We start from the raw sequence: 57671 nt of genomic DNA, 5'->3' as shown, positions 1-57671 counted from the left end.
GACGCCGCCAGGATGGCCTGCCGCTCGCCAGGCGTCAGCGCCGCGATCCGCTTGCGCAGGGCCCGCGCCGCGCTGTATCGGCGAAACCAGTCGAACATGGCATTCGCTCCTCCGCTCAAATGCTCACGGCGAGCCGCGGACGATCCCGTCCTTGAAGAACACCCGGAACGGCGTCGTGCCCGAGGCGCTGCCGTCCTCGGAGCGCCAGCGGCCCTGGGTGCACAGCGTGCCTCCCTGCACCTCCACCGCCTCGAACTCCACGACATTGCGATAAACCGTGCCGTTCGGCTCGGTCGCGGTGAAACGGGTCGAGCAGGTCTTGCCGACCACGACGGGCCGGTACTCGCCAATCATGATGCCGCCGCCGCCGGTGCTCGGGAAGCTCGGCTGCAGGACCGCCCAGCTCTCGTAATTCTCCTGCGGCTGCGCGCCGGCGGCCGAGGCTGAAAAAACGGCCGTGGCCGCAACGGCAAGGACGAGAATAAGCATGTCGATGTCTCCTCCGTGTGACACGCCGCGACGCGAAAGGTTTCGGCGCAAGGGCATGCATCCCCTCGCCCGCCTGAACACGCCGGGCCGGCGATCGGATGCATGCCCTTGCGCCAGACGCCGGCTCGGCCGAACAATGGGGCCCGCCCATCAGCCACGGTTGCACGCCCATGTCGCATTCCTGTCCCAAGCACCTGAAGCACCTGCTGGTCGCTCCGGGCTCCAAGCTGAAGCTCGACGATGTCGATCCGCGCGAGGTGTCGTTCCTCGGCAAGGAGGACGAGGCCAAGGACAGGCTCGCCGAGGACATCGTCGAAATCGACAAGCTGCAGGACCGGCTCTACGCCGAGGGCAAGAACGCCCTGCTGGTGATCCTCCAGGGCACCGACACTTCGGGCAAGGACGGCACGATTCGCGGCGTGTTCAACACGACCGGGCCGCTCGGCGTGACGGTCACCGCCTTCAAGAAGCCGAGCGAGGAGGAACTCGCCCACGACTATCTCTGGCGCGTCCACATGGCGGCGCCCCGGCGCGGCACCATCGGCATCTTCAACCGCTCGCATTACGAGGACGTGCTGGTCGGCAAGGTGCGCCAGCTCGCCCCGAAAGACGTCATCGCCGAACGCTACGAGCAGATCAACGCCTTCGAGAAGCTCTTGGTCGACAACGGCACCGTCATTCTGAAATTCATGCTGCACATCTCGAAAAAGGAACAGGGCGAACGCCTGCAGGAGCGGCTCGACGACCCCAAGAAGCACTGGAAATTCAACTCGGGCGATCTGGAGGACCGCAAGCTCTGGAGCGACTTCCAGGATGCCTATGAGACGGTGCTGAAGAATTGCTCGACCGATGTCGCGCCCTGGCACGTGGTGCCGGCCGACCGCAAATGGGCACGCAACTGCATCGTCGCGGCGATCGTCCGCGACACCCTGGAGACCATGAACCCGGCCTATCCGAAAATGCCCTGGAAGGCGTCGGATTTTAAGATCGATTGAGGCGGCGGGAGGGTAGAATCAATGCATTCACCTCGCCCCGGCCGGCATTTGATGCGCGTCGAAAACGTGCGCCCCGGGGGTTGAGCGGAACGGATTCTCGCCCGTCGTGGTCTCGCGCGTGATCCACCACCTTCACCTCTCCCCGCCGGGGAGAGGTGGGGGTAGTGGTTCGGCTGCGAGATCTCGAAGCCCCTTATGCAACGGCCTCTGCCTCAGGAAGGGAAGTTCTCGCCCGTTCACCCGCCATAAGGCGCGATATCGCCGCGCTGCCAGCCTTCGCGCACCTCGGCCGCATAATCGGCGAAGCGGCCGGCGGCGATCGCCGCGCGGGCGCCGGCCATCAGGTCCTGGTAGTAGGCGAGGTTGATCCAGGTCACCAGCATGGAGCCGAGCATCTCCTCGGTGCGGATCAGGTGGTGCAGATAGGCCCGCGAATAGTCGCGCGCCGCCGGGCAGGACGAGGTCTCGTCGACCGGCCGCGGGTCCTCGGCGTGGCGGGCATTGCGGAAGTTGAGCTTGCCGAAGCGCGAGAAGGCCTGGCCGTGGCGGCCGTTACGGGTCGGCATGACGCAGTCGAACATGTCGACGCCGCGCCCGATCGCCGCGATCAGGTCGTCGGGCGTGCCCACCCCCATCAGGTAATGCGGCTTGGCGTCCGGCAGATGCGGCATGACCGTCTCGATCATCGCCAGCATCACGTCCTGCGGTTCGCCGACCGCCAGGCCGCCGATCGAATAGCCTGGGAAATCCATCTCGGCCAGCGCCCGGGCGCTTTCGACGCGCAGGTCCGGCTGGTCGCCGCCCTGGACGATGCCGAACAGCGCCCTGCCCTTCGGCTGGCTCTCGAAGGCACGCTTCGAACGCTCGGCCCAGCGGATCGACAGCCGCATGGCCTTGTCGATCACTGCCCGCTCGTTGGGCAGCGCCACGCATTCGTCGAGCTGCATCTGGATATCGGAGCCGAGCAGCCCCTGGATCTCGACCGAGCGTTCGGGCGTCAGCTCGAAACGGCTGCCGTCGATATGGCTCGCAAAGGTCACACCCTGCTCGTTCAGCTTGCGCAGCTTGGACAGCGACATCACCTGGAAGCCGCCGGAATCGGTCAGGATCGGCCCGCTCCAGCCGCCGAAGCGATGCAGGCCACCAAGGGCGGCGACGCGTTCAGCGCCCGGCCGCAGCATCAGGTGATAGGTATTGCCGAGGATCACGTCGGCGCCGAGCGCGCGTACCTGATCCATATACATGCCCTTGACGGTCGCCTGCGTGCCCACCGGCATGAAGGCCGGGGTGCGGATGGCGCCGCGCGGCGTCTGGATCACGCCGGTGCGCGCCGCGCCGTCGCGGCCGTCGATCCGGAACGAGAACCCGGCCGGGGCGTCACCCGCCGGCGCGGCGGCCGGTTCATGATCGAGACGATGCGACATTCAGGGGGCCTCTTTGGGCGAAACGGCCGGCTGGCGGAACAGCAGGCTGCCGTCGCCATAGGAATAGAAGCGATAGCCGGTGGCGATGGCGCGGGCATAGGCCGCCTGCATGGTCTCCAGACCGGCAAAGGCCGAGACCAGCATGAACAGCGTCGAGCGCGGCAGGTGGAAATTGGTCATCAGCACATCGACCGCGCGAAACCGGTAGCCCGGCGTGATGAAAATGGCGGTTTCCGCGGCGAAGGGCCGGATCACGCCGTCCTCGCCCGTCGCGCTCTCCAGGAGCCTGAGCGAGGTGGTGCCGACCGCGACCACCCGTCCGCCGCGCCGGCGCGTCGCGTTCAGCGCATCGGCGACTTCAGCTGTCACCTGGCCGAATTCGGGATGCATCCTGTGATGGGCGGTATCGTCGGACTTGACCGGCAGGAAGGTGCCGGCGCCGACATGCAGGGTGAGAAAATGCAGGTCGACGCCGCGTGCCTTCAGCCGCTCCATCAGCACCGGCGTGAAATGCAGGCCGGCGGTGGGCGCCGCCACCGAGCCCTCGTCGCGGGCATAGACGGTCTGATAATCGGCCCGGTCCTGCTGGTCCTCGGGCCGTTTCGAGGCGATATAGGGCGGCAGCGGGATGTGGCCGACCCGGTCGATCGCCTCGTCGAGAAAGGCGCCGGAGAGGTCGAAGGCGAAGACCACGCCGTCATCGTCCTTCGACACGACGGTCGCGTCCAGCGCGTTGAGGAGACAGGCCTGCGGGGTCTCGCCGAACTGCACGCGGTCGCCGGGCTGAAGCTTCTTGGCGCCCTTGACGAAGGCGAGCCAGCGATCGGGGGCGACGCGCCGGTGCAGGGTCGCCGAGACGCTCGCCGTCGTGCCGTCGCGCCGGCGCAGGCCTTCGAGCTGGGCCGGGATCACCCGCGTGTCGTTGAACACCAGGGCGTCGCCGGGCGCGAGCAGATCGGCCAGATCCCGGACATGGGCGTCGGCGATATCGGCCCCCGGCGCGACCACCATCAGGCGCGCGTCGTCACGCGGGCTCGCGGGCCTGAGCGCGATCCGCTCCGGCGGCAGGTCGAAATCGAACAGGTCGACGCGCATGGCCATCCACAAAGCAAACGGCGCCCGGGCGAGGCCCGGGCGCCGTGGAATCGATCACAAGCTCTCAGAGCTTGGCGATGACGTCGCCATAGGTGGCCAGGTCGTCGGAGGCCATCTTCGCCACGACGATCTTGTCGGGCTCGCGCACCGGCTCGCCGCGCTTGATGGTGTCGACATTGTCCATGCCGTCGACGACCTTGCCCCAGACGGTATATTGCTTGTCGAGGAAGCGGGCGTCGTCGAACACGATGAAGAACTGCGAATTCGCCGAATTCGGGTTCTGCGAGCGGGCCATCGAGGTGATGCCGCGCACATGCGGCTCGGCGTTGAACTCGGCCTTCAGGTCGGGATAGCGCGAGCCGCCGGTGCCGGTGCCGTGCGGACAGCCGGTCTGGGCCATGAAGCCGTCGATGACGCGGTGGAACACGATGCCGTCATAGAAGCCTTCCTTGACCAGCTTCTTGATGTGCTCGACGTGGCCGGGAGCGAGATCCGGACGCATGGCGATGATCACCCGGCCCTTCGTCGTCTCGAGGATCATGGTATTTTCGGGATCGAGAGCCATCATCGGCGTCCTTCTCGTGAGGGTAGGTTCAAATCAGCGGATATCGGCGGCGACGCGCACGCGGATCATCTTGTCGGGATCGCGCACCGGCTCGCCGCGCTTGATCTTGTCGACGGCTTCCATGCCCTGCACCACCTGGCCGACCACCGTGTACTGGTTGTTCAGCGAGGGATATTCCCGGAACATGATGAAGAACTGCGAATTCGCCGAATTCGGGCTCTGCGCGCGGGCCATGCCGAGCACGCCGCGCACGAAGGGCTCACGCGAGAACTCGGCATTGAGGTTGCCGAGCGGCGAGCCGCCGGTGCCGGTGCCGGTCGGGTCGCCGGTCTGGGCCATGAAGCCCTCGATCACGCGATGGAACACGATGCCGTTGTAGAAGCCCTGGCGCGCCAGGGTCTTGATCCGGGCGACGTGGTTGGGCGCGAGATCCGGCCGCAGCTTGATGATGACCTGGGCATTGTCCTTCAGCTCGATCACCAGGGTGTTTTCCGGATCGAGGCCGGCCGGCAGGCGGATCGCCTGGGCGCTCGCCGGCAGGGCGGCGCCGAGTACCAGGGCTTGGGCAAGGAAGAGACGACGTTTCACGATGGAATCTCCGACGAAGAGGTCAGCCCCGCTTGGGCGTCCCGTTGGGCACTTTGGCGTCCAGCGCGCTGGCGACGGCGGGCGGCACGAAGCTTCTGACATCGCCGCCCATCAGCGCGATTTGACGCACCAGCGTGGCGGTGATGGGGCGGACGCTGGGGGAAGCGGGAAGAAAAATGGTCTGCACGTCGGGCGCCATGCCGGCATTCATGCCCGCCATCTGCATCTCATAGTCGAGATCGGTGCCGTCGCGCAGGCCGCGGATGAACAGGGTCGCGCCGACCCGCTGGGCCGCCCAGACCGCGAGGTCGTCGAAGGTAATGGTCCTGAGCACGCAGTTCTCGGCGATCGCCACCGGGCCGCAGACCTCTTCCAGCAGCGCGACGCGCTCGGCGGCCGAGAACAGCGGCGCCTTGCCGGGATGAACGCCAATGCCGATCACCAGCTCGTCGGCGAGCCGGCAGGCGTGGCGGATGACGTCCAGGTGGCCATTGGTCACCGGATCGAACGAGCCCGTATAGAGCGCAATGCGTCTGGTCATGGATGATCGCTTAACGAAGCGGATCAGGAGACGCAAGGGAACCATGCCCGCGACGCGTTGCGCTCCACCCCCGGCATGGAAACAATGCGCGCCGAAGGAGACCCCTGATGGCCGATAGCAACGAAACCCGGATCACCCAATGGCTGAGCGAGCAGCGCCAGGCGATGCTCGACCTGCTGCGCGACGTGGTCGACACCGATTCAGGCTCCTATGACAAGGCCGGCGTCGACGCCGTCGGCGCCCATTTCGAGCGGTTCCTGGCCAATAACGAGATCGAAAGCTGGCGCGAGCCGCATGGCGTCTTCGGCGACGCCATTCATGCCAAGGTCGGCGAACCCGGCGCCAATGAGAAGCCGATCCTGCTGATGGGCCACCGCGACACGGTGTTTCCCAAGGGCGAGGCCGGCCGGCGGCCCTTCACCATCGAGGGCACCCGAGCCTATGGACCCGGCGTGTCGGATATGAAATCCGGCATCGTGATGAACCTGTTCGTCGCGGCCGCCTTCAAGAAATTCGGCGGCGCGCCCTGCCCGATCAAGCTCCTGATCACCTCGGACGAGGAGATCGCCTCGCCCTCGTCGCGGCCGGTGATCGAGCGCGAGGGCCGCGCCGCCCGCGCGGTCTATAATTCCGAGCCTGGCCGACCCACCGGCAATGTCACCACCGGCCGCAAGGGCGGTGTCTTCATGCGCTTCGACATCACCGGCAAGGCGGCCCATTCCGGAGGCAATTTCACCAGCGGCATCAGTGCTATCGCGGAGCTTGCTCACAAGATCGTTGCGATCCACGCGCTGACCGATCTCGCCAAGGGCATCACTCTGAATGTCGGCCTGGTCTCGGGCGGCCAGTCGGTCAACACCACCGCGCCCCACGCCGAGGGCCAGATCGATATGCGCTATATCGACCCGGCCGACCGCAAGCGCACACTGGAGGCGATCGAAAGGATCATCGCCGGCGCGACCGTGCCGGGCACCACCGCGAAACTGCATATCAACGGTGAATTCCTTCCCGTTGTGCAAACCGAGGCGTCCAAGGCGATCTTCACCGCCTACCAGGTCGCGGCGAAGGATGCCGGCCTGACCGTCGACGGTGAATTCTCCGGCGGCTGCGCCGATTCGGGTTTCACCGCTTCGGTCGGCACGCCAACCATTTGCGGCGTCGGGCCGGTCGGCGGCAATGCCCATACCGTCGAGGAATATATGGACGTCGACACCATGGTGCCGCGCGCCCAGGCACTGGCCTTGTCGATCCTGCGCACTCAGGTCGACTGACCGCCAGGCCGCATCGGCGCGCCCCCTGGAGGGTCCGCGCCGATGCCGGCGAACCTGCGCCTCGTCCATGCACCGCGCGGGCAGTCATTTTACCGGCTGCCGCAGCAGCACCATGGCCGCCGTGCTCCCCGCCATGGCCGCGGCGGCCGCAAGGACAAAGGCCCGGGCAAAACCTTCCGCCGTCACATCGAGACCCTGCGCTGCGCCGAGCGCCGCGATGCCGATGGCAAATCCGGCCTGACGCAGGACGACGGTGACCGCCGAGGCCATTCCCGCTTGCGCCGGCGGCGCCAAGGCGATCACCACGCCCGACAGTTGCGGGTTCACCAGGCCGGCGCCGACCCCGATACATCCCATGCCGGCGAGCACAACGCCGAAACCCATGGCGGTGCCGCCGCCCACGGCGGCGCCGGCCAGCACCAGGTCCCCCACGGCGACGAGCGCCAGCCCGGTCGCGAACAGGCGCCGCCAGCCCCAACGCGCCATGAGGCTCGCGCCCACGGGCGGCAGGGCCAGCATGGGCAGCGTCGCCGCCAGCATGGCAAGCCCCGCCTGCCCTTGCGATAGCGCGAAGCTGTTGCGCAGGAACAGCGGCAGATAGACCAGCATCGCCCAATAGCTGACCGACATGGCAAGCAGCAGCGCCGCGATGCCGAACATCGCCGGCCGCACGAACAGGTCCGGGTCGAGCATCGGTCGCGGCTGGCGCCGTTGCTGCGCGACGAAGCCGGTCGCGAGACAGGCACTGGCCAGCAAACCGAGCCATAAGCCGCCGGGCCTATGGTCCCCCTCGAGCAAGCTCGTAACGGCGAGGCCGAGGGCCGATGTCAGCAGCGCCACGCCCGTCAGGTCCAGAGCCCGGCCATCCGCGTCCCGGTTTTCCAGGACGACCCGTGGCACGGCGAACGCGATCAGCAGGCAGATCGGCAGGTTGGCGAGGAAGATCCAGCGCCAGCCGAGCCAAGACCCGACCAGGCCGCCGAGCGTCGGCCCGAGCGCCATGGCCGCGCCGGAAATGACCCCCATCAGGCCGAAGGCCCGGACGCGCCCGGCCGGCTCGGGATAAGCACCGGCGATCGACGCCATCGCTCCGGTGATGACAAAGGCAGCCGCTGCGCCCTGAACCACCCGGGCGGCCCAGAGTGAAGGCCCGTCCCAGGCAAGACCGCAGCCGAGCGACGCCAATGCGAACAGGATATTGCCGCCGAGCAAGGCGCGGCGCCGGCCGTGCCGGTCGGCGAGCGCCCCGGCCACCAGCAAGAGCCCGGTGAAGGCCAGGCTATAGGCATCCATCACCCAGGCAAAACCGGCCAGGCCGAAGCCGAGATCCTCGCCGATCGCCGGCATGACCACGACGACCGCGGTAACGTCGAACTGGGTCAGGAAGGCCGCCATGGCGAGCGCGAAAGCCGGGGCGAGAGCGTGTCCGCGCCAGCGCGCCGAGACGGCCGGGACGGCGTCGGAATTGGACATGGAAGACCTCTGGGATTGGGCAATGGCATCCACACGCGCAAGGACGTTGGTGCCTGGCACTGCGGGCAGCCGTCCTTCGAGGCTCGCGCAAGGGCGCGAGCACCTCAGGATGAGGTGGGTGGGGATTGGCATCGAGGGCAGCGCAAAATGCGCTCAATCGGATGAGCTTCATGAGCAACGCCAATGCGATACCGAAACAATCCTCATCCTGAGGTGGGAGCGAAGCGACCCTCGAAGGACGGCCGACCGCAGTGCCGGACACCGAGTGTCTCCGGGGGGTGGACACTTCAAACCTCGCAGCTCCGCCATGTTGAAGCCAACACCAAGAGTTCACTTCGACATGAATCTCGTTCATGTTGCTTCGATGCGAACCTTGCCTCCCTTCGACGCCCTGGTCGCCTTCGACACCGCCTTGCGCCTGCGCAGCATGACGCTGGCGGCGGCCGAGCTGGGCATTACCCAGAGCGCCATCAGCCATCGGCTGCGCCGGCTCGAGGGTTTCGTCGGCGCGGCCCTGTTCAGCCGCTCTGGCGCCGGCCTCGATGCCACCCCGGCCGGCACGGCCCTGGCCGCCGGCCTCGCCGAACTGCTCGACGGACTGGCCGATTTGCGGGCCCGCTGCCGCCAGGCGATCGCGCCGGCCGGGCTCAGGGTCGGTGTCGGCTCCGCGCTTGCCGACTATTGGCTGGTGCGCCGGCTGCCCGGCTTCACGGCAGCCCATCCCGGCATCGCGATCGAGCTCGCCATCGTCGACAGCGAGGCTCAGGCCCGCGCGCCCGATGTCGATGTCCAGGTGCTGTGGATGCCGGCCGGCACCGCCCGCGCCGCCTCCACCCAGCGCTTGCTGTTCGAGGAACAGGTCTTTCCGGTCTGTCACCCCCGGCTCTTGCCCGACGGCCGGACCTTGGCCGATCCGGCCGATCTCGCCGGCCTGCCGCTGCTGCACAAGGGTCTGGCCGGCCGCACCGCCGCCGAATGGTCCTGGCCGGTCTGGTTCGAGCGGCTCGGCCTCTCAGGCGCGCCACCCGCGGCCCTGCGTTTCGGCACCATCGGCACGGCGATCACCGCGGCTTTGCAAGGCGCCGGCGTGGTGCTCGCCCGCTCGCTGCTGGTTCACGACGCTCTCGCCGAGGGCCGGCTCGTCCGCGTGCTGCCCGCCACCTGGGACATGCCGTCGAGCAAGGCCCATATCGTGCGCTGGCCGGCAGCGCTCAGCGGCGACCCGCGCGTCCGCGACTTCGTGCCCTGGCTGGCGGCGGAGGCGGACAGGACGGTCGGGAAATGATGAGCGCAAAAACCCTCGCCCGCTCGCGGGCGAGGGCTTGCGCGTGGCCACGCCCGGGCGATCAGCCCTCCGGCGGCGCCTCGGGGGCGTCGCCATTGCCTTCGGCCTCGCCGTCCAGGACCTCTTCGTCGCCCTCGCCCTCATCGGTGATGCGCTCCACCGACACGACCTTTTCGGTCTCGTCGGTGTTGAACACGATCACGCCCTGGGTCGAGCGACCGGCCACGCGGATGCCGTCCACCGGGCAGCGGATCAACTGGCCGCCATCGGTGACCAGCATGATCTGGTCCTTGTCCTCCACCGGGAAGGACGCGATCAGGCGGCCATTGCGTTCGTTCACCACCATGGCGACGATGCCTTTGCCGCCGCGGCCGGTGATGCGGTACTCGAAGGTCGAGGTCCGCTTGCCATAGCCGTTCTCGGACAGCGTCAGCACGACCTGCTCGGCCGCCGACATCTCGGCGTAGCGCTCCGGCGACAGCTCGCCGGTGCCGACGGCTTCCTCGTCGTCGCCGCCCTCTTCGCCGGTCACCGCCCGGCGCATCTTCAGATAGGCCGAGCGCTCCTCCGAGGTCGCCTCGAAATGGTTCAGGATCGCCATCGAGATGATCCGGTCGCCTTCGGCCAGCGAAATGCCGCGCACGCCCATGGAATCGCGGCCCTTGAACACGCGGACCTCGTCCACCGCGAAGCGGATGCACTGGCCGCCATCGGTGGTCAGCAGCACGTCGTCATGCTCCGAGCAGACCGCGACATTGACGATGGCATCGCCCTCGTCGAGCTTCATGGCGATCTTGCCGGCGCGGTTGACCTGGGCGAAGTCCGACAGCTTGTTGCGCCGGACCGTGCCGCGGGTCGTGGCGAACATCGCGTCCAGCGTCTCCCAGGTGGTCTCGTCCTCAGGCAAGGGCAGGATCGTGGTGATCCGCTCGTCCTGTTCCAGCGGCAGGAGGTTGACGAAGGCCTTGCCGCGTCCCTGGGGGGTCGTCAGCGGCAGGCGCCAGACCTTCAGCTTGTAGACCTGGCCCTTGGACGAAAAGAACAGCATGGGCGTGTGGGTATTGGCCACGAACAGCCGGGTGACGAAATCCTCGTCCCGGGTCTGCATGCCCGAGCGGCCCTTGCCGCCGCGCCGCTGCGCCCGATAGGTCGACAGCGGCACGCGCTTGACGTAGCCGGTATGCGAGACGGTGACGACCATGTCCTCACGCTGGATCAGGTCCTCGTCGTCGAGGTCGCCGCCATGTTCGAGGATCTCGGTCTTGCGCGGCGTGGCGAACTCGTTCTTCACCGAGGTGAGTTCGTCGCGAATGATGTTCTGGATGCGCAGGCGCGACCGCAGGATGTCGAGATAATCGACGATCTCGTCGGCGAGCTTCTTCAGTTCGTCGCCGATTTCGTCGCGGCCGAGAGCGGTCAGGCGCTGCAGGCGCAGGTCGAGAATGGCGCGCGCCTGGGTGTCCGACAGCTTGTAGGTGCCGTCGTCGCGCATCGGATAGCGCGGGTCGTCGACCAGCTGGATCAGGGCCGCGATATCGACGGCGTTCCAGTTCGGCGCCATCAGGCGCTCGCGCGCGGTCGCCGGGTCCGGCGCGGTGCGGATGATCCGGATGACTTCGTCGATATTGGCCACCGCGATCGCCAGGCCGCACAGCACATGGGCGCGTTCGCGCGCCTTGTTGAGCAGGAACTTGGTCCGCCGGCTGACCACCTCTTCGCGGAAGGCGATGAAGGCGACGATCAGGTCCTTGAGGTTCATCACCTCCGGACGGCCGCCGTTCAGCGCCACCATGTTGCAGCCGAAGCTGGTCTGCAGCGCGGTGAAGCGGAACAGCTGGTTCAGCACGACATCGGCCACCGCGTCGCGCCTGAGCTCGATGACGACGCGCATGCCGTCGCGGTCGCTCTCGTCACGGAATTCGGCGATGCCCTCGACGCGCTTCTCGCGCACCAGTTCGGCGAGATGCTCGAGCATCTGCGCCTTGTTCACCTGATACGGGATCTCGGTGACGATGATCGCCTCGCGCTCCTTGCGCACGGTCTCGATCAAGGTCCGCGCCCGCATCACCACCGAGCCGCGGCCGGTTTCGTAGGCCGAGCGGATGCCCGAGCGGCCGAGGATCAGGCCCGCGGTCGGGAAATCCGGCCCCGGAATATGTTCGAGCAGCTCGTCGATCGTGATTTCCGGGTTGTCGATGGTCGCCAGACAGCCATTGATGACCTCGCCGAGATTATGCGGCGGGATATTGGTCGCCATGCCCACCGCGATGCCGCCGCCGCCATTGACCAGGAGGTTGGGGAAGCGCGCCGGCAGAACCTTCGGCTCATGCTCGGAACTGTCGTAGTTGTCCTGGAAGTCGACGGTCGCCTTGTCGAGATCGGAGACCAGCTCGCCGGCGATCTTCTGGAGACGGACCTCGGTATAACGCATGGCCGCCGGCATATCGCCGTCGACCGAACCGAAATTGCCCTGGCCTTCGACCAGCATGACGCGCATGGAAAATTCCTGCGCCATGCGGACCAGCGCGAAATAGACCGACTGGTCGCCATGCGGATGGTATTTACCGATGACGTCGCCGACCACGCGCGCCGACTTGCGATAGGGCTTGTTCCACTCGTAGCCGTTCTCGTGCATCGAATAGAGGATGCGCCGGTGCACCGGCTTCAGCCCGTCGCGCACGTCGGGCAGCGCGCGGCTGACGATCACGCTCATGGCGTAATCGAGATAGCTGCGGCGCATCTCGTCGGTGATCGAGATCAGGCGGATTTCGGTCGGATCCGAGGGCGTCGAGCCCGCGGGCGTATCGTTGTCGTCAGCCAAGGAGTTCAGTCCAATGAGGCAGGATCAGGAAGCCTGCTGGTAGCTTTGTTTCTAGCCGATTCCTTGACGCGGGACCAATCGAATCGCCCCGTGCGGCGCCGCCATTTCCGACATGTTTTCAATATGTTGCGGAAAGCACCTCGCAGCCTGTGGACGAACCTGTCACGAAAAGGGCACAAAGGCGCCGCCGCGGCCGCGCCCGGGAGCGATCATGACGGTGGATTTCCTGACCAATGCGCTCGTCACGCTGCTCGTGATCGTCGAGCCCCTGGCCCTCGTCCCGATCTTTCTCGGCGTCACCCAGGGCTTCTCCGCCGACCAGCGCCGGCAGGTCGCCTGGCGCGCCAGCCTGATCGCCTTCGTCGTGCTCGCCGCATGCGCCTTCTTCGGCGACTGGCTCCTGCGCAAACTGGGCATTTCACTGCCGGCCTTTCGCATCGCCGGCGGCCTCCTGCTGTTCGTCATCGGCTTCGAAATGGTCTTCGGCCTGCGCGCCGACCGGAAAGGGGCGGTCGACAAGCAGGTGATCGACCGGGATCACATCGTGCGCGTCGCCGCCTTTCCCATGGCCATCCCGCTGCTCGCCGGCCCCGGCGCGATCGCCGCGACCTTGCTGATTTCAGGCCAGGCGGCGGGCGATGCCGGCCTGATGGCCGGGCTGATCGGCGTGCTTGCCGTGGTGCTGCTGGCCTCCTGGGCTTGCCTGCGCGTCGCCGAGCGGGTCAACACGCTGCTCGGCACGCTCGGCAATGTGGTGGTTTCCAGGCTTCTCGGCATTCTGCTGGCGGCGCTCGCGGTGCAATTCGTCATCGACGGCGTGCGCGCGGCGATCCGCGGCTAGCGACGCGTCCGCATCGCCGACACATGGGCTTCACGAGCCCGCTGCATAAGCCCGCTCCGACGTCGCAACCGGCTGAAATCCGGCCGTCACCGGGCCGCCCCGCTGCCTGCCGGCTCCGCGGCGGCCTGGGCAGCGCCAGGTCCGGCGCACCACCTCGGTCGCCGGCAGCAACATATAATTACAATATACACGAGCAATTTACCCCCCGGCGCGAGCGCAATTGAATAAACTCCCTCGCTTCGTGAAGAGATCGACGAAAGAGCATCGATGCACAAGAATTATGGGTCCCGATTAAAAATTAGGCCGCTGCTATCTATCGTCGCATGCGGAATAACCCTGATGTTCTTGTCTTTGTTCTTCATATTGTCGTTTGGCGAAGAACAGAGTCGGGCCACGGTGAGCGCGCCGCCGCCGCCACCGGTGACCGTCGTGCGCCTGCGTCCGCAGCCGGTGACCATCGAGACCGTCCTGCCCGGCCGCGTCGCGCCCTTCCAATCCGCCGAAATTCGCCCGCAGGTGAGCGGCGTCCTGCAGGAGCGCCTCTACCGCGAAGGCGAGGCGGTCAAGGCCGGCCAGCCGCTGTTTCAGATCGATCCCGCGCCCTATCGCGCGGCGCTCGCCACGGCCGAGGCCACCCTGGCGCGCGCGACCGCGACCCTTGACGCGGCCCGGGCACGGGCCAGCCGTTACGAGCAGCTCGTCGCCCGCGACACGGTGAGCCGTCTGGACTTCGAGACGGCCATGGCGACCCAGCGCCAGGGAGAGGCGGATGTCGCCTCGGCGCACGCGGCGGTCGACAGCGCTCAGATCAATCTCGCCCGCACCCGCATCGTCTCGCCGATCGACGGGCGCACCAGCCGGTCCGCGCTCACCGTCGGCGCGCTGGTCACGGCGAACCAGGCGGCCCCGCTGCTGACCGTCACCCAGCTCGACCCCGTCTATGTCGACCTGCCCCAGGCGGCCGATGCGCTGCTGCGCCTGCGGCGGGACCTCGACGAGGGCCGGCTGCGGTCCACGAGCGAGGGCGGCGCCGAGGTTCGCCTGGTCCTCGGTGACGGCACGGAACATCCGCATCGCGGGCGCCTCCAGTTCTCCGAGGTCACCGTCGCCGCGGATACCGGCTCGGTCACGCTGCGCGCCACCTTTGCCAACCCGAACGGCGTGCTGATGCCCGGCCTCTTCGTCCGGGCCCGGCTGGAGAGCGGCGTGGTCGACGAGGCCTTGCTGGTGCCGCAACAGGCGGTGACCCGCAACCAGCGCGGCGAGGCCACGACCCTGGTGCTCGACACCGACGGTACCGTCCGCCAGCGCGTCATCCAGACGCGCCAGACCATCGGCAACAAATGGCTGGTCGACGACGGTCTCGCCGCCGGCGACCGCGTGGTCGTCGAAGGCCTCCAGCGCGTGCGCGACGGCGTGCGGCCGGAGGTGCGCGAGACCACGGTCGAGGAAATGGACCGGCGCGGCGCGCCGGTCCTCGGACGCGCCGAGCTGATGCCGCCCGCCTCCGCGACGCAGCGCGGGCTCTGATCAGCCATGAGCCGCTTCTTCATCGACCGGCCCAACTTCGCCTGGGCCATCGCGCTCGGCATCATGCTGATCGGCGTCATCTGCCTGCGCAGCCTGCCGGTCGCGCAATATCCGACGATCGCGCCGCCGACGATCCAGATCAATACCAGCTATCCCGGCGCTTCCGCCGAGACGGTCCAGAACACCGTCCTCCAGATCATCGAACAGCAGATGAACGGGCTGGACGGGCTGCTCTACTTCGCCTCGCAGAGCAACCGCGACGGCTCGGGACGCATCGCCCTGACCTTCGCCCAGGGCACCGATCCCGACACCGCCCAGGTGCAGGTGCAGAACAAGCTGTCGCTGGCGCTCACGCGCATGCCACAGGCGGTTCAGCAACAGGGCGTGAGGGTGACCAAGGGCGCCACCAGCTACCTGATGATCGCCGCCTTCGTCTCGACCGACGGCGCCCTGACCGTCAACGACCTCGCCGACTATATCGGCTCGGTCGTGCAGGACCCGATCGCCCGCACCGGCGGCGTCGGCAATTTCAACCTGTTCGGATCCCAGTATGCGATGCGGGTCTGGCTCGACCCGGAAAAGCTGGTCGCCTTCGACCTGATGCCTTCGGACGTCTCCGCCGCCATCGCCGCGCAGAACGTCCAGGTCGCCTCGGGCGAATTGGGCATGCGCCCGTCGGTTCCCGGCCAGATGCTCAATGCCGCGCTGATCGGGCCGTCCTATCTCAGGACCCCCGAGGAATTCGGCGCCATCCTGCTCAGGGTCAGGGAGGACGGCTCGCAGGTCCGCCTGCGCGATGTCGCGCGCGTCGAGCTGGGTGCCGAGAACTACGCCTTCAGCACCACCCACAATGGCCGCCCGGCGGCCGCCATCGCCATCGAGCTCGCGCCCGGCGCGAACGCGGTGGCCACCTCCCGGGCCGTGCGGGCGACGATCGACACCTTGCGTGCCACCCTGCCCCCGGGGGTCGAGGTGCAATACCCCCTGGACACCACGCCCTTTGTCGAGCTGTCGATCAAGGAGGTGGTCAAGGCGCTGATCGAGGCCATGGTCCTCGTTTTCATCGTCATGTTCGTCTTCCTGCAGAACCTGCGGGCCACGCTGATCCCGACCCTGGCCATTCCGGTGGTGCTGCTCGGCACCTTCGCCGTGCTCTCCATGGCCGGCTACTCGATCAACACGCTCACCATGTTCGCCATGGTGCTCGCCATCGGCCTCCTGGTCGATGACGCCATCGTCGTGGTCGAGAACGTCGAGCGCCTGATGGAGCAGGACGGGCTCTCGCCGCTCGAAGCGACGCGCGCTTCGATGGACCAGATCTCCGGCGCCCTTGTCGGCATCGCCCTCATCCTGTCGGCGGTGTTCCTGCCCATGTTCTTCTTCGGCGGCTCGGCGGGCGTGATCTACCGCCAGTTCTCGCTCACCATCATCACTGCCATGACGCTATCGGCGATCGTGGCGCTGATCTTCACGCCGGCGCTCTGCGTGACATTGCTGCGCCCACCCCGGCACGGTCCCCGCCGCGGCATCTTCGGCTGGTTCAACCGCAATTTCGAGCGGATGACCAACGCCTATGCCGGCGGTGTCCGCCGCATCACCAGCCGCCCGGCCCGATATCTGGTGATCTACGTCCCGCTGGTCGCGATCATGGCCGTCCTCTATGCGCGCCTGCCGACATCCTTCCTGCCGGACGAGGACCAGGGCATCATCTATGTCCAGGTGGTCACGCCGCCGGGCGCCACGGTGGAGCGCACGCAGCGTGCCCTGAACGACGTCATCACCTATCTCCTGACCGAGGAGAACGACGTCGTCGACTCCGCCATGGCCATCCTCGGCTTCAACTTCAGCGGCCGCGGCCAGAATGCCGGACAGACCTTCGTCCGGCTCAAGGACTGGTCCTTGCGGCCAGGCGAGCGGAACTCGGTCCGGGCGCTCCAGCGCCGGATCGCCGAACGCTTCGCCCGCTATGCCGATGCCCAGATCATCGCCTTCGTGCCGCCCGCGGTGACCGAGCTGGGCAATGCCTCGGGCTTCACCATGCAACTGCTCGACAACGGCCGGCTGGGGCGCGAAACCCTGCTGGCGGCGCGCGACCGGCTGCTGCAGGCCGCGGCCGCGAGCGGGGTCGTCACCAATGTTCGCCCCAACGAGCCGAACCAGGAGCCGCAATTGCGGCTGGACATCGACTGGGAGCGCGCCAGCGCTCTCGGCCTCACCATCAGCCAGGTGAACAGCACGCTCTCGGCGGCATTCGGCGCCGCCTATGCCGGCGATTTCCTGGACCGCGAGCGCATCAAGCGCGTCTATATCCAGGGCATGGCCGAGGCACGCATGCGCCCGGAAGACCTGTCGCGCTGGTATGTGCGCAACAGCTCGGGCTCGATGGTGCCGTTTTCGGCCTTCGCCTCGGCGCAATGGGACGTCGGCGCCTCGCGCCTCGGCCGGTTCAACGGCATCAGCGCCATCGAAATCCTGGGCACCGCGGCGCCGGGGCGCACCACCGGCGAGGCGATGGCCGAAATGGAGCGCATCGCGCAGGCGCTCCCCGTTGGGATCGGCATCGCCTGGAGCGGCCTGTCCTACGAGGAGCGCGCATCGGGGTCGCAAGCCGTCGCGCTCTATGCCATCTCGATGATCGTCGTGTTCCTCTGCCTGGTCGCGCTCTACGAGAGCTGGGCGATCCCGGCCTCGGTCATGCTCGTCGTGCCGCTCGGCGTGCTCGGTGCCGTCGCGGCCACCTTGTTCAGAGGCATGTCGAACGACGTCTATTTCCAGGTCGGCCTGCTCACCACCATTGGCCTCACCGCGAAGAACGCCATCCTGATCGTCGAATTCGCCAAGGCCCATTTCGAGGCCGGCGAGAGCCTGGCCGGCTCGGCCCTGCACGCCGCCAGGGAACGGCTGCGCCCGATCCTGATGACCTCGCTCGCCTTCGTCCTGGGCGTCGTGCCGCTGGCGATCGCCACCGGCGCCGGCGCCGGCGGCCGCACGGCGATCGGCACCGGCATCGTCGGCGGCGTGATCACCGGCACGGCCCTGGCGATCTTCTTCGTGCCCCTGTTCTTCGTGGTCGTGCTGCGCCTGTTCCGCACCAGGCGCCGTTCGGAAGCCAGGGGCGGCAATGCCGCGGCAGCCACCCCGGCCGAGTGACGTCGCGCCGAATCGGCCGGCGCTGGTCGTCAGCGCCGGCCGCCCGGCACCCGCATGCCGCCCCGCGATCCCGTGCTCTTTCCGGCCGGGCCGGTCACCCCGCCCAGGTCATCATCGCCATCACCCGCCCCGGCAGGAAGGCGAACAGGCCGGCGGCCGCCCAACCACCCGTCACCATCATCATGATCCGGCGGTGACGGGCGATATTGCCGCGGCGGCGAGCGACGATCGCCCCGAACAGGCCGAACAGGGTGATGATCGACAGGATGTGGATCGGACTGAACGGCCCGATCAGCCGGATCGAATGAATCCAGAACGACGAGATGGCGACGATGGTCATCAGCGCCACCCAGCTCCAGCCGAGCACGCGGTGCGTCGTGCCCCCTTTGCGGCGCATGAACTGCGCCAGGGTCAGCGGGATCAGGGCGAGCGCGGCGACGGCATGGATCTGGATGACGGCAGGCGCCGCAAGCAAGGGAGCGAGGGTCATGGCGGCCTTCGGGAGATCGGAGAGGAATGTAAAGTAAATAAACTTTACATTCCGACATGTCAATCCGGCCGGCGCGTCGAGGCCGTGTACGGAACGGACGGATCAGCGGGCCCGGCCGATCCGGCGCAGAATGGCGAGGCCGACCAGGGTGACCACCGCGACGTGGCCGAAGGCCAGGGCCCAACCGAAGCGGCTGTCCGGCCCCGCCATGTCCAGGGCGATACCGACCCCCAAGGGGCCGAGAAAGCCACCGGCATAACCGCACATGCTGTGCAGGCCCATCGTCGCGCCACGCAAGCCCGGCGCCGCGGCCTGGACGGTGCCCGCGGTCAGCGCCGAACTGTCGAGATAGATCGCCGCGTTCCACAGCACCACGCAGAGCGCGGCGAGCGGCGCCGAGACCAGGCTGGACAGGCCGGTGACCAGCGCGAGAACCGCCGCCGTTCCCATCGCGGCCGCAACGACCCGGGCGCGACCGAACCGCTGCGCCGTCTCGTTGCCCACGATCGAGACGGCGATCCCGACCAGGCCCGCGGCGGTGAAGATGATGGTTGGTCCCGGCAGCCAGCCGGCTGCGCCGTCGCGCAGAAGGGTGATGCCGAGAAAGGTCACGGCCCAGGCCCGCAGCGCCGCGAGCTCCCAGGTATGCACGGTATATCCCGCGATCCAGGCCATCGCGGCGCGGTTCCGCAACACCGGCCGGAAGTCGAGCAGTGCCGCCGCGGCCGGGGCGCCGGCATGCCGAGGGGGAACGCCCTTGGGCATGACCGCGAGACCGATGCCGAAGGCCATCGCGGCGGCGGCGGCTCCGAACAGGAAGGCGGCCGACGGACCGCCCAGGCTGTCGAAGAGGCCGGCAACCGCGAAGGAGCCGGCCCCCGCGATCCCGACACCCGCCGCATGCCAGGAGACGGCGCGCGACTGGGCATTTCCCTCCAGCCGGTCGGCGATCACTTTCAGCCCCGGCATGTAGCAGCCGGCCCAACCGATGCCGGCGACGGCACGCAGCGCCAGCCCGCTCCAGAATCCCTCCGCGAACAGGGCGAAGCCGAGATGCGCTGCGGCCGTCAGCGCCGTGCCGAACAGATAGATGCGCCGCGCCGGGACGCGGTCGGTCAGGCCGACCAGGATCGGGACGGCCGCGACATAGGCCGCGAAATAGGCGCCGATCAGCCAGCCGGCCTCCGTCGCCGAAAGCGACCAGCGGGTGATGAAGCCCGGCAGCAGGGCCGGCAAGGTAAAGGTGCCGATCTGCGCCAGCACCTGGGCCGCGACGACGGCGCCCACGAAGCCGGAAGCGGCCATCGCCCGCTCATGGCCGATTTCCTTTATCGAATGCATTGGCCCTGCCCACGATCAGCGCCGACATGGCCGCTCGCGCATCCGGTCTTGACGAAGCACAGCGCGGCGAGGGCGACAATGCCGAATGTGCTGGACGCCACCAGCGCCCCCGCCCCCCAGCGCTCGATCAACAGCCCGAACATCAAGGGGGCGGCCGCCTGGGCCATGCGTGCCGGCGCACCGATCAGGCCGAGGCGGTAGCCGTAATTGTCCGGACCGAAAATGGCCAAGGGAACGGTGCCGCGCGCGATCGTCAGCACGCCGTTGCCTGCGCCGTGCAGGAGCGCGAAGGCCCCCGCCGCCGCGCCTCCGCCGAACAGCCCGAGGACCGCCGCGCCGATGGGATGGGTCATGGCCGCGAGCCGCGCCGACAGCAGCGGATGGAAGCGGTTCAGGAGGCCGGCCTCGACCAGGCGCGCCGCGACCTGGGCCGGCCCGATCAAGGCGCCGGCCGCGATGGCCTCGGTGACGGAGGCGCCGGCGGCCTGCAGCAGGCGGGGCAAATGCGCCGCCATGGCGCCGGCGACCAGAGAGGTGAGCGCGAAGGCGATCGCCAGCAGGACCATGTTGCGGTCCCAGGAGACCGTCGCGGCGGGCGGTGGCGCGACCTTGGCTGCCTGGGCCTTTTCGGCGCGCGGCAACAGGAACCAGTTCAGCGGCAGGCCGATCAGCAGATGGCCCGCGGCCCAGGCAAGGCAGGTGGGACGCCAGCCATATTCGGCGAGCCCCCAGGCGGTCAGCGGCCAGCCGATCGTGCTGGCAAAGCCGGCAATGAGCGTAATGCCGGTGATCGTCGAACGGGCGGAAGCGCCATAGATCCGCCCGAGCGTCGCAAAGGCCGCGTCATAGAGCCCGAGCGCCATGCCAAAGCCGAGGACCAGCCACGCCAGCCATAAGACGAGCTGCGACTGGGCCAGGCCGAGCAGGATGAGCCCGGCCGCCAGGGCCAGGCTGGACAGGGCCAGCACCCCGCGCCCGCCGAAGGCATCGATGCTGCGGCCGATGCGCGGGCCGAGAACGGCGGAGACGAGCAGCGATGCCGAGAAGGCCGCGAAGATCCAGGCACTCGACGTGCCGAGGTCGTGCGCCATCGCGTCGGCCAGGATGGCCGGCAGGTAGTAGCTGGAGGCCCAGGCCAGGGTCTGGGTGGTTCCCAGGACGACGACGACACTCATCCGGCTCCGCGACATCGGTCAGCCACGGCAGCCGGCGGCGGGCCCGGGCGCCGTTTCGGGCCGGGGTGACGTCTTCACGGAACCGCAGCCACATCCCTCCTCCGCCGTCCGCTTCGCCGGCTCGTCCTGCCCGCAGCAGGCCGCCGCGTCCGCTTCGGCCGGCCCGCCACCGCCGACGGCGTCGCCGTTCGGCGAGCGGGACAGGCTGCACACCCCCGTCTCCGGCAGAACCAGCTCGACGCGCCGGGCGGCCTCGTGATCACCGGCGATTTCGGCGACGATCGAGCGGACCTGCTCATAACCCGTCAGCATCAGGAAGGTCGGAGCCCGGCCGTAGGACTTCATGCCGGCGAAATAGAGCCCAGGTTCCGGCTGAGCCAGTTCGCGCGCGCCATGGGCGCGCACCGTGCCGCAGCTATGTTCGTTCGGATCGATGAGCGGGGCCAGGAGCGGTGGACACTCGAGCGCCGGATCGAGGCCGAGCCGCAGTTCACGGAGGAACCCGAGATCGGGCCGAAAGCCGGTGGCCACGACCAGCTCGTCGACCAGGACGTGGCGGCCGCAACAGGCCGAACCGGCACCCACGCGCAAGCCGGCCTCGGTTGCCGTCACATGCGAGACACGGAATTCCGTCTCGATCTGGATCCGCCTGTCCGTGACCAGGCCGGAAAGCACCGACCCGAGGGCGCCGCGTACCGCCAGGGCATCGTTGACGCCCCCGCCGAAGGACTTCGCCGGGTCGTTGCCGCGCAAGAGCCACAGGACGCGCGTGCCGGCATCCGCGGCGGCGAGGCCGGCCAGGTCGATCAAGGTACCGACGGCCGAATGGCCGGCGCCCAGCACCGCGACGGTCCGGCCCGCATAGCGGTTCCGGTCGGCTCCGCCGACGTCGGGCAAGCCATAGGCGATGCGCGCCGCGGCCGCCGCCTCGCCGACCGCCGGCAAGCCATTGGCCCCGGCCGGGTTCGGCGACGACCAGGTGCCGGAGGCGTCGATAATGGCATCGGCCAGCACCGTCTGGTCGCCGTCGCCATTCCGATAGCGGATCTCGAAAGGCGCCTCCGCCCTGCCCTTGGTCTTCACCTTGTCGAACCCGGCCCGGCTGATGCCGGTGACGCGGCTCGACAGGCGGATGTGATCCTTCAATGCCGTGCGGGTCGCGAGCGGCCGCAGATAGCCCTCGATCAGCGCGCCGCCGGTCGGATAGAGCATCGGGTCGGGCGGGTTCCAGCCGGCCCCGGCCAGCAGCCGGGCCGCCGCCTTGTCGATGTTGAACTCCCAGGGCGAAAACAGCTGGACATGGCGCCATTGGCGGATGGCGGCGGCAATGTCAGGGCCGGCCTCCAGCACGATCGGCTCGAGCCCCCGCTCCAGCCCATGCGCGGCGGCCGCCAGGCCGACCGGCCCGGCTCCGATGACAGCAACGGTCTTGCGCTTCTCGATTCCCATTAAACGGTCCTTCCGGAAATATCGAATTACAAAGCGAAAAGGTCAGGGAGCCGGCGCGGCGGCGGGGGCCGCGCCACAGGCCTGGTCGGCGCAACATTCCTCGACGAGGAAATCAACCAGCCCGCGCATCACGTCGTAATTGGCCCGGCAGATCAGCGTGGTGGCCTGGCGCTCCTGGGCGATCAGGCCAACCACGACCAGGCTCTTCAGATGGTGCGACAGCGTCGAGGCAGCGATGTCCAGGCTCGCCTGCAGCTTACCGACGCTGGAGCCGGCATCGCCGGCACGCACCAGCATGCGGTAGATCCGAAGGCGTGTCGGGTTGCCGAGGGCTTCGAGGCGGGCGGCGGCATCGTCGATGTTCATGCGGCAAGCCTCGCCGAGGATCGGCGGCGAGTCAACCGTATTTCTAGAATTACAGAAATATGGAGTTCCCCCTGGCCGTCAGCTCCGGACGACCTCGCCGTCCTCCTTGACGAAGACGCCGATGTCGCGGTTCGGCAGAATATCGAGAACGGCTTCCGACGGCCGGCAGAGCCGTGTGCCCTTCGGGGTCTCGACGATCGGCCGGTTGATCAGGACCGGATGCGCCATCATGGCATCGATCAGGGCCTCGTCGCTCAAGCCGGGATCGTCGAGGCCGAGCGCGCCATAAGGCGTGTCCTTCCGGCGCAAGAGTGCGCGCGGCGTGATCCCCATGGCGAAGATCAACTGGACAAGCCGGACGCGGCTCGGCGGATCCTGGAGATAGTCGACGACCACCGGATCCTCGCCGCTCGCCCGGATCATCGCCAGGGTGTTGCGCGAGGTCCCGCAGGCGGGGTTGTGATAGATCGTGACGGTCATGATACGGCGTCTTCCGATGGTCCGAGCGGCCGGACGGCATCGCCGCGCTCGTACCAGCCCTTGCTGCGATTGACGATCCAGACCACCGACAGCATCACCGGCACCTCGATCAGAACACCGACGACGGTGGCGAGCGCCGCGCCGGAATTGAAGCCGAACAGGCTGATGGCCGCGGCCACCGCCAGCTCGAAGAAATTGCTGGCGCCGATCAGCGCCGAGGGACCGGCGACGCAATGCTGCTCGCCGGTCATCCGGTTCAGCAGATAGGCCAGGCCCGAATTGAAATAGACCTGGATCAGGATCGGCACGGCGAGCAGCGCGATGACCGCGGGCTGGGCGATGATCTGTCCACCCTGGAAGCCGAACAGCAGGACGAGCGTGACCAGCAGCGCCACCAGCGACAAGGGCTGCAGGGTTTTCAGGAGGCCGGCCAAGGCCGCCTCCCCGCCGCGCGCCGTCAGCCGGCCGCGCAGCGCCTGCGCCGCGATGACCGGGATGACGATGTAGAGCCCGACCGAGAGCACCAGGGTCGCCCAGGGCACCGATATCGCGGAGAGGCCGAGCAGCAGGCCGACGATGGGCGCGAAGGCGACGATCATGATGGCGTCGTTGAGCGCCACCTGGCTCAGCGTGAAATGCGGCTCGCCCCGGGTCAGGTTCGACCAGACGAAGACCATGGCGGTGCAGGGCGCCGCCGCCAGGATGATCAGGCCGGCGATATAGCTGTCGATCTGGCCGGCCGGCAGATAGGGGCGGAACAGAAAGCCGATGAACAGCCAGCCGAGCAGCGCCATGGAAAAGGGCTTCACCGCCCAGTTGATGAACAGAGTGACCCCGATGCCGCGCCAATAGGCGCCGACCTTGCCGAGCGCGGAAAAATCGATGCGGATCAGCATGGGGATGATCATCAGCCAGATCAGCACCGCCATGGGGATGTTGACCTTGGCGATCTCGGCGGCGCCGATGACCTGGAACAGGCCGGGCAAGGCATGGCCGAGCGCGATCCCGACGACGATGCAAAGTGCGACCCAGAGGGTCAGGTAGCGTTCGAACAGCGACATGGCTCAGCTGACTTTCGGATTGGCCGACGAGGCGCCGTCCATCGCGCCGATGGCGTGCAACGCCTGGGCGAGCGCCATGCGGTCGAGGGTGGCGAAGGGCAGCGCCGCGAAGACCGAAAGCCGGGCCTTCAGATAGCGGACGGCGGCGACGAAGGCCGCGGTCCTCTCCACCGCCGTGCCCTCGACGGCCGCCGGATCCGCGATGCCCCAGTGAGCGGTGGCCGGATGGCCGGGCCAGACCGGACAGATTTCGCCGGCCGCGCTGTCGCAGACGGTGAAGATGAAATCCATTTCGGCCGCGCCGGGCACGGCGAATTCGGTCCAGGCCTTGGAACGCAGGCCATCGGTCAGATAGCCGAAGGATCCGAGCACCTGCAGCGTCAGGGGGTTGACCTCTCCTTTCGGCTGGCTGCCGCCGGAGAAGGCCCTGAAGCGCCCCGCCCCGTCCTTGTTCAGAATGGCCTCGGCCAAAATCGAACGGGCGGTGTTGCCGGTGCACAGGAACAGGACATTGAAGACGCGTTCGGTCATGGCCGGGAACCTTGGGCGGCAATCGCGGGCGGGCAGCAGGGGGTGAGATCGGCAATCAGCGGCGCGCAGAGCTCCGGCCGGCCGCCACAGCAGTCCTTCAGCAGGAAAAGCGTGAGCGCGCGAAAGCCTTCGAGGTCGGCGCGATAGATGATCGACCGGCTGCGCCGCTCGCCGACGATCAGGCCGGCGCGCGACAGAACCGCCAGATGCGCCGACATGGTGTTCTGAGGGATCGCCATCAGGCGCGCGAGCTCACCCGCGGGCACACCGTCGGGCTCGCGACTGACGAGCAGGCGGAACGTTTCGAGACGGGTCGATTGAGCGAGGGCGGCGAGCGCCAGAATTGCGGATGTCGATTCCATATATCCAGATTACTGGATATATAAGACATTGCCAAGACGGTCTGTCGCGTGCGGCCCGGAGCGATGCGATCCCCTCGCGGCTTTCGACAATGCCGGCGTCCTGCGCGGTGCCGGTCGTCCCCGTCCCGGCGGGCATGCCGGCGGTAGGGGCACCTGCCCGCCCGGCGTGCTCATCCTGGCCGGACCGGCCAACCCGCAGCCCGAGGCATCGGGCAAGCCCGCCGGCGCGGCCGCGTCAGGACGTGCGCCATTCCCGGCGCAGCAGCGACATCAGCATCTGGTCGGACCGCGCGCCATCGGCGCGCTTCACCGCTTCACGCAACAGCCCCTCCTCGACGAAGCCGAGGGAGCGATAGACGTGCCGGGCGCGCGGATTGTCGGTGAAGACTTCGAGCAGGAAGCGGTGGCAGCGCGTTTGGGCAAAGACCCAGTCGATGACCGCGGTCAGGAACGGCCTGCCGAAGCCCTGCCCGGCCGCCGCCGACACGATGCGCTGCAGGCCGATATTGTCGGAGGGGTTGTTGAGATCGCGCAGGATGGCGAAGCCGGCGGGCTCGCCGCCTTGCCGCGCGCCGATCAGATAGGCGAAATCCGGCGAGGCCATGGCCGCCAGATGCCGCTCGGCCGGCCAGCGGCCGACCTGCCGCTCGAAGGCCGGCTGTCGCTCGGCCGCCATGATGAAGGCGAGATCGTCAGGCGTCGCCCGGCGCACCGAAACGTCGATCGCCGGGCCCGCCATGGTCGTTTATCCGCTCAGAACGGAATTTCGTCGTCATCCATGCGGCCGCCACCGCCGGCGGGCGCCGCCGGACGCCGCGGCGCCTCGGCGCGGCCCATGCCCGACCGGTTCTCGATGCCGCCGGACGAGCCGAAGCTGTCGTCGCCATAACCGCCGCCGCCGCCGGCATCCGCGCCGCCACCGCCGCCGCCGCGGCCGTCGAGCAGCACCATTTCGCCACGGAAGCGCTGCAGCACCACTTCGGTGGTGTATTTCTCCACCCCCGACTGGTCCTGCCATTTGCGCGTCTGCAACTGGCCCTCGATATAGACCTTGGCGCCCTTGCGCAGATATTGCTCGGCGACCTTCGTCAGGTTTTCATTGTAGATGACGACCGCGTGCCACTCGGTGCGCTCCTTGCGCTCGCCCGACCCCTTGTCGCGCCAGCTTTCGGTGGTCGCGATGCGCAGGCTGCAGACCTGCTCGCCATTGTTCATCCGCCTGACTTCCGGATCCTTGCCCAGATTGCCGATCAGAATGACCTTGTTGACGCTGCCTGCCATGACACGCTCCCTTTCCCCGCAGCCGCTGCCCGGGGCGCTTTCAGCCTGAACTGATCGGAGCCATCCCATGTTCGGCCGGCTCCGTCACCGCGAGATCGTCGGGAATTCCGATTATCCCCCAGTTTCTCGAACAGGGTGCGCGGGAATTCCGCCTCGCGATGATGTTCTTTATTTGTTCTTGTCGCGTCTGACAAGGCCCGATAAGGTCCGCCGGCGCGCAGGGTTCGAATCGGCGCGCCCATCCTGTGCAAATCAGCCATCCGGCGGCTCCGCGCCACTGGCGGGGAGCGGCTGTCGTTTCTACCTTGGGGGCTTGTTTCTCGACATGTCGACCTTTGCCGAGGTCCGGCGAGCCGCTTGCCCCCGTCTTGCGCGCGACATGCGCGTGCCTTCCTGTGATCGCGTTCAACGGACCCGATAGATGACCGATCTTTTCGACAAGTTCCGCGACGACGTGCGGCGCCCCGACCAGCGGGTGATCACCGTGCGCGGCGCGCGCGAGCACAATCTGAAGGGCGTCGACCTGACCATTCCGCGCGACGCGCTGGTGGTGTTCACCGGGCTGTCCGGCTCGGGCAAGTCGTCGCTCGCCTTCGACACGATCTATGCCGAGGGCCAGCGGCGTTATGTCGAGAGCCTGTCGGCCTATGCCCGCCAGTTCCTCGAAATGATGCAGAAGCCGGATGTCGACCAGATCGACGGGCTGTCGCCGGCGATCTCGATCGAGCAGAAGACCACCTCGAAGAACCCGCGCTCCACCGTCGGCACGGTCACCGAGATCTACGACTACATGCGCCTTCTATGGGCCCGTGTCGGGGTGCCCTATTCGCCGGCCACCGGCCTGCCGATCGAGAGCCAGACGGTCAGCCAGATGGTCGACAAGACGCTCGCCTTGCCCGAGGGCTCCAGGCTCTATCTGCTGGCGCCGGCGGTGCGCGGCCGCAAGGGCGAGTATCGCAAGGAGCTGGCCGAGTACCAGAAGAAGGGCTTCCAGCGGGTCAAGGTCGACGGCACCTTCTACGAGATCGCCGACGTGCCGCCGCTCGACAAGAAGCTGAAGCACGACATCGACGTGGTGGTCGACCGGGTGGTGGTGCGCGCCGACATGGCGGCGCGCCTCGCCGACAGTTTCGAAATGGCGCTGAAGCTCGCCGATGGCATCGCCATCGTCGAATTCGCCGAGGGCAAGGATTCAAAGGGCGAGCCGCTCAGGGTGATCTTCTCGGAGAAATTCGCGTGTCCCGTCTCCGGCTTCACCATTTCCGAGATCGAGCCGCGGCTGTTTTCGTTCAACAACCCGTTCGGCGCCTGCCCGGCCTGCGACGGCCTCGGCGTGGAGCAGACGATCGATGCCGACATGGTCATCCCGGACCGCGACCTGAGCCTGCGCAAGGGCGCCATCGCGCCCTGGGCCAAGTCGACCTCGCCGTTCTACACCCAGACGCTCGACGCCTTGTCGAAACATTACGGCTTCTCGCTGACCGCGCCCTGGCGCTCGCTGCCCGAGAAGGCGCAGAACGTCATCCTCTACGGCACCGGCGAGGAGACCGTCACCTTCAAATATGACGACGGCTTGCGCTCCTACGAGACCACCAAGACCTTCGAGGGCGTGGTGCGCAATCTCGAGCGGCGCCTGAAGGAGACCGAAAGCGAATGGGCGCGCGAGGAAATCTCGCGTTATGTCTCGGCCGTGCCCTGCAAGACCTGCAACGGCTTCCGCCTGAAGCCCGAGGCGCTGGCGGTCAAGGTCGGCATGACCCATATCGGCGAAATCTCGCAATTGTCGGTGCGCACGGCCAATGACTGGTTCGCCGAACTGCCGCCGAAACTGACCACCAAGCAGAACGAGATCGCCGTCCGCATCCTGAAGGAAATCCGCGACCGGCTGCGCTTCCTGGTCGATGTCGGCCTGGAATATCTGACCCTCGGGCGCAATTCCGGCACCCTGTCGGGCGGCGAGAGCCAGCGCATCCGGCTGGCCTCGCAGATCGGCTCCGGGCTGACCGGCGTGCTCTATGTGCTGGACGAGCCGTCCATCGGCCTGCACCAGCGCGACAATGAGCGGCTGCTCGGCACGCTGAAGCGGCTGCGCGACCTCGGCAATACCGTCATCGTCGTCGAACATGACGAGGACGCCATCCTGCAGGCCGACTATGTCGTCGATGTCGGCCCCGGCGCCGGCATCCATGGTGGCCGCATCGTCGCCCAGGGCACGCCGTCGGACGTGATGAACGACCCGAAATCGCTCACCGGCAAATATCTGACCGGCGAAATGTTCGTGCCGACGCCGAAGCGGCGCAAGCCGCAGAAGGGCCGCGCGCTGAAGATCGTCAATGCCCGCGGCAACAACCTGAAGAACGTCACCGTCGAGATCCCGCTCGGCACCTTCACCTGCATTTCCGGGGTCTCCGGCGGCGGCAAGTCGACGCTGCTGCTCGACACGCTCTACAAGGCGGTGGCACGCAAGCTGAACGGCGCCAACGAGGCCCCTGCCCCGCATGACCGCATCGAGGGCATCGAGCATCTCGACAAGGTCATCGACATCGACCAGTCGCCGATCGGGCGCACGCCGCGCTCCAACCCGGCGACCTATACCGGCGCCTTCACGCCGATCCGCGAATGGTTCGCGGGGCTGCCCGAGGCCAAGGCGCGCGGCTACGAGCCCGGCCGCTTCTCGTTCAACGTCAAGGGCGGCCGCTGCGAGGCCTGCCAGGGCGACGGCGTCATCAAGATCGAGATGCACTTCCTGCCCGACGTCTACGTCACCTGCGACGTCTGCAAGGGCAAGCGCTACAACCGCGAGACGCTGGAGGTGGTGTTCAAAGGCAAGTCCATCGCCGACGTGCTCGACATGACCGTCGACGAGGGCGTCGAGTTCTTCAAGGCGGTGCCCAGGGTGCGCGACATCCTGAAGACGCTGTCGGAGGTCGGCCTCGGCTATATCCATGTCGGCCAGCAGGCCACGACGCTCTCGGGCGGCGAGGCGCAGCGCGTCAAGCTGTCCAAGGAACTGTCGCGCAAGGCCACCGGGCGCACCCTCTACATCCTGGACGAGCCGACCACCGGCCTGCATTTCCACGATGTCGCCAAGCTCCTGGAAGTGCTGCACGAACTGGTTGCCCAGGGCAATTCGGTTGTCGTCATCGAGCACAATCTCGAGGTCATCAAGACCGCCGACTGGGTCATCGACATGGGCCCCGAGGGCGGCGACGGCGGCGGCGAAGTGGTCGCCATCGGCCCGCCCGAGGAGATCGCCAAGGAACTGCGCAGCCATACCGGGCGCTTCCTGCGCGAGGTGCTGCAGCGCCGTCCGATGAAGGCCAAGATCGAGGCCGCGGAATAGGCGAATGGCGAATGGCGATGAAGCCGAACGCCTGGCGCGCGCCAACCCTCGCCCACGCCTGCGTGGGAGAAGGTGCCGGCGGGTGAGGGTCGCTGCGCCGGCGCGTGACCTGCGTCCCGATGGCAAGCGACGGACTGAGCGCCAGGCGGGTTTCTGACCCCTGCCCTCATTCCAGGCGGAATGCACGGCGAGTGTCGACGCCGCCACCCTCACCCGGCCGCTCCGCGGCCACCCTTTCCCACGCAGACGTGGCCGAGGGCTGGCGCCGCCGGCGCCGCATCATCCCCATTCCCCACTCGCCATTCGCCACTCGCCCGACCCCGCCCCTTGGCACCCGCGCCGGTGCCGGGCATATCTGCTGGCTCGGGGACGGCGCGGGCATGTCATGAACGATATCGAACTGTTCCAGCGCTTCGGACTGGCCATCGCCATCGGCGCGCTGGTGGGGGTCGAGCGGCACTGGCGTGAACGCGACGAGCCGGAGGGCCGGCGCACCGCCGGGGTCCGCACCTTTTCACTGGTCGGCATGCTGGGCGGCGGCGCCGGCCTGCTGGAGCTGGCGCTGAAGCCGGCCAATGGGCCTTCCGGCATCGTGCTGGTCGGCCTGTTTCTCGGCTTCGCCGCGACCTTCACCCGCTTCAAGCTGCGCGAAGCCGCGGCCGAGCACGATTTCAGCGCGACCACCGCGATCGCCGCCCTGCTCACCTTCGTGCTTGGCGCCGTGGCCGTCGTCGGCGACATGCGGGTCGCCGCCGCCGGCGGCGTGGTGCTCGCCACCATTCTCGCCAGCCGCGAGGCGTTGCACGGCTTCATGCGGACCCTGACCTGGCCGGAACTGCGCTCGGCGATCGTCCTGCTCGCCATGACCCTAGTGGTCCTGCCGCTGATTCCCGCCGAGCCGCTCGGCCCGTTCGGCGGCATCTCGCCGGCCAAGATCTGGACGCTCGCGATCCTGCTGGCCGGCGTCTCCTTTGCCGGTTACGTCGCGGCGAAGGTGCTGGGCGGGCGTTCGGGCGAACTGGCCGCGGGCGCCGCCGGCGGCCTCCTGTCGTCGACCGCTGTCAGCCTGGCCAACGCCCGCCGCTCGACCGAACAGGACGCCCCTGGCCTGCTGGCCGCCGGCGCGCTGGTGGCCGGCGCGGTGTCCTACATCCGCACCGGCCTGCTGATCGCCGCGCTCGCCCCGGCCCTGACCCTGCGCGTCGCACCCGCGCTCGCCGCCGGCACGCTCGTCATGGTCGCGGCGGCGCTGCTGATGGCGCGCCGCGGCACCGAGCCCGACGGCCCGCAGGTGGTGCGCAATCCGTTCGAACTCTGGTCGGTGCTGCAGATGGCCCTGCTGCTCACCGTCATCGGTTTCGTTGCCCGCGCAGCGGCAGCCTGGTTCGGCAGCGGCGGCACCATTGTCGTCTCGGCACTGGCCGGTTTTGCCGATGTCGACGCCGCGACCCTGACCGTCGCCGGCATGGCCGGCACCGCGCTGTCGCTCGATGTCGCGACCGCGGCGATTCTCGTCGCGGTCGTCTCCAACACGGCCGCCAAGGCCGGTTATGGCCTGGGCCTGGGCACATGGGGCTTCGGCTGGCGTTTCGCTCTCGCATCGGCGGCGGCGCTTTTTGCAAGCGTTCTGGGCCTGTTTGCCGGCTCCATGCTCACCTGAGACCGACAGGCTGCGTTCGCGCATAGCTGCGGTGCAACATTTTCTCTTCGCAACTGCGAAATCGCAACTATCTCTCACCCAGCGAACGTCATGGGAGGGGCGTTCGAGTGTTCCGATTGGAGATATCCCGATGCTTTACCTGTTCAACGCCCTCGTGACCCGCTTCAACGCCTGGCTGACCTATCAGCGCACCAAGGCCGAGCTGACCCAGCTCGACGACCGTTCGCTGGCCGACATGGGTTTCCAGCGCGGTGAGATCGAGTTCCTCGCCCGCAAGGCCGCCCGGTCGATCTGACCTGGCTGTCGGGTCGCTCAGGCGACCTTGACTGAAAGATCGGCGAGCCTCGGACCAGACCGGGCTCGCCGGGCGCCCCGCCACATCAGCCACTGCCGGCGCCATTGCGGCGCCTCGACCTGGCTGGTGAACGGCGCCTCGATGAACCGATCCATCCGATCGAGGTAGAGGCGGCACAGCGCCGCCGGCAGGAATGCCGCCGCAACCTCGACCGCGACCTGGCCCCGAAGCGCCTCGCTGGCCTGCACATGGCCGCGCGCCAGGACGCGCAAGTCCTCGAGCGCCTCGCCGATCCCCGCCGACATCGTGCCGCTGACGATATCCTCGCGCCGCGCCCCGCGGCGCGCGAGGATGTCGGCCGGCACGAAGACCTGGCCGCGCGCCGCATGCAGCGGAAACGCCCTGATCAACCCGGTCAGCGCATAGGCGACGCCGGCATGGCCGGCGATATCGGCGGTTCCGGGATCCCGCCCGTCGGCGAGGACCAGCGCCGCCAGCTGCATCAGCGCCGACGAGGTCTCGCCGCAATAGCCTTCGAGATCGGTCACCGACGGCATGAGGTCGTCATAGAGATCGAACACCCGGGCATCGATGAGATCGATCAGCGGCTTCACCGGCAGGCGCCGGCGCGCGATCACCTGCGTCAGCGCGGCCGCCACCGGATGCCCCGAGACATCGCCCCGCGCCTCGCCGTTCAACAGGTCGCGCCACCATTGCAGCCGGACCTCGCCCGGCAAGGGCGCCGATATCCGCTCGCGCACCGCAGCGATCTCGATGTTGAAGGCGTAGAGCGCCATCAGGTCCGGCCGGAACGGCGCCGGCGCGAACAGGCTCGCCAGCCAGCGGTCCTTGTCCGCCGTCCGCACCAGATCCTCGCAAGCCTGAAAGGCGTTCGCCGCCGTGTCCGACGCCATGATGGCCTTCGCTAAAGGAGCAGGGTCGAGCGGCACGCACCGGCACCGCCGCGCGGAACATCCGCGACAACAACAGGATAGCGCATTTTCCCGAATCGAATTCGCAAGGGTCGGCGTCCCGGCTCGAAGGCCTCAGTCCACCGCGACCAGCGCGGCCGCGACGCGCCGGCCCTCGGCCAGCATGATGTTGTAGGTCCGCGCGGCGGCCCCCGTGGTCATCACGTCGAGCCCCATGCCGGCGTCGCGCAGGGTCCAGCGGACCTCTTCGGGCACCGGATAGGGCGCGTCTCCCGCCCCGATCAGCAAGACGTCGATGGCGGCCCGCTCCGCGATCACCTTGGCGAAAGCCTCCGGCGTGAAGTCCAGATGGCTCGCCGTCTCCCAGGCATGAATGCCCGACGGCAGCGCCAGGATCGAGCCGCGATGGCTCATCTCGGCGAAGCGGAAGCCGCCTCGCCCATAGGCGTCGATGATGAAACGGCCCGGTACGAAGCCGTCATGCAGCTGGCGGATCGGTTCGCCGCGCGGCACCTCAGGCTTTGACCTTTTCGGTGGAGACCGCCGCCGCCGACACCGGCGCGCTGAAGCCGCCGGTGCGCAGGCCGAAATAGATCAGGATCGGCGCGGCGATGAGCAGCGACGAATAGGTGCAGATCAGCACGCCGACCAGCATGGAGGCAGTGAAGCCCCGGATCACCTCGCCGCCGAAGAAGAACAGGCCGAGCAGCGCCAGGAAGGTCGTCATATGGGTGATGGTGGTGCGCGCCAGCGTCGAATTGATCGCCTCGTCGAGCAGGTCGGCGATCGGCATCTTCTTGTGCTTGCGCAACATTTCCCGGATGCGGTCATAGATGACCACGGTGTTGTTGAGCGAGTAGCCGACAATGGTGAGCAGCGAGGCGATCGAGGTGATGTCGAAATCGTTGCGCGTGATCACGTAGAAGAACACCACGACGGCGATGTCGTGCAGCGTCGCCACCATGGCGCCGAGCGCGAACTGCCATTCGAAGCGGAACCACAGGTAGATCAGCACGGCCAGGATCGACAGGATCAGGCCGACCACCGACATCTGCACCAGCTCGGCCGAGACCGTCGGGCCGACCACCTCGGTGCGGCGCACCTCGTAATCGGCATCGACCACCTGGCGGACGCGCTGGAGCGCCGCCTGCTGGCCGGCATCGCCGCCGGGCTGCTCGCCGTAGCGCACCAGGACCAGCGCCGGACCGCCGAATTCCTGCAGCTGGACCTCGCCGATATTCACCGTGCCGAGCCGGTTGCGCAGCTCGAGCATGTTGGCGGTGCCTTGCTTCGCCTGCAGCTCGACCAGCGTACCGCCCTTGAAGTCGATGCCGACATGCAGGCCGAATATGAGGAACCCGACAATGGTCGCCAGCGTGACGATCATCGACAGGGCGAATGCGATCGGCCGGATTCGCATGAAGCCGAATTTGGTGTCGTCAGGGACGAGTCGCAGCAGGCGCACGGTAAAGATCTCCCTTTCGCGCGATCACATCGGGATCCGCGCGGGTTTGAACCAGCGCAGCCAGAGGACGACGATGAACCGCGTGAAGGTGATGGCGGTGAACATGGTGGTGATGATGCCGAGGCCCAGCGTCAGGGCGAAGCCCTTGACCGGCCCGGTGCCCAGATAGAACAGGATGACCGCCGCCAGGAACTGCGTGACATTGGCATCCATGATGGTGCCCATGGCCTTGGTGAAGCCGGTATCGATGGCCGCGATCACCGATCGGCCCATGCGGGCTTCCTCGCGGATGCGCTCGAAGATCAGCACGTTGCTGTCGACCGCCATGCCCACCGTGAGCACCACGCCGGCAATGCCCGGCAAGGTCAGCGTCGCCCCGACCAGGCTCAGCAGCCCGAACATCATGGTGACGTTGACGATCACGGCGATGTTGGCGAACAGCCCGAACAGCCCATAGGTCGCGAACATGAAGATGACGACGAAGATCGAGCCGATAATGGCGGCGCGGGTGCCGGCGGCCACCGAATCGGCGCCGAGCGAGGCACCGACGGTCCGCTCCTCGACCACGGTGAGCGGCGCCGGCAAGGCACCGGCGCGCAAGAGCAGTGCCAGGTTGGCCGAACTCTCCGCCGTGAACCGGCCCGAGATCTGGCCCGAACCGCCGAGGATCGGCTCGCGGATGACCGGCGCCGAAACCACCTTGTTGTCGAGAATGATGGCGAAGGGTCGGTTGACGTTTTCCTGGGTGACCTGCGCGAACTTGCGGCCACCACTCGAATTGAAGCGGAAATTGACGATCCATTCGGCCGACTGGGCACTGAACGCCGCTTGCGCGTCGACCAGTTCCTCACCCGAGACGATCACCCGGCGCTGCACCAGATAAGGGATCTGCTGGACGACGCGGCCGCCTTCCTTGACCTCTTCATACATGACCTGGGAATCGGCCGGCGCCCGGCCGGCCAGCGCTTCTTCCACCCGCATCGACTGGTCGACCAGCCGGAACTCCAGCTTCGCCGTCGTGCCGATGATCGCCTTGACGCGCTGCGGGTCCTTTTCACCGGGCACCTGCACCAGGATGCGGTCGGCGCCCTGGCGCTGGATCACCGGCTCGGTCGTGCCGAGCTGGTCGATACGGCGCCGGATCACCTCGATCGACTGGCTCACGGCGCGGGTCAGGCGGTCACGCAGGCCCGCCTCGGTGGCGGTCACGGTGAACACGTCGCCCTGGCGCGTGACCTCGAAATCATATTGCCCGGACGTCGAGAAGGCGCCGCCGAGCGGCTGCGGGATCTTGCGCAGCTCGGTATTGGCGAGTTCGGCGTTCTGGCCTTCGCGCAGCCGCGCCACCACGCTGTTGCCCTGGAAGGTCACGCTCGCCACCTGGACGCGCGCATCGCGCAGGATCCGGCGGACGTCGTCGCGCAGGTTTTCCAGCCGCTCCTTGCGCACCGCATCGGCATCGACCTGCACCATCAGGTGCACGCCGCCCTGCAGGTCGAGGCCCAGCGTCATATGCGTGCGCAGGGCCCTGGGCAGCTGATCGACCCAGGATTGCGGCATGATATTGGGCGCAGCCAATAGCATGGTCACGAAGGCCGTCAGCAGGATGAGGGTGGCTTTCCAGCGCACGATGTTGAGCATCGGTGGTCGTTCCTAGGCGAAAACGGGCGCGCCCGCGCGGGCGCGCCGGACCTCAAGTCTTACTTCTCTTCCGCCGGCTCGCCCTTCGAGCGCACCTCCGCGACGAATTGCCTCGCCGCGCGAATGCGCACGTTGTCGGCGATTTCGATTTCGAGGGTCGCGTCATCGACCACTTTGGTGATCCGCCCGATCACGCCGCCCGAAAGCGTCACCTGATCGCCGCGACGCAGATTGCCGAGCATTTCCTGCTGCGCCTTCACCCGCTTCTGCTGCGGCCGGAGGATCAGGAAATACATGATGACGAAAATCAAGACGAAGGGCAGCAGCGAAGGCAGGAGTTCGCTGATGGAACCCGCTCCGGTCTGGGCGAAGGCCGGGGTGCTGAACATGGACGGTCCTTTGTGGAGATCCCGTCGCATCATCGCAACAGGCATGGAAATTCGCGCGGACTATAGCCACCAAAGCGTCGATTGCAACGGCGGCTACCACCTCTTGGAGCCATGTGGGTCGCGCGGAGCGATCTTTCCAGTCCCGCGATTGCTCGAAGGGCTGAGCTGGTGCAAGTGACGGACGACAGATCCTGGAGTTTTCCCGTGTCCGACGACCTCGCCCGCGCCATTCAACCCACGACCGACACCTTGCTGCGCATCGCCGCGGCGCTCGAGCGCCTGGCGCCGCCGGTGCCGGCCATCCCCGACCTCGCCGCCGCCGACGCTTTCGTCTGGAATCCGGTCGGGCCCCGGCTCGAGCCGGTGCAGCGCGTCAACCGGGTCGAAATGGTGCTGCTGCGCGGCATCGACCGGTCCCGCGACACCCTGATCGAGAACACCCGCCGCTTCGCCGCCGGCCTGCCCGCCAACAACGCCCTGCTCTGGGGCGCGCGTGGCATGGGCAAGTCGTCGCTGGTCAAGGCGGCGCATGCGACCGTCAATGGCGGCCTGGTTCAGTCCGGCGGCCGGGCGATCCTGAAGCTCGTCGAGATCCATCGCGAGGATATCGAGACCCTGCCCGGCCTGATGACCCTGGTGCGCGCCTCGGCCTATCGCTTCATCGTGTTCTGCGACGATCTGTCCTTCGACAACAACGACACCTCGTACAAGTCGCTGAAGGCCGTTCTCGAAGGCGGCATCGAGGGCCGGCCCGACAATGTCATCTTCTACGCCACCTCCAACCGGCGCCACCTCCTGCCGCGCGACATGATGGAGAACGAGCGCTCGACCTCGATCAATCCGGGCGAGGCGGTCGAGGAGAAGGTGTCGCTGTCCGACCGTTTCGGCCTGTGGCTGGGCTTCCACAAATGCAGCCAGGACGAATATCTGGCCATGGTCTTCGGCTACGCCGCCCATTTCGGCCTGAAGCACGACGAGGACACCATCCGCGCCGAGGCGCTGGAATGGTCGACCACCCGCGGCTCCCGCTCCGGCCGCGTCGCCTGGCAATATATCCAGGACCTCGCCGGCCGGCTCGAGGTCCGGATCGAGGCCTGAGGGGCCGTTTGAGCGCAGGCCCCGATGAGGTTTCACATCGTCTTGCCTGGGCTTGGCCCTGACGTTCAAGACCTGTTCTGTTTTGGATGCGGCCATGCCCGGGCCAGCCCCCCGGGGAAGGCGAAATCTTGCCTCGGGTGAAATGCACGGCACCGCCGGTCACAGGACCCGGGCCCTGGCCCGATACGCCGTGAGGCCTCACATCGTCTTGCCCGGGCTTGGCCCGGGCATCCACGACTTCTGCCGGCGGTCCCACCCAGAGGACCCGGATCGCTCCGATCTCCACCACCAACTGGCTCAAATTCGTGGATGGCCGGGACAAGCCCGGCCAAGACGAGAATAGCCCTGGAGGGGAGTGCAGCGGATTGACCGGGTCACGCGGACGACCAGCGGCGGCGAACCACCCTGACAACGTCCCGGACGGCATCCGAAAAAGAGTTGGGGCGGCACTGCCGTGCCGCCCCGAAAATGACCAGCCCCCTTTGGAGGTCGCAGGAGAAGGGCTGATCGACTACCCGTGTCGGCGCGCCGCGTGTCGGGCTCGGATGCGCCCTGCCCGACCAACGCACGTCGAAATCCTGAAAAAGTCAGTTCGAACCGAGATAGGTCATCGGGTCGACCGGGGTCGCGCCGCGCCGGATCTCGAAATGCAGCTGCGGCGAGTTGACATTGCCGGTCTGGCCGGCCGAGGCGATGGTCTGGCCACGCCGCACCTGCTCGCCGCGCCGGACCTTGATGTCGCTGTTATGCGCATAGGCCGTGACGAAACCGTTGGAATGGCGCACCAGCACCAGATTGCCGTAACCGCGCAATTCGTTACCGGCATAGGCGACCACGCCGTCTTCCGCCGCCTTGATCGGCGTGCCCTCGGGCACCGACAGCTTGATGCCGTCGCTCGAGCCGGGGCGGAAGTTGGAGATCACCCGGCCGCGCACCGGCCAGCGGAATTGCGGATCGGCATTGGCGGCCGGCGTCGCGGCGGCCTGCTCGGTCCGCGCCGGCTGGGCGGCCGGTGCCTCGGCGGCCGGCGCGGCGGGAGCCGGCGCGGCGGGAGCCGGAGCGGCAGCCTGGGTCTGGGCCGGCGCGGCGCGGCCTTCCGGCGCTTGCCGGGCGGTTGCCGTGGTCGGGGCGATCGAACCGGTCGCCTGCTGGTCGGCGCGCTGGCCGGCCGGCGTGTTGCGCGCCTGGGCGGCGGTCCGCTGGGCATGCTCGCGCTGGGCTGCGGCGGTCATCGCCGGCGCCGCGCCGGGCAGACGCAAGGTCTGGCCGATCCGCACCGGCCGGTCGAGTTGCAGGCTGTTGGCGCTGGCGAGCTGCTGGCGGGTCACGCCATATTTGGTCGCGATCGACCCCAGGCTCTCGCCCATGACGACGGTATGCGACGCCGGACGGGCCGTCTGCGGCCGCGCATGGGCCTGCGGCTGCGACGCCGCGCCCTGATTGGCCGCCTGCGAGCCCGCCTGCCAGTTCATCCGGGCCTGCGGCACCGGCGCGGTCGCGGCATCGTTGCGCGTCGGCTGGGTCATCGCGATCTGGCGCACGGGCGGCCGCGGCGTCGCCGGGCGCGGCGCTTCGGCGGCCTGGCCGCGCATCGGCTCGGCCGGACGCACCGGATCCGCCGGACGGGCCGGCGCCTGAGCATTGCTGGCGACCTGGTTGCCGAGCCCCATCGAATAGGTCGGGATCACCACGGTCTGGCCCGGGCTCAGCGCCTGGCCGGGGGTGAGGTTATTGGCCTGCGCGATCGCCGAACCCGGGACGCCGTAGCGGCGCGACAGGGTTTCGACGGTATCGCCCGCGTTGGTGCGGATGCTGGTGCCGCCAGCGGCCGACCAGCCGCCGCGGCTGGAGCCGGTCGCGGGCTCGCCATTGCGCGCCATGGCCATCTGCCGCACGGCCGGGGTCTGCGGACTGGACGAACCGAAGCGCTGGCGCTGCGGCACCGAGCCGGTGGTCAGGCCCGGGTCCGAATTGGCGCCGAAGGGCGAGCTCTCGACCGGCTCGGCGCGCGGCGGCGGCTGGGCGACGACGAAATCATTGGCGGGCGTCAGCGGCGCGCGATCGACCCGGGTGGTCGGCACGGAGGCGACGGTGTCGTTGCGCGGCGGCGCGCTGGCGACCTGTTGCGAGCGAAAGGGGTTTTCATCGAAGCGTGCGATGTCGGAGCTGCAGGCAGCGCCCAAGCCCGAAACGGCGACGACGAGGGCAATCTTGGATAGCCCGGAAAACGCGCTGGCACGCATTGTCACTCTCACGCAGTACGCAACTTGATACGGCGTGATTTATGACCCGTTCAGGTTAAGGTTCGGTTTCCTTAACCTGAAAATTGCGCGGACATTACAGCCGGCGCGTCACGCCCGGCACCGCCGGTTCGACCCGGGCGCGGCCGAAGGCCGTCGCGACGAGGCCTTCCGGCCCGCGCACGGCGCGCACGATCTCCTGTGCGCCCGCCCCGTCGCCGATCGGCGCGACCAGCACGCCATCAGGCGCCAACTGGCTGGCGAGCCCCGCGGGGATCGCCGGCATCGCGCAGGTCACCAGGATCCGGTCATAGGGCGCGCGCGGCGGATAGCCGTCGAGGCCGTCGCCGAAAACCCCTTCGATCATGTCGTAGCCGAGCCCGCGCAGCCGGGCATGGGCCTCGTCGGCCAGCGTCCGCCAGCGCTCGACGGTAATGACGCTCGCCGCCAGCCGTCCGAGAATGGCGGCGGCATAACCCGAGCCGGTGCCCACCTGCAGCACGCGATGGCCGGCCTCGACGTCGAGCGCCTCGATCATCGAGGCGGTCAGCGAAGGCGGCAGGATCGACTGGCCGCAGGCGATCGGCAGCGCGATGTCCTCGTCGGCGAGCGAAAACCAGCGTGGATCGAGGAACGGCACCCGCGGCACCTGTTCCATCGCGCGCAGCACGCGGGTGTCGTGCAGGCCGGTCTGGCGCAGCATGAGAACGAATTCCGCCGCCGCCAGATAATGGTTCGGGCCCGGCGCCTCGTTCATCTCGGGGTCCCGATCAGGAGCCGGGGGCGCGATCGCCGGCGAAGACCGCGGCGTAACGCGTCATGGTCGGTTCGTCGGTCAGGTCGATGCGCAGCGGCGTCACCGAAATATGGCCTTCCGACAGCGCCCAGATATCCGCGCCGTGCTCGAGCCGCTGCTGGCGCCGGACGAAGGCGATCCAGTAATAGGGATTGCCGCGGCCGTCATGGCGCGGATCGATGGTCAGGATCTCCTGGTCGCGCCGGCCCTGCACCGTCACCTTGACGCCCTTGACGTCGCCAGGCTTGCGGTTCGGGAAATTGATGTTGATCAGCGTGCCCCTGGGCATGCCCTCTTCCAGGATGGTCCTGATCACGCCGGGCGCATGGGCCTCCGCCGTCTCGAACGGCACGGACTGGCGGGTCTCGGGGCCATAGGCCTGGGACAGCGCGATCGAGCGGACGCCCAGGATGGTGCCTTCGATGGCGCCTGCGATAGTGCCCGAATAGGTCACGTCCTCGGCGACGTTCTGGCCGCGATTGACCCCGGACAGCACGAGGTCGGGCGGATCGCCGGCCATCAGGTGCTTCACCGCCATGATGACGCAGTCGGTCGGCGTGCCCTTGACCGCGAAGGTCTTCTCGGAAATCTCGCGCAGGCGCAGCGGATCGTTCAGCGACAGCGAATGCGACACGCCGGACTGGTCGCTCTCGGGCGCGACGACCCAGACATCGTCGGACAGCGAGCGGGCGATCCGTTCGGCGCTTTGCAGGCCGGGGGCGTGAATGCCGTCGTCATTGGTGACCAGGATCCGCATCAGGCTTTCTCGACCGTCTTGAGCCCGCCCATATAGGGCTGAAGGGCCGCGGGCACCGCGATGGCGCCGCCGTCCTGCTGGTAGTTTTCCATCACCGCGATCAGCGCCCGGCCGACCGCCACGCCCGAGCCGTTGAGCGTGTGGACGAATTGCGGCCCGCCGGTCTTGGGACGATAGCGCGCATTCATCCGCCGTGCCTGGAAATCGCCGCAGACCGAACAGGACGAGATCTCGCGGAACGCCTTCTGGCCCGGCAGCCAGACCTCGATGTCATAGGTCTTGCGCGCCGAGAAGCCCATGTCGCCGGTGCACAGCGTCACCACCCGGTAATGCAGGTCGAGCCGCTTCAGCACCTCCTCGGCGCAGGCGAGCATGCGCTCGTGCTCGTCCAGGCTCTTTTCCGGCGCGGTGATCGACACCAGCTCGACCTTGAGGAACTGGTGCTGGCGCAGCATGCCGCGCGTGTCGCGGCCGGCGGCGCCCGCTTCCGAGCGGAAGCACTGGGTCGCCGCGGTCAGCCGCAGCGGCAGCACGTCCTCGGCGACGATCTCGTCGCGTACCAGATTGGTCAGCGTGACCTCGGCGGTCGGCGTCAGCCAGAAGCCCTCGCGGGTGACGAACATATCCTCGGCGGCCTTCGGCAATTGCGCCGTGCCATAGGGGATATTGTCCTTGACCAGCACCGGCGGCGCGATCTCGTCATAACCGTGCTCGGTGGTGTGCAGGTCGAGCATGAACTGGGCGAGCGCCCGCTCCATGCGGGCAAGGCCGCGCTTCAGCACGACGAAACGCGAACCCGACAGCTTGACGGCGGCTTCGAAGTCCATCTGGCCGAGCGCCTCGCCGAGCTCGAAATGCTCCTTGGCGGCGAAGGCCAGCGCCGGGGGCGCGCCGAACCGGTGATGCTCGACATTGGCGCTTTCATCCGGCCCCACCGGCACGTCGGCCAGAGGCAGGTTGGGCAGCACTTCCAGCGCGGCGATCAGCTCGGCCTGCGCCTTCCGGTCGGCCACCTCGGCCACCGCCATGGTGTCCTTCAGGCCGCTCACCTCGGCCTTCAGCCCGTCGGCACGCGCCATGTCCTTGGCGGCCATGGCCTGGCCGATCTCCTTGGACGCGGCATTGCGCCGCTCCTGGGCGGCCTGCAGCGTGGCGATCGCGCTCTTGCGGGCATCGTCCAGCGCGATCAGTTCCGCGGACAAGGGCGAGCGACCCCGGGCGGCCAGGCCGTCGTCGAAGGCTTGCGGGTTGTCGCGGATCCAGCGGATATCGTGCATGGGAGTTCTCGTCGCCCGGCTCAGGCCGGAAATGTCCTGACGCCATCAGGTTGCGGGATTAAGCGAGCGCATCCGCGATGGCAAGTAAAGCCTAGCGGCTCAACCCAACGACCGGATGAAAGCTTCGCGCGCATCCGGCATGGCGAGCCCGCGCGGCTCGAACACGTGGCGGGACAGGAAATAGCCGGTCAGCCGGAAACCGGCGAGCACATCCTCGAGCACCACCGGCCCGGGTCCTGCCAGGAAGGCCGGCAGCGCCAGGAGCTTGTCCTTCCACGGTTCACCCGCGCCGCGCGACACGGCACGCGCCGATTTCGGCGAGACATAGACGAGCTCGGCGGTCGCGCCGGTCGCAGCGCATTCGCTCAGGTCCAGGCCGAAGCCCAGCTCCTGCAGGATCTCCAGCTCGAAACGCACCACCAAGGGCGCGGCGATCTCGCGGTCCGGCAAGGCGTCGGCGATCATGGTCAGGCCCTCGAACAGGCCCGGATGCGGGTCGCGCTCCGGCATCAGGCGGGCGAGCGCGGCAAGATGGGTGATGCCGGCGACCCCCACCCTGCCCTCCATCAGCCGGGCCGCGCGCGACAGCACCGGCTCGACGGTGAAATTGCCGAGATGCTGGTCGAGCCGCGCGTGCCAGGTGGCATGCACGGTATTGCCCGGCTGCAGCACCGGCTGGTTCCGCCTGGAACGGCCGCCGCGCACCAGTCCGAGGTGGCGGCCGTGGTCGCGGGTATAGAGCTCCAGGATCACGCTGGCTTCCCCGTGCATGCGGGTGCCGAGCACGATGCCGTCGTCGATCCATTGCATGGCCGCGACCATGACCGGTTCGCACGTCCGAGGGAAGGCCCGAAGCGAACCTGACAATTTCATGAGAACTTCAACCAGCCGTCATGCAGCGCCCCTAATCAAGCGGCCTGAAGCATGGGGCTGAAACATGACATCGACATTCCTGCGCGGGGTTTGCCTTCGCGCGCTCGTGGTTGCCGCTGGCGGCCACGTTCTTCCCGCGGCTGCGCAGACCATCATCACCAACGGCCAGACGGTCACCGCCACCCAGACCATCTCAGGCATCCAGACCCTGACCATCGACACGGGCGGAACGCTGAGGACCTCCGGCATCGGCGCCAATTGGAACGGCGCCTCGACCACGGCCACCATCACCAATAGCGGCATCCTCGAATCGACCGGCGGCCGCGCCATCGATTCGAGCGGCGCGGCGACGTCGCCGCGCAGCATCACCATCGTCAACAATGTCGGCGGCCTGATCCAGTCCGGCGCAAACGATGCGATCCGGGTCAACACCAACCTCACCGGCGGCACCTTCATTCTCGACAATGCCGGACGGATCATCGCCAACAACACCAGCGTGATCACCGGCGGCGGGCAGGCGATCGACCTGCGCGGCATCGCCGCCGGCACGGCGAGCGTCACCGTCATCAACCGCGCCACCGGCTGGATCGAGGCCAAGTCGGACGACGCGCTGCGCCCTGGCCAGAACGGCATCGTCGAGAACTACGGCACGATCTACTCTTCCGGCACCAATACCTCCACGGGCAGCTCCGACGGCATCGACGCCGGCGGCAATACCGGCGTGGTCGTCACCAACCGCACCGGCGGCACGATCAGCGGCGCGCGCCACGGCATCACCGCCGATGCCGACATCACCGTGGTCAACGAGGCCGGCGCGACCATCATCGGCCGCAACGGCTCGGGCGTCGGCTCGGACGGCACCGCCACCGTGACCAATTACGGCACGATCATCGGCGCCTATGCCGGCCCGGGCAACATCCTCACCAATACCGGCGCCGCCTCGCTCAATGGCGACGGCGACGGCGTCGACATCGACCTGATCGGCACGGTGAGGAATTTCGGCATCATCCGCGGCACCGGCGCCGGCGGCGTCGACAGCGGCGGCCAGCCGAACGGCTCGGAAGGCATCGCCATGGGCGGCGGCCTGATCGAGAATGCCCGGGGCGCGCTGATATCCGGCGCCACCCGCGGCATCCTGATCGACAATGGCAGCGGCGGCTCGGCCTATGGCGCCATCACCATTCGCAACCAAGGCACCATCGAGGGTCTCGCCGGATCGGCGATCGGCATCGTTGGCACCTATGCCAATGTGCTGGAGAATTCCGGCCGGATCACCGGCGCCGGCACCGACGCCGCCGTCCAGATGGGCGACGGCGCCGACACCGTCACCAATTCCGGCCTGATCGCGGCGGCCGGTGCCTCGGGCATCGCGCTCGATCTCGGCGCCGGCAACGACACCCTGACGGTGCGCGGCGGCACCTTTGTCGGCGCGGTTCGCGGCGGCGCGGGCACCGACGCGCTGATCTTCGACCCCGGCGCCGGTGCCAGCCAGGTCATCGACACCACCTTCACGCAATTCGAAACGACACGTTTCGTCAGCGGCAAGTCGATCCTCACCGGCGCGATCGAAAGCAGCACCTCGATCGCCGTCGAAGCCGGCGCGACGCTCACCGGCACCGGCACGCTGACCACCGCCCTCCTGACCAATTCGGGCACGATCGCCCCCGGCCTCAGCCCAGGCACGCTGACGGTCACGGGCAATTTCGCCCAGACCGCCGCGGGCACGCTGCAGATCCAGGTCGGCGCCGCCGCCGCCAGCAGGCTGGCGATTTCAGGCACGGCGACGCTCGGCGGCACGCTGGAGATCGTCGCGGTCGGCGCCGCGACGCTCAACGGCACCTCGCGCGTCCTGACGGCCGCCGCGGTCAACGGCCAGTTCGCCAGCGTCGTCCCGCAATCGCAGTTCGTCACCGTCACCGCCATCTACGGCGCGACCTTCGTCGACGTGCAGGTGGCAACCCGCTTCGCCCAGGCGCTGGGCGCGACCGCCAACCGCGCCGCGGTGGGCGCCGCTCTCGACCGGCTCACCGGCAGCGGATCGAACGGCGCGCTGATCGGCGCGCTGGCTGCTGCTGCTCCGGCGGCGGCCGCCGGCCTCGTCGACAGCCTCACCGCCCAGGTCCATGCCGAAGCGCGCCGGGCCGCCGCCCGCACCGTTTCGGACGCTCAATCCGCCATCGGCGACCACCTGGCCGGCTGGCGTGCGGAGAACCGCCCGGCGCCGGCGTCCGGCTGGACGCTCTGGGGCACCACCACCGGCCAGTTCGGCAACCGCTCCGGCGACGGCAATGCGGCGCGCTCGTCATCCTCGGCCTTCGGCTTCACCGCCGGCTTCACGCGCCATGCCACACCCGACACCGTGCTCGGCGTCGCGCTCGGCTGGGCTTCGTCTTCGCTGTCGCTCCGCTCGATCGCCCAGAACGCCCGGGTCGAGACGACGACCGCGACGCTTTATGCGAGCCACCGTAGCGGCCCCTGGTTCGCCGACGGCTCGGCGACCGTCGGCTGGCTGACCGGCACGACCACACGCGACCTCCGCGCCATCCCCGGGACCGGCATCGCCAGCGGCTCGCTCGGCGGTTATGTCGGCGGCGCTTCCGTGCTCGCCGGCTATCGGTTCTCCGGCGCGGCCTGGTCGATCGAGCCGGCCATCGGCCTCGACTATGCCGGCGCCTTCGTCAACGACGTCGTCGAGACGGGTTCGGCGATCGGCGGCCTGGCGGTTCGCGGCTCCGGCTTCGACAGCCTGCGCGCCACCGCCGGCGCCCGTTTCGTCGCCTCGGCGCCGGTGGGCACCGGCACAGCAAGCATCGACCTCAGGCTGCGCTACGCGCGCGAGCTTCTGTCGACCATTCCGGCGGTCACGGCCAGCTTCATCGGCGATCCCAGCGGCGGTTTCACCACGCTCGGCGCCGCCGGTAGCCGCGACCTCCTGCTGGTGGGTGCCGGCATCGGCTACAGCCCGAACGCCGGAACGCGCCTGTTCGTGCGCTACGACGGCACGCTCGCCCAGCGCGAGACCAGCCACGCCGTGCGCGCCGGCGCCAGCATCAGCTGGTGAGGAGGCCGGCTGCAGACGGCGATCCAGCGCGTGGCGGCGACCTGAACATGCCCTACGTCACCCCAAGGCAAAGCATTTGCTTTGCCGAGGGCGAGCGAAGCGAGGGAAGGGGGTCCAGGGGGTGCAGGGCAGAAACCGGAACGCGGTCGAAAGACCCATCCGGACGTCATGCACTGAGAGCACCGCCTGTCGGCCCCTGGACCCCCTTCCCCTCGGCTTCGCCTCGGCCGGGGGTGACGTAAGGTGTTCATCGGCGCCAGCATCAACCGGTGACGGGGTGGCTCCAGGCCGCGATCCATCGCTTAGCGGTGGCAACAGGCTGTACGTCGCCCCCGGCGAGCCAGAGCAGCACCCTGCCCTCGCCTCAATAATCCGAGAGCTTCAGATCCGGCGAATAGGCGACGTCCTCGACCTCGCGGACGATCGCCTGGCCGCAGACGACCCGGCCCTTGACCGGATCGAAGGTCAAGGTCGGGTGGCCATAGAGCTGCCAGCCCTTGTTGATGGCCTCGCTGACCCGATGGCAGAAGGCGGCATCGTCGGGTCCGGTCAGGTAGCGGTAGAGCGTGGTGGTCTTTTTCGAACTGATGGCGGTCAGCATGGCGGTCATCGGCCTTTCGGAAATTCCAGTCCCATGCGCTCGTAGCGCTCGGGTTCGTTACCCCAATCCTCGCGCACCTTGATGAACAAGAACAAGTGCACCGGCACTTCAAAAAGCTTCGACAATTCCTCGCGCGCCGATTTGGAGATGGCCTTGATCGTCTCGCCGCCCTTGCCGAGCATGATCTTCCGCTGGCCCTCGCGCACGACATAGATGGTCTGCTCGATGCGGATCGAGCCGTCCTTCCGCTCCTCGTAGGATTCGGTCTCGACGGTCGAATCATAGGGCAGCTCGTCATTGAGCCGCTTGTAGAGCTTCTCGCGGGTGATCTCGGAGGCGAGCATGCGCGCCGGCAGGTCGGAGACCTCGTCCTCGGGGTAGTGCCAAGGGCCCTCCGGCACGATCTCGGCGAGATGCCGGCGCAGGTCGGCGACGCCCGAGCCGCTCAGCGCCGAGACCATGAAGGTCTTGGCGAACTTGGCGCGCCCGCCGAATTCGGCGGCGAGGTCGAGCAGCTTGCGCGGCTCGACCAGATCGACCTTGTTCAGCACCAGGTCGACCGGCTGGCGGATGTCCTGCAGCTTGTCGAGAATGGCCTCGACGCTTTCGTCCAGGCCGCGGCGCACGTCGACCAGGATCAGCACGCGATCGGCATCGGCTGCCCCGCCCCAGGCCGCCGTGACCATGGCCCGGTCGAGCCGGCGCTTCGGCGCGAACAGGCCGGGCGTATCGACCAGGACGATCTGCGAGGTGCCTTCCATGACGATGCCGCGCACCAGCGAGCGGGTCGTCTGCACCTTGTGCGAGACGATCGTCACCTTGGCGCCGACCAGGGCGTTGACCAAAGTCGATTTGCCGGCATTCGGAGCGCCGATGATGGCGACGAAGCCGCAACGTGTTGGTGCTGTCTCGGTCATTGTCTAGTCCCAGGGCGGCGGATCGGCCGGCCGAACGACGGGTATCACCGGCCGTGCCGGTTCCGCCGGTTTGCTTGTGCTGCGGTCCGTCGCGGCGGTCCAGACACCTTCGCGCACCAGCACGGCGGTGGCGGCGGCGATCTCGGCCGGACGCTTGGCCGAACCCTGGCCACGGCCCTCCTCGATGCCCGGGATGACCACGGCCATGGTGAAGACGGGAGCATGATCCGGCCCGGTGCGTTCGACAACCACATAAGTCGGTGTCGGCAGCCCCCGCCCCTGCGCCCATTCCTGCAATTCACTCTTGGCGTCGCGATTGTGCACCGGCCCGGCCACGACGCGTTCGCGCCAGTGGCGGGCCACCAGGGCTTCCGCCGCCGGCCAGCCGCCGTCGAGATAGACCGCGCCGATCACCGCCTCGGCGAGATCGGCGAGCACGCTGGCGCGCCGCCCGACCTGTGTAGCACTCTCGGTCGGCCCGACGCGCACGCCGGACCCGAGATCGAGTTCCGCCGCGACATCGGCACAGGTCTCGGCACGCACCAGGTCCGACAGGCGGCGCGACAGCGTGCCCTCGTCATCCGAGGGCAACATGCGAAACAGCATGTCGGCGACCGCGAGACCCAGCACCCGGTCGCCGAGGAATTCCAGCCGCTGATACGACTTGTCGCGCTTGTCGGCGCCGCTGACCGCGCTCGGATGGGTCAGGGCGCGGATCAGCAGGTCCTTGTCGGCGAAGGCGTGGCCGATCCTGGCCTCCAGCTCGTCCAGGCCGGGACGGATCGGCTTTGCTTTGCGACCAGGAGCCAAGGCCACCTCACCGCACGATATTGAGGAGCCGGGACCAGCGGATCGACCACGGCCAGCGCCAGAAGGCCCAGGCGCGCTCGCCTTCCTCGATGGAGAAGAACAGCATTTCCGCCCGCCCGACCAGGTTCTCCAGCGGGATCGGCCCGACCTGGCTGAGCACCCGGCTGTCGGTGGAATTGTCGCGGTTGTCGCCCATCATGAAGAGATGGCCGGGCGGCACTTCATAGACCGGCGTATTGTCGTAGAAACCGTTCTCATAGAGATCGAGCGTCGTATAGGTCACGCCGTTCGGCAGGGTTTCGCGGTAGCGCCGGGTGCGCGTCTCGCGGCCGTCCTCGACCTCGACGAAATCGTCGATGCGCTCGCGCTTCACCGCCACGCCGTTGATATGCACGACGCCGCCCAGCACCTGGATGCGATCGCCCGGCAGGCCGATCACCCGCTTGATATAGTCGACGTCTGGCTCGCGCGGCAGGCGGAACACGACGACGTCGCCGCGCTTCGGCACCGAGCCCCAGATCCGCCCCTCGAACAGCGGCGGCGAGAACGGCAGCGAATATTTCGAATAGCCATAGGCGTATTTCGACACGAACAGATAGTCGCCGACCAGCAGCGTATCCTTCATCGAGCCGGAGGGGATATTGAACGGCTGGAACAGGAATGTCCGGATCACCAGGGCGATCAACAGCGCATGGATGACCACGCGGACGGTTTCGCCCATTCCGCCTTTGGCGGTCTTGCTGGTTTCAGCCACTGTGTCGCGCCCGTAATCCCAAGGAAGCCCGCCCTATAGCCCGCTTCGACGCGCAGGTGCAATGACAGCGGCGTGATGCAGGCCCTCGGAACCCGCCGGGACACCGCTTCCGGCGGCCCATCGGCGGGCTCAGGGGATGGCGCGGATCCCTCGACACGACGCCGCGTCGCCCCCTGGGCGCGGCTCCCGGTCGCCGCGCACGGGAAGGTCGATGCAATCGCCCTGCCCGGCTTGTCCCCGAGATCCGCGACCTGCTTGCACCGGGATCAACCGGTCATGACCATCGTGCGGCGGTACCGGCCGGTCTCAGCGGCGATGGACATTCCGCACCATGAAATTGTCGAAGCCGAACTCGGCGACCTGGAACCAGAGCGTTTCCTCGTTCCGGAAGGCGCGAATATGCTCATAGAGCCGTTTGAAGTCGGCGTTCGTCGCGCTGATCTCGGCGTAGAGTTCATGCGCCGCCTTGTAGGCGGCCTCCATGATCTCGCGGCTATAGGGTCTCAGTTGCGCGCCGCCGGCGAGCAGGCGTTTCAGGGCCGCCGGATTGCGGGCGTCATATTTGGCCTGCATGTCGACATTGGCATGGACGGCGGCCGACCGGACAGCCGCCTTGTAGAGCGGCGGCAGGCTCGCCCACTTCTCCTGATTGATGAAGAGGTGGTACATCGGACCGCCCTCCCACCAGCCGGGGTAGTAGTAGAACGGCGCGACCTTGTTGAAGCCCAGCTTCTCGTCGTCATAGGGCCCGACCCACTCCGCCGCATCGATGGTGCCGCGCTCGAGCGCCGGGTAGATGTCGCCGCCGGCGATCTGCTGCGGCACCGCGCCGAGCCGCATCATCACTTCGCCGGCAAGGCCGGCAATGCGCATCTTCAGCCCCTTGAGATCGGCGAGGCTGGCCACCTCCTTGCGGAACCAGCCGCCCATTTGCGTGCCCGTATTGCCGGCCGGCAGCGCGAAGAGGTTGTGCTTGGCGAAGAAGGCGTTGCAGACCTCGATCCCGTCGCCATGGTACATCCAGGCGTTCATCTGGCGCGAATTCAGCATGAACGGGATCGCGCAGGGAATCGCGAAGGTCGGGTCCTTGCCGACGTGGTAATAGGCCCCGGTATGGGCGCATTCGACGGTGCCGTTGGCAACCGCGTCGAGAGCCTGGAAAGTGCCGACGATCTCTCCGGCCGCGAAGGTCTGGATCTGGAACTTTCCGTCGGTCAGCTCTCCGACCAGCCGCGCCAGGGTTTCGCCGGCGCCATAGAGGGTGTCGAGCGACTTGGGAAAGCCCGAAGTCAGCCGCCACCGGATCTCGGGGGCCTGCTGGGCCAGGGCCGGGGCCGCCACCATTCCGACCAGGCCGGTGGCGGAGGCCGCCAGGAGTTGACGTCGTTTCATGTTTCTCTCCCTTGGATGATTGTTGATGCCAGCGATGGGTCGTTGCGCCGCGGCGCGACGGGAACCGGTCAGGGCGTGGTCGGCGGAGGCTTGCCGGGGCCGCTGGGCAGGCCCGGCAGGTCGGCCTCGTCGGCCGCTTCCGGCTGCGCGAGGGTTTCCAGCGTCCGGGTGACCTGGGCCGCGTCGATCGTCTCCTGGCCTCCGATCCAGTAGGTCACCGAACCCGGCCAGGCGATGACGATGACGACCAGCAGGACCTGCAGGAGGATCCAGGGGATCGAGCCCCAGTAGATGTCGGAGCTCTTCACCTCCTTCGGCGCGATGCCGCGCAGGTAGAACAGCGCGAAGCCGAAGGGCGGGTGCATGAAGCTGGTCTGCATGTTCACGCAGAGCAGAACGCCGAACCAGACCAGGTTGATGTCCAGGGCCTTGGCGACCGGCACCAGCAGCGGCAGCACGATGAAGGCGATCTCGAAGAAATCGAGGAAGAAGGCGAGGAAGAACACGAAGATGTTCACCGCGACGAGAAAGCCGGTCCGGCCGCCGGGGAAATCGCTCAGCATGTGCTCGATCCATTTGGCGCCGTCGACGCCCTGGAACACCAGGCTGAAGACCGTGGCGCCGACCAGGATGAAGATCACCATGGCGGTGATGCGCATGGTGGCGTCCATGGCGCCCCAGACGAGATCCCAGGTGAGCCTCCGGTGCAGGGCGGCGAGCGCGATCGCCCCGACCGCGCCCATGGCGCCCGCCTCGGTCGGCGTGGCGAGGCCGAGAAAGATCGTGCCGAGCACCAGGAAGATCAGGACGACCGAGGGGACCATGCCCCAGAGCACCTTGCCGATCAGGGCCCAGCCCCTGAGCATCCGCGCCTCCGGCGGCAGCGGCGGCATCTTGTGCGGCGCGGCGACCGAGACGGCGGCGATGAACAGGATGAACAGGCCGACCTGGAGGATCGAGGGGCCGATCGCGCCGATATACATGTCGCCGACCGACACGCCCAGCTGGTCGGCCAGGACGACCAGCACCAGCGACGGCGGAATGAGCTGGGTGATGGTTCCGGACGCCGCGATCACGCCGGTGGCGATGCGCATGTCGTAGCCGTATTTCATCATGACCGGCAAAGAGATCATGCCCATGGCGATGACCGAGGCCGCGACCGTTCCGGTGATCGCGCCGAGGATCGCCCCGACCACGATGACCGCATAGGCAAGGCCGCCCGGCACCGAGCCGAACAGCTGTCCGGTTCCCTCGAGCAGGTCTTCGGCGAGGCCGGCGCGCTCGAGGATCACGCCCATGAAGGTGAAGAACGGGATCGCCAGCAGCAGCTCGTTCGACATGATGCCGAAGATCCGGAACGGCAGCGCCTGCAGGAACGGCACGGTAAAATGACCGAGCTCGATGGCGATCAGGCCGAAGAACAGGCCGAGCGCCGCAAGCGAAAAGGCGACGGGGAAGCCGACGATCAGGAAGACGATCAGGCCGGCGAACATGGCAGGCGCGGTCAGGCCGTGGACCAGCATGGCTCAATCCTTCGAATATCGGGGGACGGCGGCGTTATTGCAGCGGCTTCTCGTAGGCGACGAGCGCGCTCGCCGCCCCGGACCTGTCGCGCAGCGCCGCGACGCGCTTGATCAGCTCCGCGACGCCCTGCAGCGCGAGCAGCCCGAAGCTCAGGGGCAGCAGCAGCTTGACCGGCCAGAGGATCAGCCCGCCGGCATTCGACGACGCCTCCTGCGACTGAAAGCTCGCCAGGAAGAAGGGCCAGGCCAGGACGAGGATGAACAGCACCGCCGGGAACAAGAAGAGGACGAGGCCGAACACGTCGATCAAGAGCTTCTGCCGGTCGGTCCTGGAGCCATAGAACAGGTCGACGCGGACATGCTCGTTCAGCTTGAAGACATAGGGCGCGCCCAACAGGAAGATCCCGGCATACATCTGCCACTGGATCTCGAGCCAGGCATTGGATGACGCGTTGAAGAGATAGCGCGAGGCGGCATTGGCCGCGCTGATCACGCAGGACACCAGGACCAGCCAGGACGCGAACTGGGCGCATCTGCGGTTGATCTCGTCAATGCCTCGGGCAAGGCCCAGAAGAGAGCTCATCGATTGTCCTCCCGCCGAAAGATCGCATTGTCTTTCGTTGTCTTGGCTCCTGACCTAGCGATCGCGACCCGCGGGAGCGCCCCCTACTTTCGCTCCACCACCCCCCTACTTTCGCTCATCGCGGCACAATTCTTAGGCACGACGCGGTCCGGCATATTGTTGACGGTCGATGATCTGACTAACGTTCAGGCACAGGCTCTTTCTCAACATGCGGGACGACCGGGGTGCAGAGCTGGCTGGTGCTTGCCGTTGCCGGGGCATATCTCGCCGTGCTGTTCGCGGTTGCCTGGTGGGGCGAAACGCGATCGGCGACGGGCGCGGCGCCGATCGGCCGGAGCGCCCTCGCCTATGCGCTCACGCTGGCGATCTACAACACATCCTGGAGCTTCTACGGATCGGTCGGGCGGGCCGCGACCAGCGGCTGGGACTTCCTGCCCATCTATATCGGCCCGACACTCGTCCTGGTCTTCGGCCAGCCCGTGCTGACCCGGGTCATCGCGCTCGCCAGGGCCCAGAACACCTCGTCCATTTCGGAATTCATCGCGGCGCGCTACGGCAAGAGCCAGGCGCTGGCCGCGCTCGTCACCGTCGCGGCGCTGGCCGGCGTGCTTCCCTATATCGCCCTTCAGCTGAAGGCCGTCGGCGCCAGCTTCGATATCCTGACCGCGACCGACAAGGACCATGCGGGAACGGCCGGACCGTTCTGGCGCGACAGCGCCTTCGCCGTGGCCGCGGCCATGGCCGCCTTCACCATCATCTTCGGGGTCCGTCACATTACCGCCGGCGAGCATCACCGCGGCCTCATGCTGGCGATCGCCTTTGAGAGCCTCGTCAAGCTCGCCGCCTTCGTCGCGGTCGCCGCCTTCATCGTCTTCGGCATGGCCGACGGCTTCGGCGAGCTGGTGGCGAAGGCGCAGAGCGACCCCAGCCTCCGCCCGCTCCTCTCGGTCAATCCCGGCGACCCCACCTGGATCACCAACACGCTGATCTCGGTGATCGCCTTCCTCTGCCTGCCGCACGCGTTCCACGTGGCGATCGTCGAGAACGAGAGCCCGCGCCATACCCGTCCGGCCGCCTGGCTCTATCCCGGCTATCTGGTGATCCTCAGCATCTTCATGATCCCGATCGCGATCGCCGGGCTGACCCAGATCGGCCGGAGCGCCAATCCGGACACCTATATGATCTCGCTGCCGATCGCGGCCGGCCATTGGGGCGTCGCGCTGCTGGCCTTCATCGGCGGCCTCTCGGCCGCGACCGGCATGGTCATCGTCGCCGCCGTGTCGCTCAGCACGATGCTGTGCAACGACGTCACCATGCCCTTGCTGCTGCGTGCCCGCTCGCTGGCGCCCTGGGCCTGGAGCGGCGATGTGTCCCGCGTCCTCTTGCGCATTCGCCGCGGCGCCGTGGTTGTCGTGCTCATTCTGGCCTATGTGATGCACCGCGCGGTGGATCGCGACTACCCGCTGACCCAGATCGGGCTGGTATCCTTCGTCGGCGTCGCGCAGTTCGGGCCGGCCTTTTTCGGCGGCCTCTACTGGCGCGGCGCAAGCCGGGTCGGCGCGCTCGCCGGCATTGTCGCCGGCGTCGCGGTCTGGGGCTATACGCTGCTCCTGCCGGCGACCCTGCCGCTCGTGTCGATAGCCCCCACGATCCTTTCGGAGGGGCCTTGGGGCCTTGCCTGGCTTCGGCCCCAGGCGCTGATGGGGTTCGATCTCGATCCGATTTCGCATGGCACGGTCTGGAGCCTGGCGGCCAACCTGGTGGCCTTCGTGCTCGGCTCGATGCTCTCGCGCCAAGGCCTGATCGAGCGCCTGCAGGCGGCCGCCTTCGTCAGCGGCCCCCGCGGCGATACCGACGCGCCCGGGCCCCGCCGCGCGGTCGCCCGGCTCGAGGACTTGCAGGCCCTGGCCCTCCGCTTTGTCGGGGCCGAGCGCGGCCGGTCGGTTTTCCACGATTATCTCGCGGCCCGGCGCGACGGAACGGGGCCGCCGCTCGACCCCTCCGGCCTCGCCGACCTGCACGCCATCCGCTTCACCGAACATATTCTGGCCGGCGCCATCGGCGCGCCTTCGGCGCGCGTGGTGATGGCATCCTCGCTGCAGGGCTTCTCGCTGTCGCGCGGCGCGGCGATGGCCATGCTCGACGAGGCGGCCGAGGCGCTCCGCTTCAACCGCAGGCTGCTCGAGGCGGCGCTCGAGACGGTGCCGCAGGGGATCTGCACCTTCGACGCCGAGCTGCGCATTACCGCCTGGAACGGCCGCTTCCTGCGCCTGCTCGGCCTGCCCGCGGATGCCGTCCGGGTTGGCCTGCCCTTGGCCGCCTTCGCCGCCGACAACCGCAGCCGCGGCGAATATGGCGGCCGCGACATGGCCGCGCTGCTGGCCGACCGGGATGTCTCCGCTCAAACCTGGCCTTATGTCCACGAGCGCAGGCGGCAGGACGGCACGGTCCTGGAAGTGGTCTACGACCGCATGCCCGACGGCGGCTATATCTCGACCTATACCGACGTTACCGACCGGCACCGGGCGGCCGAAGCCTTGCGCGCCGCCAACGAGACGCTGGAGCTGCGCGTGCGCGAGCGCACGGAAGCGCTCATGCAGGCCAAGGCCGAGGCCGAGAGCGCCAATGCCAGCAAGACGCGGTTCCTCGCCGCGGCGAGCCACGACCTGCTGCAGCCGCTCAACGCGGCGCGCCTGTTCATCGCCGCGCTCGACGAGACCCAGACGGAGCCCGGGAGCCTCAGCCTCGGCGCCAGGGAGCGCAGTCTCGTCGCCCATGCCGGCACCGCGCTGCGCTCCACCGAACAGCTTCTCGGCGGCCTCCTGGACATCTCCTCGCTCGATTCCGGCGCGATCCGGCCGAATGTCCGGCCCTTTGCCGTCGGGCCGATCCTGGAACGCCTGGCGATCGAATTCTCCGCGCTGGCCAAGGAGCGCAACCTCGTGCTGCGCCATGTCGGCTGCGGCGCCACCGTCAGCACCGACCCTCAATTGCTGCGCCGGATCCTGCAGAACTTTCTCGCCAACGCCCTGCGCTATACCGCCTCCGGCCGCGTGCTGCTCGGTTGCCGGCGCCGGGGGGCATTTCTGCGGATCGAAGTCTGGGATACCGGCAGCGGCATTCCGGAAGACAAGCATGCGGAGATCTTCGAGGAATTCCGGCGCCTCGACGAGTTCCATGGCGGCCGTTCGGAGAAGGCCCTCGGGCTCGGCCTCGCCATCGTCGACCGCATCGCCGGTCTCCTCGACCTGCGGCTCCTGCTCCGCTCGCGGGTGGGCTACGGCACCTGTTTTGCCATCGATGTTCCTCTCGCGGAGCCCGCGGCCCCGGTGATCGCCGGAACCGCCGCCGAACCGGCGGGCCTGCGCGTCAACCCGCTGCTCGTCCTCTGCATCGACAACGAAGCGGAAATCCTGGAGGGGATGCGGGCCCTGCTCGAGCTTTGGGGGCACGAGGTGGTCACGGCCGCCGGGGCCGCCGAAATCGGCGGCAACCTCCGAGGCCGGATCCCCGATGTCATCCTGCTCGACTATCACCTCGGCGGCCGGTCCACCGGCCTCGATCTTCTCGACAGCCTCCGGCACGATTGGGGCTCGCGGATTCCCGCCCTGCTGCTGACCGCCGATCGCAACGAGAAGGTGCGCCAGCAAGCCGAGCGGCGCGCCTGCCAGATTCTTTTGAAACCCTTGAGGCCAGCCGCCCTGCGCCGCTTCCTGACCGGCGCGAGCCTGCGGTCTCACGTCTTGGAGGCAGGAGCCGATCATGACCGCGAGACATAGCGACCTGCCGGGCGCACCGCGGATCGTCATCGGCGACGATCATCCGCTCATCCGCGCCGCGCTGCGGACCGCATTGTCCGGTGCATTTCCCGGCGCGACGATCGAGGAATGCTGCAGCCTCGATGCGGTCATTCAAGCCATCGGTCCGGCGTCGGAGACAGCCGACCTCGTGCTGCTCGACCTCAACATGCCCGGCTCGAGCGGGCTTGCCGGACTTTTCCTGCTGCTGTCGCGGTTTCCGACCGTCCCCGTCGCGATCGTCTCGGCGGTCGAAGACGCGGCGACGGTGCGCCGGGCCCTGGCCTCTGGCGCCTGCGGCTATATTCCCAAATCGCTCGGCCTCGCCGAAATGGTCGGCGCGATCAAGACGCTCCTGTCCGGCGGCATCTGGGCCCCGGCCTCGATGGCGATCGAAACGGATGTCGGCGCCGAGGATCTCCTGATCGCGCGCCGTTTTGCCGCCTTGTCGCCGCAGCAGCTGCGCATCCTGCGCATGATCGTCCAGGGGCGCCTGAACAAGCAGATCGCCGGCGAACTGCGCGTCTCCGAGCAGACCGTGAAGATCCATGTCTCGGCGATCTTCCGGAAACTGGGGGTATCGACACGCACGCAGGCGGCCGTCCTGGCCGGCACGGCGGCCGTCTTCTCGATCGGCAGCTGAGCCGTCGCCCCTGCCCCGCAGGCCGCTGCCCGGCATGCCCGATGCCGGCCGGCGGGCGGCGCCTGAATTCAACCGCCGTGCCGCAGGCCGTTCAGACCGGTTCGGCCGTACCCGCCTTCAGCCCCGGGGCGCGCGCGACAGGCTCGTCGTGCAAATGGCATGCGGCGAAATGCCCTTCGCCGGTGGCCTTGAGCTGGGGCTCCTCGACCTTGCAGCGATC

Annotated in this window: 50 protein-coding genes (1 of these 50 running past the window's edge); 13 read left to right on the top strand and 37 right to left on the bottom strand. The window is 68.0% G+C overall.

From position 1 onward, the window contains the following. Positions 1–98, bottom strand: the 5' portion of a protein-coding gene (locus AC07WJ_RS35690; protein WP_494939492.1) for a hypothetical protein. 169 nt of this gene lie to the left of the window's left edge; only the first 98 of its 267 coding nucleotides appear in the window; it begins with the start codon at positions 96–98; its stop codon lies beyond the left edge, outside the window. Positions 99–123: 25 nt separating this feature from the next. Continuing rightward, positions 124–489, bottom strand: a complete 366-nt coding sequence (locus tag AC07WJ_RS35685; protein ID WP_494939491.1) for a hypothetical protein — start codon at positions 487–489, stop codon at positions 124–126. 170 nt (positions 490–659) lie between these two features. Between AC07WJ_RS35685 and AC07WJ_RS35680 the strand changes: the two genes are divergently transcribed. After that, complete coding sequence (locus AC07WJ_RS35680) at positions 660–1484, top strand: polyphosphate kinase 2 family protein (RefSeq protein WP_494939490.1); 825 nt, start codon at positions 660–662, stop codon at positions 1482–1484. A gap of 236 nt (positions 1485–1720) precedes the next feature. Here AC07WJ_RS35680 and tgt read toward each other — a convergent pair whose 3' ends face one another. The 5 genes from tgt to coaD all read right to left on the bottom strand — a co-directional run bounded on the left by tgt (position 1721) and on the right by coaD (position 5697). After that, the gene (tgt, locus tag AC07WJ_RS35675) at positions 1721–2908 is read right to left on the bottom strand and encodes a tRNA guanosine(34) transglycosylase Tgt (RefSeq protein ID WP_494939489.1); all 1188 of its coding nucleotides are present in this window, start codon (positions 2906–2908) and stop codon (positions 1721–1723) included. Next, positions 2909–4003 carry a tRNA preQ1(34) S-adenosylmethionine ribosyltransferase-isomerase QueA gene (gene queA, locus AC07WJ_RS35670; protein ID WP_494939488.1) on the bottom strand — a complete coding sequence of 365 codons (1095 nt, stop codon included), beginning with the start codon at positions 4001–4003 and terminating at the stop codon, positions 2909–2911. A gap of 64 nt (positions 4004–4067) precedes the next feature. After that, positions 4068–4568, bottom strand: coding sequence for a peptidylprolyl isomerase (locus AC07WJ_RS35665; RefSeq protein ID WP_494939516.1), 501 nt, complete (start codon positions 4566–4568; stop codon positions 4068–4070). 33 nt (positions 4569–4601) lie between these two features. Next, the gene (locus tag AC07WJ_RS35660; protein ID WP_494939487.1) at positions 4602–5156 is read right to left on the bottom strand and encodes a peptidylprolyl isomerase; all 555 of its coding nucleotides are present in this window, start codon (positions 5154–5156) and stop codon (positions 4602–4604) included. 22 nt (positions 5157–5178) lie between these two features. Beyond that, positions 5179–5697 (bottom strand): pantetheine-phosphate adenylyltransferase, encoded by a 519-nt coding sequence (gene coaD / locus AC07WJ_RS35655; RefSeq protein WP_494939486.1) that lies wholly within the window; start codon positions 5695–5697, stop codon positions 5179–5181. Positions 5698–5804: 107 nt separating this feature from the next. On the opposite strand from coaD, the gene AC07WJ_RS35650 reads away from it, so the two are divergent. Continuing rightward, on the top strand, positions 5805–6968 hold the full coding sequence (locus tag AC07WJ_RS35650) for a M20 family metallopeptidase (protein WP_494939485.1): 1164 nt from the start codon (positions 5805–5807) through the stop codon (positions 6966–6968). A gap of 84 nt (positions 6969–7052) precedes the next feature. On the opposite strand, the gene AC07WJ_RS35645 is transcribed toward AC07WJ_RS35650, so the two are convergent. Next, positions 7053–8441: an MFS transporter gene (locus AC07WJ_RS35645; protein ID WP_494939484.1), complete on the bottom strand. Its 1389-nt coding sequence runs from the start codon at positions 8439–8441 to the stop codon at positions 7053–7055. A 340-nt stretch (positions 8442–8781) separates the two neighbouring features. On the opposite strand from AC07WJ_RS35645, the gene AC07WJ_RS35640 reads away from it, so the two are divergent. Continuing rightward, positions 8782–9726 carry a LysR substrate-binding domain-containing protein gene (locus AC07WJ_RS35640; RefSeq protein WP_494939483.1) on the top strand — a complete coding sequence of 315 codons (945 nt, stop codon included), beginning with the start codon at positions 8782–8784 and terminating at the stop codon, positions 9724–9726. Positions 9727–9787: 61 nt separating this feature from the next. Here AC07WJ_RS35640 and gyrA read toward each other — a convergent pair whose 3' ends face one another. Next, positions 9788–12547: a DNA gyrase subunit A gene (gyrA, locus tag AC07WJ_RS35635; RefSeq protein WP_494939482.1), complete on the bottom strand. Its 2760-nt coding sequence runs from the start codon at positions 12545–12547 to the stop codon at positions 9788–9790. A 208-nt stretch (positions 12548–12755) separates the two neighbouring features. Here gyrA and AC07WJ_RS35630 point away from each other — a divergent pair, with 208 nt between their 5' ends. The 3 genes from AC07WJ_RS35630 (at position 12756) to AC07WJ_RS35620 (ending at position 18068) form a co-directional block, all read left to right on the top strand. Further along, positions 12756–13388 (top strand): MarC family protein, encoded by a 633-nt coding sequence (locus AC07WJ_RS35630; RefSeq protein ID WP_494939515.1) that lies wholly within the window; start codon positions 12756–12758, stop codon positions 13386–13388. A 396-nt stretch (positions 13389–13784) separates the two neighbouring features. Further along, positions 13785–14918, top strand: a complete 1134-nt coding sequence (locus tag AC07WJ_RS35625; RefSeq protein WP_494939481.1) for an efflux RND transporter periplasmic adaptor subunit — start codon at positions 13785–13787, stop codon at positions 14916–14918. 6 nt (positions 14919–14924) lie between these two features. Continuing rightward, complete coding sequence (locus tag AC07WJ_RS35620; RefSeq protein WP_494939480.1) at positions 14925–18068, top strand: efflux RND transporter permease subunit; 3144 nt, start codon at positions 14925–14927, stop codon at positions 18066–18068. Between the two features lie 94 nt (positions 18069–18162). Here the strand turns inward: AC07WJ_RS35620 and AC07WJ_RS35615 are convergent, their stop codons facing one another. The 11 genes from AC07WJ_RS35615 to ssb all read right to left on the bottom strand — a co-directional run bounded on the left by AC07WJ_RS35615 (position 18163) and on the right by ssb (position 26604). Continuing rightward, complete coding sequence (locus tag AC07WJ_RS35615; RefSeq protein WP_494939479.1) at positions 18163–18558, bottom strand: DUF2306 domain-containing protein; 396 nt, start codon at positions 18556–18558, stop codon at positions 18163–18165. A gap of 102 nt (positions 18559–18660) precedes the next feature. Next, positions 18661–19863, bottom strand: coding sequence for an MFS transporter (locus AC07WJ_RS35610; protein WP_494939478.1), 1203 nt, complete (start codon positions 19861–19863; stop codon positions 18661–18663). A gap of 23 nt (positions 19864–19886) precedes the next feature. Beyond that, the gene (locus tag AC07WJ_RS35605) at positions 19887–21089 is read right to left on the bottom strand and encodes an MFS transporter (protein WP_494939477.1); all 1203 of its coding nucleotides are present in this window, start codon (positions 21087–21089) and stop codon (positions 19887–19889) included. 3 nt (positions 21090–21092) lie between these two features. Next, positions 21093–22517, bottom strand: coding sequence for an NAD(P)-binding domain-containing protein (locus tag AC07WJ_RS35600; RefSeq protein WP_494939514.1), 1425 nt, complete (start codon positions 22515–22517; stop codon positions 21093–21095). Between the two features lie 48 nt (positions 22518–22565). Next, positions 22566–22889 (bottom strand): ArsR/SmtB family transcription factor, encoded by a 324-nt coding sequence (locus AC07WJ_RS35595; protein ID WP_494939476.1) that lies wholly within the window; start codon positions 22887–22889, stop codon positions 22566–22568. Positions 22890–22967: 78 nt separating this feature from the next. Continuing rightward, a complete protein-coding gene (arsC, locus tag AC07WJ_RS35590; protein ID WP_494939475.1) occupies positions 22968–23369 on the bottom strand; it encodes an arsenate reductase (glutaredoxin) in 402 nt (133 codons plus the stop codon). Beyond that, positions 23366–24430, bottom strand: coding sequence for an ACR3 family arsenite efflux transporter (gene arsB, locus AC07WJ_RS35585; RefSeq protein WP_494939474.1), 1065 nt, complete (start codon positions 24428–24430; stop codon positions 23366–23368). The genes arsC and arsB overlap by 4 nt, the downstream gene beginning before the upstream one ends. Positions 24431–24433: 3 nt before the next feature. Next, a complete protein-coding gene (locus AC07WJ_RS35580; protein WP_494939473.1) occupies positions 24434–24961 on the bottom strand; it encodes an arsenate reductase ArsC in 528 nt (175 codons plus the stop codon). Continuing rightward, a complete protein-coding gene (locus AC07WJ_RS35575) occupies positions 24958–25323 on the bottom strand; it encodes an ArsR/SmtB family transcription factor (protein WP_494939472.1) in 366 nt (121 codons plus the stop codon). Before AC07WJ_RS35575 ends, AC07WJ_RS35580 begins: the two co-directional genes overlap by 4 nt. A gap of 235 nt (positions 25324–25558) precedes the next feature. Next, the gene (locus tag AC07WJ_RS35570; RefSeq protein ID WP_494939471.1) at positions 25559–26062 is read right to left on the bottom strand and encodes a GNAT family N-acetyltransferase; all 504 of its coding nucleotides are present in this window, start codon (positions 26060–26062) and stop codon (positions 25559–25561) included. A 14-nt stretch (positions 26063–26076) separates the two neighbouring features. Next, positions 26077–26604, bottom strand: a complete 528-nt coding sequence (ssb, locus tag AC07WJ_RS35565; protein WP_494939470.1) for a single-stranded DNA-binding protein — start codon at positions 26602–26604, stop codon at positions 26077–26079. Between the two features lie 421 nt (positions 26605–27025). Here ssb and uvrA point away from each other — a divergent pair, with 421 nt between their 5' ends. From uvrA to AC07WJ_RS35550, 3 genes are all read left to right on the top strand, one after another. After that, positions 27026–29947: an excinuclease ABC subunit UvrA gene (gene uvrA / locus AC07WJ_RS35560; RefSeq protein ID WP_494939469.1), complete on the top strand. Its 2922-nt coding sequence runs from the start codon at positions 27026–27028 to the stop codon at positions 29945–29947. A 385-nt stretch (positions 29948–30332) separates the two neighbouring features. After that, positions 30333–31607 carry an MgtC/SapB family protein gene (locus AC07WJ_RS35555; protein WP_494939468.1) on the top strand — a complete coding sequence of 425 codons (1275 nt, stop codon included), beginning with the start codon at positions 30333–30335 and terminating at the stop codon, positions 31605–31607. Positions 31608–31737: 130 nt separating this feature from the next. Continuing rightward, positions 31738–31902: a DUF1127 domain-containing protein gene (locus AC07WJ_RS35550; RefSeq protein WP_494939467.1), complete on the top strand. Its 165-nt coding sequence runs from the start codon at positions 31738–31740 to the stop codon at positions 31900–31902. Between the two features lie 17 nt (positions 31903–31919). Here AC07WJ_RS35550 and AC07WJ_RS35545 read toward each other — a convergent pair whose 3' ends face one another. The 5 genes from AC07WJ_RS35545 to yajC form a co-directional block, all read right to left on the bottom strand. Continuing rightward, positions 31920–32816 carry a phytoene/squalene synthase family protein gene (locus tag AC07WJ_RS35545; RefSeq protein ID WP_494939513.1) on the bottom strand — a complete coding sequence of 299 codons (897 nt, stop codon included), beginning with the start codon at positions 32814–32816 and terminating at the stop codon, positions 31920–31922. 132 nt (positions 32817–32948) lie between these two features. Then, positions 32949–33347, bottom strand: coding sequence for an Mth938-like domain-containing protein (locus tag AC07WJ_RS35540; RefSeq protein WP_494939466.1), 399 nt, complete (start codon positions 33345–33347; stop codon positions 32949–32951). Position 33348: 1 nt separating this feature from the next. Further along, entirely contained in the window at positions 33349–34299 is a 951-nt protein-coding gene (gene secF / locus AC07WJ_RS35535) for a protein translocase subunit SecF (protein WP_494939465.1), read from the bottom strand. A 24-nt stretch (positions 34300–34323) separates the two neighbouring features. Beyond that, positions 34324–35940: a protein translocase subunit SecD gene (secD, locus tag AC07WJ_RS35530; protein ID WP_494939464.1), complete on the bottom strand. Its 1617-nt coding sequence runs from the start codon at positions 35938–35940 to the stop codon at positions 34324–34326. A gap of 59 nt (positions 35941–35999) precedes the next feature. Further along, on the bottom strand, positions 36000–36329 hold the full coding sequence (gene yajC / locus AC07WJ_RS35525) for a preprotein translocase subunit YajC (RefSeq protein WP_494939463.1): 330 nt from the start codon (positions 36327–36329) through the stop codon (positions 36000–36002). 204 nt (positions 36330–36533) lie between these two features. On the opposite strand from yajC, the gene AC07WJ_RS35520 reads away from it, so the two are divergent. Further along, entirely contained in the window at positions 36534–37427 is an 894-nt protein-coding gene (locus AC07WJ_RS35520; RefSeq protein WP_494939462.1) for an ATP-binding protein, read from the top strand. A gap of 587 nt (positions 37428–38014) precedes the next feature. Here the strand turns inward: AC07WJ_RS35520 and AC07WJ_RS35515 are convergent. The 5 genes from AC07WJ_RS35515 to recO form a co-directional block, all read right to left on the bottom strand. After that, on the bottom strand, positions 38015–39670 hold the full coding sequence (locus AC07WJ_RS35515) for a peptidoglycan DD-metalloendopeptidase family protein (protein ID WP_494939461.1): 1656 nt from the start codon (positions 39668–39670) through the stop codon (positions 38015–38017). Between the two features lie 94 nt (positions 39671–39764). Further along, complete coding sequence (locus tag AC07WJ_RS35510) at positions 39765–40424, bottom strand: protein-L-isoaspartate(D-aspartate) O-methyltransferase (protein WP_494939460.1); 660 nt, start codon at positions 40422–40424, stop codon at positions 39765–39767. Between the two features lie 13 nt (positions 40425–40437). Continuing rightward, complete coding sequence (gene surE, locus AC07WJ_RS35505; RefSeq protein ID WP_494939459.1) at positions 40438–41220, bottom strand: 5'/3'-nucleotidase SurE; 783 nt, start codon at positions 41218–41220, stop codon at positions 40438–40440. After that, complete coding sequence (gene serS / locus AC07WJ_RS35500; protein ID WP_494939458.1) at positions 41220–42497, bottom strand: serine--tRNA ligase; 1278 nt, start codon at positions 42495–42497, stop codon at positions 41220–41222. Before serS ends, surE begins: the two co-directional genes overlap by 1 nt. Before the next feature lie 99 nt (positions 42498–42596). Then, the gene (recO, locus tag AC07WJ_RS35495; RefSeq protein ID WP_494939512.1) at positions 42597–43307 is read right to left on the bottom strand and encodes a DNA repair protein RecO; all 711 of its coding nucleotides are present in this window, start codon (positions 43305–43307) and stop codon (positions 42597–42599) included. A 127-nt stretch (positions 43308–43434) separates the two neighbouring features. On the opposite strand from recO, the gene AC07WJ_RS35490 reads away from it, so the two are divergent. Next, positions 43435–46431, top strand: a complete 2997-nt coding sequence (locus AC07WJ_RS35490) for an autotransporter outer membrane beta-barrel domain-containing protein (RefSeq protein WP_494939457.1) — start codon at positions 43435–43437, stop codon at positions 46429–46431. Between the two features lie 364 nt (positions 46432–46795). Here AC07WJ_RS35490 and AC07WJ_RS35485 read toward each other — a convergent pair whose 3' ends face one another. From AC07WJ_RS35485 to AC07WJ_RS35455, 7 genes are all read right to left on the bottom strand, one after another. Beyond that, positions 46796–47041, bottom strand: a complete 246-nt coding sequence (locus AC07WJ_RS35485) for a DUF1737 domain-containing protein (RefSeq protein ID WP_494939456.1) — start codon at positions 47039–47041, stop codon at positions 46796–46798. Beyond that, positions 47038–47949, bottom strand: a complete 912-nt coding sequence (gene era / locus AC07WJ_RS35480) for a GTPase Era (RefSeq protein ID WP_494939455.1) — start codon at positions 47947–47949, stop codon at positions 47038–47040. Before era ends, AC07WJ_RS35485 begins: the two co-directional genes overlap by 4 nt. 3 nt (positions 47950–47952) lie before the next feature. After that, entirely contained in the window at positions 47953–48765 is an 813-nt protein-coding gene (gene rnc, locus AC07WJ_RS35475) for a ribonuclease III (protein WP_494939454.1), read from the bottom strand. Position 48766: 1 nt separating this feature from the next. Then, positions 48767–49513, bottom strand: coding sequence for a signal peptidase I (lepB, locus tag AC07WJ_RS35470; protein WP_494939453.1), 747 nt, complete (start codon positions 49511–49513; stop codon positions 48767–48769). A 306-nt stretch (positions 49514–49819) separates the two neighbouring features. Then, the gene (locus AC07WJ_RS35465; protein WP_494939452.1) at positions 49820–50905 is read right to left on the bottom strand and encodes a TRAP transporter substrate-binding protein; all 1086 of its coding nucleotides are present in this window, start codon (positions 50903–50905) and stop codon (positions 49820–49822) included. 68 nt (positions 50906–50973) lie between these two features. Further along, on the bottom strand, positions 50974–52428 hold the full coding sequence (locus AC07WJ_RS35460; protein WP_494939451.1) for a TRAP transporter large permease: 1455 nt from the start codon (positions 52426–52428) through the stop codon (positions 50974–50976). 34 nt (positions 52429–52462) lie between these two features. Further along, entirely contained in the window at positions 52463–53011 is a 549-nt protein-coding gene (locus tag AC07WJ_RS35455) for a TRAP transporter small permease subunit (RefSeq protein ID WP_494939450.1), read from the bottom strand. Positions 53012–53235: 224 nt separating this feature from the next. Here AC07WJ_RS35455 and AC07WJ_RS35450 point away from each other — a divergent pair, with 224 nt between their 5' ends. Further along, entirely contained in the window at positions 53236–56790 is a 3555-nt protein-coding gene (locus AC07WJ_RS35450; protein WP_494939449.1) for a hybrid sensor histidine kinase/response regulator, read from the top strand. Further along, on the top strand, positions 56774–57451 hold the full coding sequence (locus tag AC07WJ_RS35445; protein WP_494939448.1) for a response regulator transcription factor: 678 nt from the start codon (positions 56774–56776) through the stop codon (positions 57449–57451). The genes AC07WJ_RS35450 and AC07WJ_RS35445 overlap by 17 nt, the downstream gene beginning before the upstream one ends. Positions 57452–57671: the final 220 nt, after the last annotated feature.

Source organism: Phreatobacter sp. GW821-FHT04C01 (assembly GCF_059420385.1).
Note: the sequence above shows the minus strand (reverse complement) of the source record. Positions and strands in the feature narration are given on the sequence as shown.

Bases quoted from the DNA above. Each gene is read 5' to 3' on its own strand.
- AC07WJ_RS35685 (WP_494939491.1), bottom strand. From the start codon at position 489: ATGCTTATTCTCGTCCTTGCCGTTGCGGCCACGGCCGTTTTTTCAGCC.
- AC07WJ_RS35680 (WP_494939490.1), top strand. From the start codon at position 660: ATGTCGCATTCCTGTCCCAAGCACCTGAAGCACCTGCTGGTCGCTCCG.
- tgt (WP_494939489.1), bottom strand. From the start codon at position 2,908: ATGTCGCATCGTCTCGATCATGAACCGGCCGCCGCGCCGGCGGGTGAC.
- queA (WP_494939488.1), bottom strand. From the start codon at position 4,003: ATGCGCGTCGACCTGTTCGATTTCGACCTGCCGCCGGAGCGGATCGCG.
- AC07WJ_RS35665 (WP_494939516.1), bottom strand. From the start codon at position 4,568: ATGGCTCTCGATCCCGAAAATACCATGATCCTCGAGACGACGAAGGGC.
- coaD (WP_494939486.1), bottom strand. From the start codon at position 5,697: ATGACCAGACGCATTGCGCTCTATACGGGCTCGTTCGATCCGGTGACC.
- AC07WJ_RS35650 (WP_494939485.1), top strand. From the start codon at position 5,805: ATGGCCGATAGCAACGAAACCCGGATCACCCAATGGCTGAGCGAGCAG.
- AC07WJ_RS35645 (WP_494939484.1), bottom strand. From the start codon at position 8,441: ATGTCCAATTCCGACGCCGTCCCGGCCGTCTCGGCGCGCTGGCGCGGA.
- AC07WJ_RS35640 (WP_494939483.1), top strand. From the start codon at position 8,782: ATGAATCTCGTTCATGTTGCTTCGATGCGAACCTTGCCTCCCTTCGAC.
- AC07WJ_RS35620 (WP_494939480.1), top strand. From the start codon at position 14,925: ATGAGCCGCTTCTTCATCGACCGGCCCAACTTCGCCTGGGCCATCGCG.
- AC07WJ_RS35615 (WP_494939479.1), bottom strand. From the start codon at position 18,558: ATGACCCTCGCTCCCTTGCTTGCGGCGCCTGCCGTCATCCAGATCCAT.
- AC07WJ_RS35610 (WP_494939478.1), bottom strand. From the start codon at position 19,863: ATGGCCGCTTCCGGCTTCGTGGGCGCCGTCGTCGCGGCCCAGGTGCTG.
- AC07WJ_RS35605 (WP_494939477.1), bottom strand. From the start codon at position 21,089: ATGTCGCGGAGCCGGATGAGTGTCGTCGTCGTCCTGGGAACCACCCAG.
- AC07WJ_RS35595 (WP_494939476.1), bottom strand. From the start codon at position 22,889: ATGAACATCGACGATGCCGCCGCCCGCCTCGAAGCCCTCGGCAACCCG.
- arsC (WP_494939475.1), bottom strand. From the start codon at position 23,369: ATGACCGTCACGATCTATCACAACCCCGCCTGCGGGACCTCGCGCAAC.
- arsB (WP_494939474.1), bottom strand. From the start codon at position 24,430: ATGTCGCTGTTCGAACGCTACCTGACCCTCTGGGTCGCACTTTGCATC.
- AC07WJ_RS35580 (WP_494939473.1), bottom strand. From the start codon at position 24,961: ATGACCGAACGCGTCTTCAATGTCCTGTTCCTGTGCACCGGCAACACC.
- AC07WJ_RS35575 (WP_494939472.1), bottom strand. From the start codon at position 25,323: ATGGAATCGACATCCGCAATTCTGGCGCTCGCCGCCCTCGCTCAATCG.
- AC07WJ_RS35570 (WP_494939471.1), bottom strand. From the start codon at position 26,062: ATGGCGGGCCCGGCGATCGACGTTTCGGTGCGCCGGGCGACGCCTGAC.
- ssb (WP_494939470.1), bottom strand. From the start codon at position 26,604: ATGGCAGGCAGCGTCAACAAGGTCATTCTGATCGGCAATCTGGGCAAG.
- uvrA (WP_494939469.1), top strand. From the start codon at position 27,026: ATGACCGATCTTTTCGACAAGTTCCGCGACGACGTGCGGCGCCCCGAC.
- AC07WJ_RS35555 (WP_494939468.1), top strand. From the start codon at position 30,333: ATGAACGATATCGAACTGTTCCAGCGCTTCGGACTGGCCATCGCCATC.
- AC07WJ_RS35550 (WP_494939467.1), top strand. From the start codon at position 31,738: ATGCTTTACCTGTTCAACGCCCTCGTGACCCGCTTCAACGCCTGGCTG.
- AC07WJ_RS35545 (WP_494939513.1), bottom strand. From the start codon at position 32,816: ATGGCGTCGGACACGGCGGCGAACGCCTTTCAGGCTTGCGAGGATCTG.
- secD (WP_494939464.1), bottom strand. From the start codon at position 35,940: ATGCTCAACATCGTGCGCTGGAAAGCCACCCTCATCCTGCTGACGGCC.
- yajC (WP_494939463.1), bottom strand. From the start codon at position 36,329: ATGTTCAGCACCCCGGCCTTCGCCCAGACCGGAGCGGGTTCCATCAGC.
- AC07WJ_RS35515 (WP_494939461.1), bottom strand. From the start codon at position 39,670: ATGCGTGCCAGCGCGTTTTCCGGGCTATCCAAGATTGCCCTCGTCGTC.
- AC07WJ_RS35510 (WP_494939460.1), bottom strand. From the start codon at position 40,424: ATGAACGAGGCGCCGGGCCCGAACCATTATCTGGCGGCGGCGGAATTC.
- surE (WP_494939459.1), bottom strand. From the start codon at position 41,220: ATGCGGATCCTGGTCACCAATGACGACGGCATTCACGCCCCCGGCCTG.
- serS (WP_494939458.1), bottom strand. From the start codon at position 42,497: ATGCACGATATCCGCTGGATCCGCGACAACCCGCAAGCCTTCGACGAC.
- recO (WP_494939512.1), bottom strand. From the start codon at position 43,307: ATGCAATGGATCGACGACGGCATCGTGCTCGGCACCCGCATGCACGGG.
- AC07WJ_RS35490 (WP_494939457.1), top strand. From the start codon at position 43,435: ATGACATCGACATTCCTGCGCGGGGTTTGCCTTCGCGCGCTCGTGGTT.
- AC07WJ_RS35485 (WP_494939456.1), bottom strand. From the start codon at position 47,041: ATGACCGCCATGCTGACCGCCATCAGTTCGAAAAAGACCACCACGCTC.
- era (WP_494939455.1), bottom strand. From the start codon at position 47,949: ATGACCGAGACAGCACCAACACGTTGCGGCTTCGTCGCCATCATCGGC.
- AC07WJ_RS35465 (WP_494939452.1), bottom strand. From the start codon at position 50,905: ATGAAACGACGTCAACTCCTGGCGGCCTCCGCCACCGGCCTGGTCGGA.
- AC07WJ_RS35460 (WP_494939451.1), bottom strand. From the start codon at position 52,428: ATGCTGGTCCACGGCCTGACCGCGCCTGCCATGTTCGCCGGCCTGATC.
- AC07WJ_RS35455 (WP_494939450.1), bottom strand. From the start codon at position 53,011: ATGAGCTCTCTTCTGGGCCTTGCCCGAGGCATTGACGAGATCAACCGC.
- AC07WJ_RS35445 (WP_494939448.1), top strand. From the start codon at position 56,774: ATGACCGCGAGACATAGCGACCTGCCGGGCGCACCGCGGATCGTCATC.